Consider the following 52,764-nt stretch of genomic DNA (forward strand, 5'->3'; position numbering starts at 1 on the left):
CTTTGGGGAGGGGCGCAGTGCGCGCCATGCCGGGGGCATGGCAAAGCGCGAAGCCGGCTGCGGAGCAGCCGCGGGCGTAGCGGTGGAGGGGTCTGCGCAACATCGACAGCGCGGAAGACCCCTCCACCATCCTGCGGCCACGGCTGCTGTGCAGCCGGCTTCGCGCTTTCACCATGCCCCCGGCATGGTGACGCACTACGCCCCCCTCCCCACGCTTCGCGTAGGGAGGATCTTCTCCGCGGCGCTTCCGGCACCCGATGTGTGCATGCGATAGCCAGCAAAGCTGGGGAGGATCTGTCGAGCGAGACGATGGTCATAGCAGGTCGCGCCTCTTGAGATCGACATAGGCCGCGGCGAGCCGGTCGGCGACCTGGTCGTGCGGGCTTTCGATGACATGGACGCCGAGATGGCGCAGCCGGCCGAGCACGATCGCCCGCTCGCGCAGCAATGCCTGGGCGGTGACCGCGCGGGTGACGTCGTCGGCGGTGTCCGGCGCCTGCTCGACGATCGCCTCGAGTTCCTCGTCGCGCAGCACCACGACCAGCAGCAGATGCTTTTCGACCAGCCGCTGAACCGCGCGGATCATGAAATCGGCCGAGGTCGGATCGGTGATCTCGGTGAGCAGCACGATCATCGACCGGCGGTGGAGCAGGGTCGCGAGCCGGGTCAGCGCGAAGCTGTGGTTGGTCTCCTCGCCGCTATAGTCGATCGTCGCGGCGAGCCGCTGCAGTTCGGCGAAGGCCGCCGAGCCCGACACCAGCCCGCTCGACAGCCGTGGCTGCGAATCGAAGGCGTGGATGCCGACCCGGTCGCCGAGCTTGAGCGCGATCCATGCCGACAGCAGCATCGCCGACACCGCGCGATCGATCCGCGGCAGCCCGGCGACCGGTTCGCTCATCAGCCGGCCGCTGTCGACCGCGAAGATCAACTGGCTGTTGCGTTCGGACCGGAATTCCTTGGCGCGCAGCTTCAGGTGGCGTGCCGACTGTTTCCAGTCGATCGCGCGCCGGTCCATCCCCGATCGAAACTCGACCAGCGCGTCGAAATCGGCGCCGTCGCCGCGGTCGAGCTGGGCGATCAGCCCCTGCAGCGCCTGGCGTTCGAAGATCTGGACGCCGCGTTCGTGGACCGGGCGGATATCGGGCAGGATCGCGGTCCGCGCGTCGCAGGCGATCTCGCGCTGCTTCCACACCATGCCGAGCGTCCCCCGCCAGCGCAGCCACAGCCGGTCGACCCGCATCGTGCCGCGCCGGACCGCGAACAGCGGCACCGTCACGCTGCCCTGCCCGGCCTCGAGCGAAAGCGCCGCGCGCCCATCATCGGCGACCTCGACCAGCGGCCCCGCGGCGAGCGCGATCTCGCAGGTGGCAGGCGGCGGCGATCCGGCGATCGCCACCGTCACCCGCGCGTCGATGTCGCCGCCGACGCTGGCGGTGCGCGGCAGGTCGATACGGATGCCGGCTTTGCCCACCCGCGACCCGGTCAGCGCATCGACCAGGCACAGGATCAGCACCGCCGCCGGCCAGGCGAGCCCGGCATACCAGCGATCGGGGAGCAGCACCGCGATCAGCAGCGCGACGGGGGCGCCCGCCCCCGCCGCGACGATCGCGCCGCGGGTGGGATAGATCAACGCGGCGCCTCGATCGTGTCGACGATCGCCATCACCACATCCTCGATCAGCCGGCCGTCGATCTCGGCCGCCGGCGACAGAATCAGCCGGTGGCGCAGCAGCGAGGGGGCGAGCGACTTGACGTCGTCGGGGATCACGAAATCGCGCCCCTCGATCGCGGCATGCGCGCGCGCCGCCCCCGCCAGCATCGCGCCGGCGCGCGGCGAGGCGCCGCTTTCGAGATCGGCGACCTCGCGGGTGCCGCGGATCAGCGCGACGATATAGTCGATCACCTCGTCGACCAGCCGCACCCGCGATACGGTGGCGATCGCATCGGCGATCAGCGGCGCACTGGCGACGGTCGCCACGCCCCAGTCGGCGGGCTGCATCGCCGACTGGCGCGCGCCATGGGTGGCGATGATCCGCCGCTCCTCGACGGCCGACGGATAGTCGACCGACTGCTTGAACAGGAAGCGGTCGAGCTGCGCCTCGGGCAGCGGATAGACGCCCTGCTGCTCGATCGGATTCTGGGTCGCGACCACCATGAAATGCTCGCCGAGCGGCAGGCTCTCGCCGTCGATCGTCACGGTGCGCTCCTGCATCGCCTCGAGCAGCGCCGCCTGGGTCTTGGGCGGGGTGCGGTTGATCTCGTCGGCGAGCAGCAGGTCGGTGAAGATCGGCCCGCGGGTCAGGGTGAAGGTCGAGGTCTGGAAGTTGAACAGATTGGCGCCGATGATGTCGCCCGGCATCAGATCCGGGGTGAACTGGATCCGCCCGAAGTTCAGCCCGACCGCCTGCGCGAAGCTGTGCGCGAGCAGGGTCTTGGCGGTGCCCGGCGGTCCTTCGAGCAGGATATGCCCGCCCGCGAACAGCGCGACCAGCATCAGATCGACGGTGCGGTCCTGGCCGACCACCGCCTTGCCGATCTCGTGCCGGATCGCCGCGGCCAGTGCCCGCACCTCTTCTATCGTCACGCCAGTTTCTCCCTGTACCAGATATGAAGCGCCTGCGCGGCGGCGACCAGCGAGGGCCGGTCGCTCGCGGCATCGGCCGCGCGGGCGAGATCGCTGAAGCGGGCATCGCCGCCCAGCCCGTCGAGATAGGCGTCGAGCGCGGCATCGCGCAGCCGCGACGGCACGCCGAAGGTCGCCGCCGCACGCTCGCGGATCACCGCGGCATAGCGGTCGCCGAGCCGGGCCTCGTAGCCCGCGCGGCGGATCATCGCCGCGCTGTTGTCGACCAGCGCGCGCTTGCCGAACGCCAGCGCGCGCGTCCGCCGCGCCGGCGCGCCGAACCGGCCGAAGGCATGGATGCCGACCAGGATCAGCACCGCGACGATCGACAGCGTCATCGCCAGGAAGGGCGGATCGAAGGCGAGCTTGAGCGGGCTCGGCGAATGGCTGAGGCCGTTGGTCGTGACGTCGAAGCCGATCGTTTCCGCACCGCCCGAATTGAGCCAATCAAGCATCGCCAACGCGGAGGCGGCCTGGTGCGCATCCTTCATCCCCTGGTTAGCAAGCAGATCGGGATCGCTCAACACATAGAGCGGCCCCCCACGCAGTTGCGCGAGGACGATCCCGCCTTGCCCATCAGTGAGCAGCGGGACGACGCCATTATTGCTCTGGCGATCACCCGGCCGCGGCTTGCGCACGGTATACCCGGCTATCACCTGGACCGGCCGCGGCGCGATAAAGGCGATCTCCCGCGGCAGATCGCCCGCGTTGACGAGCGGACGACCGCCGCTACGCCGCAGCCGGATCCTGAATTTCCACACCGGCGACAGCACCGTCTCGGGTTCGTCTCGCAGAATTGGACCGTCGCGACGCACCCAACCCTTATGATCGGGGTCCGCTGCGGTGGACCATTTGGGCAGGACGATCAGCGTAGGCTTGGCGATCCGGCTCTGTAATATGTCACCGAGCGGCACAGAACCCGATTCCGGCGTGACCACCAACAGGTCCTCGGAGTCGAAGTCATGATCCGAACGGATGATCCGCGGATGGCGCCGAGTCTCGGCCGCTAGCCGGACGATCCCGCTATAGCCGACCGCCGAGTCCGACAGCGCATGCGCGCCGCCATTGCGGCCCGAACGCAGATCGGGGGCATAGGCGCCGAGCACCAGCATGCCGGCAAAGCCGATGATGCCGATCGCCAGCAGCAGCAGCATCGTCCGCGCCCGAAACGCCTCGCCGCCGCCGTCACGCCGTCCGGGGATCGCGACGTCGCTCATCGCGGCGCCACCCATACCCGGTTCTGGGCGAAGTCCTGATAGGCCTGGCGACAACGACCCCAGTCGTCGGCATCGACCGGACGACCGCCGAACAGGCTCCGCTCGACCACCGCGGCGATGTCGGCGAACAGGGTGCGCGGACCATGCGGGATCGCGGCGTTGCCGGCGATGTCGCGCGCGGTCAGCGCGGGCCGGACCAGGTTCGGCCGCTTGCGGCCGATATCCTCGACGCTGCGGATCAGCAGATGGTGGACCGCCTCGGCGAACCGCCCTTCGCCCGCAAGCGCGTCGGCCTCCTTGAGCCAGGCGCGCGCGGGGGCGGCATCGGGGATCCAGGCCGCCGCCTCTTCGGCCTCGCCGGCGCGCGCGCGCCGCCAGGCGGGCAGGCGCCAGACCCCGCCACGCACCCGTTCATAGACCATCCAACACAGGCCGAGCGCGGCCAACGCGATCACCGACCACAGCAATATCCGCGCATAAGGCGCATCGGGCATCAGGCTGCCGATCCAGCGCAGGAAACGCCCGACCGGCCGGAACAGATCGGCGAGCCATTCACCGAGCGCCTTGAGCCAGGCCGGCGGCGGATCGGGCGGTTTCACCCCCTGCATGTCGAACTGGATCGACGGATCGGCGCGCAGCGCGCGGTGCGCCTCGGCGAACTCGCGAGCGTCGGCCGCCCGCCGGACAGCCTCGGATCTGGCGATCGCCTCTGGCGACAGTCCCGCGATGATGACCCCCGTTACGTCATGCCCGGGGAGCGCCTGCGTCGCGCGCCCGCTCCCTGACGCGATGTCTAGCGCAGCCTTGCCGCGGGGCAATGGCCAAGTTGCGATGGACTTGATCCGAAACGGACGCCAATCTGCGAATATTGCGCCGGACGCGGCGCCACCAACGGGGGAACGAACCTTGGCCAACCATGACGATTCCGATGCCCGGACGATGTCGATCGGGCGCGTTTTCAGCCTGACATTCGAGGTGATGGGCAGCAATCCGATCGCCATCTTCGGTATTGCCCTGTTGTTCGGCGTGATCCCGCAGCAGATCTGGACCTTTGCAACAGCGAGCTGGCGCCTCGGGGTCATGACCGGCGGAAGCGCAGTGGCAGGATATGGCTTTCTGTTCCTGTCGCTCGGCGGCTTCCTGATCAGCCTGATCCTCAACGCCCTGGTCCAGGCCGGCCTCGTCAAGGCCACAATCGCCCATGCCGAAGGCCGCGAGGCAAGCCTGGGCGAGTGCGTGGCCACGGGTCTGCGGTTCGCGCTGCCCTTGATCGTGATGACCATAATATTGGCGATCGGGCTGTGGATCGGGTTCATCCTCCTGTTCGTCCCCGGGGTCATCCTGCTGTTGATGTGGTCGGTTGCGACTCCCGCGCTCGTCGCCGAACGGACGGGCATATTCGGTGCGTTCGGGCGCAGCCGGGCATTGACCAGCGGCCATCGCTGGAAAATTCTCGGACTTGGGCTGGTATTGATCGTCGTCGTGCTGATCGGTGCGGCCATCACATTTGCCCTTTTGAGCCTCGTCGGAGGTGCGAGCGGTGCTCTTCAGGGCGCGGTCTCATGGGCCACGATCATCATCGGCATCCCGCTCGGCACTGTGCTCACGGCGTTCATGTCGACGATGCAGAGCGCGCTTTATATCGAACTGCGCGATGTGAAAGAGGGACCGGCGACCGAGGCGCTGATCGACATCTTCGAATGACGACCGCGGCCCCTGCCGGAATCGACGCGTTCCGGCAGGGCCTCGATCTGGCGACTTTGGCGACGGTCGATGCGCTGCGCGCGTTGATCATCGCGGCACACCCAGGGCTGGTCGAAGAGATCAAATGGAACGCGCCGAGCTTTCGCGACGGCGACGTGCACCGGCTGACGCTGGGCCTCGAACGCAAGGGCGGGGTGCGGGTCGTGCTCCACCGCGGGGCGAAGCCGAAGGGTGCCGGCGGCTTCGCCTTCGCCGATCCCGACCGGCTCGCGACATGGCCCGCGGCCGATCGCGGGGTGGTGGTGGTGCGCGATGCCGATGCGGTCGTGGCGAAGGCGGTCGCGCTGCAGGCGCTGTTCGCGCGTTGGGTGGAAGCGACCGCGAACGTCTGAAAAGATCGTCGCCCCGGCGACGGTTTGGCAGCGATCAGCGGATGATGCGGGTCAATCGGATGGCCGGCGCGGTACCCCGCCGGCGCGCGGCGAAGGCAACGGTCGCACAGCCGAGCAGCAGCAGGAACCAGCTGACATGTTCGGGCGCGGCGTCCGCCTGGAACGAAGCGAAGTCGAGACCCCAGCCGGCGAGCGGATCGACCCCGGCCGTCATCGCCGCACCGGCGACCAGCCCCCCGACCATCAAGGCGATGACGGCGACGATGCCGCACAGGCGAAGTCCAGATCGCATATCGCACCTCGAACATCGCGACCGGCCCTTGCCCCCGCCCAGGTCCCCCGGGCCGCCGATCGACAGCATCTGGCTATCAAGATGACGAAATATTTACCATGTTTTCAGATGAAGCCGCCCGGAAAATGGCGGAAATTTGCGATAATTTACAATTGCGCGACAACGCAATCGTTGCCGCCAGGACGCTATCGTCGAACGCAGCCCGACCGGGGCTGGCGACGATGGCGAAACGAATCATGAATCGTCGCGACGCACGCGCACCGGCGTTGACCCGGGCGCCCCTCTCCGCCATAGCCGCGCGCCCTGCCCCCAGCCCCGATCGGACGACGATGCCCGGAACCCCAGACAGTGCCGCGCTCGGCATCGATTTCGGCACGACCAACAGCGTGGTCGCGCTGGCGGGTGCCGACGGGGTGTCCGAACTCGTCGAGATGAAGGGCACGGCGGCGGCCGGGCCGGTGTTCCGATCGGCGCTGTGCTTCTGGCATGACGAGGATGTGCGCGGCGGGCTGGCGCACGAAGCGGGGCCCTGGGCGATCGAGGAATATCTCGAATATCCCGAGGACAGCCGCTTCATCCAGTCGTTCAAGACGGTCGCGGCGAGCCCGGCGTTCGAACAGGCATCGGTGTTCGACAAGCGCTTCCGCTTCGAGGATCTCGGCCGGATGTTCCTCGACCGGATGGTCGCGCATGCCGGCGGCGCGCTGAACGATCGCCCGCAGCGGATCGTCGTCGGGCGCCCGGTCGAATATGCCGGCGGCCGCCCCGACCCGAAGCTGGCGCGCGAACGCTACGACCTGATGTTCGCGCAGTTCGGCAAGGAGATCCATTACGTCTATGAGCCGCTGGGCGCGGCATTCAGCTTCGCGTCGCGGCTGACCGAACCGGCGACGATCCTGGTCGGCGATTTCGGCGGCGGTACCAGCGACTTCTCGATCGTGCGGATCGCCGCCCCCGGCGCGGCGCGGCGCTGCGTCCCGCTCGCCTCGGCCGGCGTCGGCATCGCCGGCGACCGCTTCGACTACCGGATCATGGACCGGCTGGTGCTGCCGATGCTCGGCAAGGGCGGCAGCTACAAATCGTTCGACAAGGAACTCGAGATCCCGCGCAGCTGGTTCGCCGATTTCGCCGACTGGTCGCGGCTCGCGCTGATGCGCAACCGCAAGACGATGGCCGAACTCGCCCGGCTTCAGAAGACCGCGACCGACCCGGCGGCGATCGGGCGGATGATCGCGGTGATCGAGAATGAACTGGGCTATCCGCTCTACGACGCGGTCGGCAGCCTGAAGCGCGAACTGTCGAGCGCGACCAGCGCCGGCTTCCGTTTCGACGGTGCCGGGCTGACGATCGAGGCCGAGGTGACGCGGGCCGACTTCGAGGGCTGGATCGCCGACGACCTGCGGCTGATCGAGGGCGCGATCGACCAGGCGCTCGTCAAGGCCGCAATCGAGCCGCAGGCGATCGACCGGGTGTTCCTCACCGGCGGCTCCTCGCTGATCCCGGCGATCCGGCGGATCTTCGACACACGCTTCGGCGCGGAGAGGATCGCGACCGGCGGCGAGTTGACCTCGATCGCGCATGGGCTCGCGCTGATCGGCCAGCAGGACGATCTGGCGGGCTGGAGCGCCTGACATGGCGCAAGGATCCGACCGGCTGCGGATCTTCTTCGACGGCGGCGCCCGGCCCAATCCCGGGCCGATGGAAATCGCGGTGCTGATCCGCGGCGTCGCGACGATCCGCCGCGACATCGGCGTCGGCACCAACAACGACGCCGAATGGCTGGCGCTGATCGCCGCGACCGAAATCGCGGTCGCGCTCGGCGCCGACGATGTCGAGTTCGTCGGCGACGCCGCGCTGGTGGTCAACCAGGCGACCGGCGCCTGGAAATGCCGCGGCGAGGCGCTGCAGGCGCATCTCGCGGCATGGCGCGCGCTGGCAGAGAAGATCGGGCGGGTGCGGGTGCGGCATGTCGCGCGCTCTCATAATCTCGCGGGAATCGCGCTGGCCAAGGGCCATCCGCGCTAAAGCCTTTGTTGCCAATGTGTTGCAGTGCACGCAACGTCGCGGATTCCGCGGCGTTCTGGCTCCATGGCGCTTTATTATTTCCATCAGAAAGACGGCGAGGAAATCCTCGATCCCGAGGGCATCGACCTCCCCGACCTCGAAGCGGTGCGCCACGAGGCGATCCGCGGCGCGCGCGAGATATTGGGCGAGGATCTGCGCAACGGCATGTTCGACCTGCGCTGGCGCTTCGAGATCGTCGACGAGGTCGGCCGGCTGGTGATGGTGGTGCCGTTCAGCGACGCGGTCGACCTCTCACGGATCAGCCCGCACCGGCGCGACGTCTGATACCGACAGCCGAAACGCCAGGCTCTCTTCCGTTCGTGTCGAGCGAAGTCGAGACACCACGCGATGGCGGCGCATGGTGTCTCGACTTCGCTCGACACGAACGGACAGGAAAGTAGACCGATACAATTTGCGACACTTATCCGCGAAAGCCGACAAACTGTCGCGACAGGCGGGGCCCATCTTCAGATCAACGCCGCTGATGGCGCCCAACTGGAGAAGCCCCATGAAGAAGTTCATCCTCGCCGCCCTCGCTGCGACCACCCTCGCCACCCCGGTCCTCGCCGCCCCCTGGCAGGGCCAGGACGACCGCGGCCGCCAGGAGCAGCGCTACGACAATGGCCGTCACGACAATGATCGTCGTGACAATGGCCGCTACGACAACCGGAACGACCGCCGTGACGACCGTCGTTACGACCGCAACGATCGCGGCCCGCAGCGGATCGAGTATCGCCGCTGGAGCAAGGGGCAGCGCTTCGACAGCCGCTATGCCCAGAATTACCGGGTGATCGACGCCCGCGCCTATCGCCTCCACGACGCCCCCCGCGGCTATCGCTGGGTCCGGTCGGGCAACGACGCGGTGCTGATCGGCATCACCACCGGCCTCGTCGCCGCAGTGATGGCGGGTGCGATCCACTAAGAGGAGCGCAAATCCTGTCAGCGGCGGGCCTCGGAGCGAAAGCTCCGGGGCCTTTCGCCTATCCGCGATAGCGAAGTGTCTCGACGATCAGCGAGAATGCCGGCGTCGGCTGCCTGCGGCTTGGATAATAGAGATGATATCCGGGATAATAGGGACACCAGTCCTCGAGCACCCTGACCAGTTCGCCGCTCGCCAGCCAGGGTGCGACATAGTCCTGGGGCAGGTTGACCAGACCCAGGCCATCGAGCGCCGCGGCGCGCATCATCGCGATGTCGTTGAACGCGAGCGGCCCGTCGACCCGGACTTTCGGCGCCCGGCCGCGCTTCTCGAACTCCCAGATATAATGACCGCGCAGGTTCGACAGCCACAGGTTGATGCAGCGATGGCCGACGAGATCCTGCGGCACCACCGGACGCGGATGCTGCGCGAAATAGGCCGGCGATCCCACCACCGCCTGCCGCATGTCGGGGGCGATCCGCACCGCGATCATATCCTTGTCGACATGTTCGCCGAGCCGGACGCCCGCATCGAAACGGTCGGCGACGATGTCGACGAGCCCATAGTCGACGACGATCTCGACGCCGATGTCGGGAAATGCGGGCAACAGCGCCTTCAGCGCCGGATAGAGGATCGCCTCGGCGGCATGCTCGACCGCATTGATCCGGATCGTTCCCGACGGCGTCTCGCGCAGTTCGGTCAGCGTCGCCAGCTTCGCGTCGAGATCGGCCAGGGCCGGCGCCAGCGTCTCGAGCAGCCGCTCGCCGGCCTCGGTCGGCGCGACGCTGCGGGTGGTCCGGGTCAGCAGGCGCAGGCCGAGGCGCGCCTCGAGCCGGCGCATGATCTGGCTCAACGCCGATTGCGACATGCCCAACCGGACCGCGGCGCGGGTGAAATTGCGCTCCTCCGCCACCGCCAGGAAGGCGGTGAGATCGGCCATCTCCTCGCGCCGCATTAAGAAGCCTCACTTATAGGTTCATGCACGGCACTGCATCTAATCGCTGGAACGGCGAAGGTCTATCTCGGCCTCATGATCGGCGGCCGCATCGGGCAGCCGCGACGGAGAACCCGAAATCATGGAATCGAGCAGGCTTTTCGAGCCGGTCGCGATCGGCGGCATCACCCTGCACAACCGCATCGCGATGGCGCCGATGACGAGTTGGGCGGCGCATGACGACGGCACCGTGTCGGACGACGAGGACGCCTATTATCGGCGCCGCGCCGGCGGGGTCGGGTTGGTCATCACCGGCTGCAGCCATGTCCAGGCCAATGGCGTGGGCTTTACCGGCGAATTCTCGGCCGACGAGGATCGCTTCATCCCCAGCCTCGCCCGGCTGGCGACCGCGGCGAAGAGCGGCGGCGCGCCAGCGATCCTCCAGATCTTCCATGCCGGGGTGAAGACGCGCCCCGAGCTGGTGTCGGATGTCGTCGCGGCGAGCGCGGTTCCCGGCGAACCCGGCCCGTTCGTACCGTCGCTGATGCCGCGCGCGCTGACCGAGCCTGAAATCCACGCGATCGTCGATGCGTTCGGGCAGGCGACCCGGCGCGCGATCGCCGCCGGCTTCGACGGGGTCGAGCTCCACGGCGCGCATGGCTTCCTGGTCCAGAATTTCCTCTCGCCGCATTTCAATCGTCGCGAGGACGCGTGGGGCGGCAGCCTCGCCGGACGGATGCGCTTCGCGCTCGCTATCGTCGCCGAGATGCGCCGGGCGATCGCAGCGCATGCCGATCGCCCCTTCCTGCTCGGCTACCGGCTGTCGCCCGACGAGCCCGATGCGGATGGCCTGCGCATCACGGATTCGCTGGCGCTGGTCGATCGCCTGATCGCCGGCGGGATCGACTATCTCCATGCGTCGCTGGCGAGCGCACTCGAAACGACACCCGTCGACGCGGTCGACGGCCGCGCCATCGTCGACATTCTCGTCGACCATGTCGCGGGACGCGTACCGATCATCGCCGCCGGGCAGATCAGGTCGCCCGATCAGGCGGTTCGCGCGCTCGATCGGGGGCTATCGCTGGTGGCGATCGGCCAAGCGCTGGTGATGAACCCCGACTGGGTCGACCTCGTCCGGCAGGGGCGCAGCGATGCCATCACGCAGATGCTCGATCCCGCCGACATCGCGACGCTCGGCATTCCCCCGAAACTTTGGACGGTCATCGCGGCGACACCCGGATGGTTCGATGTCCGATCGGCGGCCTGATCGCATGACCGAAGCGAACATCAACGACCGCCCCGATATCGGCCGTCGCCATTTCACCGCCGGAGCGGCCCTCGCGGCCGCCACCCTGCCCTTCGCGTCATGGTCGCCTGCCGCGGCCACGCCCCGTCTTCGAGGAGATCAGCAGATGATGACACGCAAGCTCGGGACGCTCGCCGTCTCGCAACTCGGTGCGGGGTGCATGAGCATCAGCGCCAATTACGGCCCGCCCGCCGATCGCCGCCAAGGCATCGCCACCCTGCGCGCAGCGCATGAGCGCGGGGTGACCTTCTTCGACACCGCCGAGGTCTATGGTCCCTACACCAACGAGGCGCTGGTCGGCGAAGCGCTGGCGCCGATCCGCGACGAGGTCGTCATCGCGACCAAGTTCGGCTTCGAACTCGAGGACGAGGCGGGCGGGCTCAACAGCCGGCCCGAGCGGATCCGCAAGGTCGTCGAACAATCGCTGCAGCGGCTGCGGACCGATCGCATCGATCTCTATTATCAGCACCGCGTCGATCCCGCGGTGCCGATCGAGGAGGTCGCGGGCACGATCGGCGAGCTGATCCGCGAGGGCAAGCTGCTGCATTTTGGCCTGTCCGAAGCCAGCGCGGCGACGATCCGCCGCGCGCATGCGGTGCAGCCGGTGACCGCGGTCCAGACCGAATATTCGCTGATGGAGCGCGATCCCGAACGCAACGGCGTGCTCGACATCTGCGAGGAGCTGGGAATCGGCTTCGTGCCATGGGGGCCGGTCGGCATGGGTTTCCTCACCGGTACGATGAACGCACGGACCAGGCTCGATCCGAAGACCGATCTGCGATCTGGATTCGACCGCTTCACCCCCCAGGCGATGGCCGCCAATCAGCCGATCGTCGATCTTGTCGCGCGCTTCGCGGCAGACAGGCAGGCGACGCCGGCGCAGATCGCGCTCGCGTGGCTGATGGCGCGAAAGCCGTGGATCGTGCCGATCCCGGGAACCCGCAGCGAGCAACATCTGCACGAAAATCTCGGTGCGCTCGACATCGTGCTGACCGCCGACGACCTGGGTGAAATCGATCGGGCCTTGACCGGCGTGGTCGTCAGCGGTGGCCGGATGAACGCGGCGCAGATGCGGATCGTCGATCGCAGCGCCTGATCGGGGTCGCGCGATACATTCTGCGACAATTTCACCGGGGATCGGACAAACTGTCGCGACAGGCGAGGCCCATCTTCAGATCAACGCCGCTGATGGCGCCCAACTGGAGAAGACCCATGAACAAGTTCATCCTCGCCGCGCTCTCTGCCACCACCCTGGCGACGCCGGTCCTCGCAGCCCCGTACCAGGGCCATGACGACCGCGGTCGCCAAGAGCAGCGCTACGACAATGGCCGTCATGACGATCGCGGCAACCGGTACGACGATCGGCGCTACGACAATCGTAACGATGGGCGCAACGACCGCGGACCGCAGCGGATCGAGTATCGCCGCTGGAACCAGGGTCAGCGCTTCGACAGCCGCTATGCCCAGAATTACCGGGTGATCGATGCCCGCGCCTATCGACTCCACGACGCCCCCCGCGGCTATCGCTGGGTCCGGTCGGGCAACGACGCGGTGATGATCGGCCTCACCACCGGCCTCGTCGCCGCGGTACTGGCGGGCGCAATCAACTGACAGGCGGTCAAGCCGTCAGCGGGAGGCCCCGGAGCGCAAGTTCCGGGGCCTTTTGCTGTTTGTGCGCTTTCCCCCTTCCCCGTCACCCCAGCGCAGGCTGGGGTCCATGGCTATCGCCACAAATGGTGACGGCGACGGTGGAGAAGCACCGCTTCTCAACGGTTTCGATGGAAGCTCCACGACAACTCGCGACGCACCAACCAGGGTCCCAGCCTGCGCTAGGACGACGGTGGAGAGGTCAGGCCTCTACGCCGGATCGAGGCCATGCTCCAATGCGTCCTCGACCTTTTCGAGCCAGACGAACTCGAGCTTGCCGCGAGCGTTCTCCGGGATGTCGTCATAGTCGCGGCGGTTGCGCGCCGGCAGCATGACCCGGGTGATGCCAGCACCGGCGGCGGCGACGACCTTTTCCTTGATGCCGCCGACCGGCAATACCAGCCCGCGCAGCGAGATCTCGCCGGTCATCGCGGTGTCGCTGCGCACGGTGCGCCCGGTCAGCAGCGAAGTCAGCGCCATGAACATCGCCACGCCCGCGCTCGGCCCGTCCTTCGGGGTCGCGCCGGCGGGGACGTGGACATGGATATCGCTCTTGTCGAGCAGCCCGGCATCGATGCCAAGCGCCTCGGCGCGCGACTTGACGAGGGTCAGCGCGGCCTGCGCGCTTTCCTTCATCACGTCGCCGAGCTGGCCGGTGAGGATCAGCCGGCCGCTGCCCGCCATCTTCGTCGCCTCGATGAACAATATGTCGCCGCCGACCGGGGTCCAGGCGAGCCCGGTCGAGACGCCGGGCACGCTGGTACGCTGCGCGACCTCATTCTCGAAGCGCGGCTGACCGAGGCTCTCGACGATGTCGCCGGCGCCGATCGTCACATGATCGGCGCTGCCGTCGGCGATCCGCACCGCGGCGTGGCGCAGCGTCTGGCCGATCTCACGCTCGAGATTGCGCACCCCCGCTTCGCGGGTATAGCCGGCGATGATCGCCGCCAGTGCGGCATCGTCGATCTCGACCTGCCCTTTCGCGACGCCGTTCGCCCCGAGCTGGCGCGGCACCAGATAATTGTGCGCGATGTGGAGCTTCTCCTCCTGGGTGTAGCCCGCGAGCGAGATGATCTCCATGCGGTCGCGCAGCGGCCCCGGGATCGAATCGAGCATGTTGGCGGTGGCGATGAACACCACCCGGCTGAGATCGAACGGCACGCCGAGATAATTGTCGCGGAATGTCCCGTTCTGCTCGGGGTCGAGCACTTCGAGCATCGCCGAGGCCGGATCGCCCTGGGCGCTCTGGCCGAGCTTGTCGATCTCGTCGAGCATCATCACGCAGTCGCGGGTGCCGGCCTTGCGGATCCCCTGGAGGATGTTGCCGGGCAGCGCGCCGATATAGGTGCGCCGGTGGCCGCGGATCTCGGCCTCGTCATGGACGCCGCCCAGGCTGACGCGGACGAACTTGCGCCCCATCGCCTTGGCGATCGACTGGCCGAGCGAGGTCTTGCCGACCCCGGGCGGGCCCGCGAAGCACAGGATCGGCGCCTTGCTGTCGGGCGCGAGCTTGCGCACCGCCAGATATTCGACGATCCGCCGCTTGATCTTGTCGAGGCCATAATGGTCGCTGTCGAGCTGCTTGCGCGCCTCGGCGATGTCGATCGGCCTGGTCTCGGGCAAGGCCCAGGGCAGTTCGATCATCCAGTCGAGCCAATTGCGGATCGTGCCATGTTCGGCCGCGCCCTCGGGCATGCGTTCGAGCCGGCGCAGTTCCTTGCGGGCCTGCGCCTCGACCTCCTCGGGCATGCCGGCCTTGGCGATCGCCGCGGTCAGGTCGGCGATCTCGGCGGTCTTGCCTTCGTCCTCGCCGAGTTGCTTCTGGATCGCCGCCATCTGCTCGCGCAGCAGCACCTCGCGCTGGCGGTTGCCCAGACTGGCCTGGACGTCGCGACCGATTTCGGCGGTCAGGCGCAGCACCTGCAGCCGTTCGGCGAGCAGCCGCGACACACGGTCGAGCCGCGGTTCGAGCGCCAGCGTCTCGAGCAGTTCCTGCTTCTGGACCGGGCTGATGTCGAGATAGGCCGCGACCATGTCGGCCAGCGCCGCTGCCGACGTGATCCCGCGGATCGCATCGGCGAGCCCCTGCGGGGCCTGGGGCAGCAGCTCGACCGTCTCGAGCGCCTGGCCGCGCAGATGGAGCAGCCGCGCCTCGGCCTCGTTGCCCTTGGTCTCGGGCTCTTCGAGCCGTTCGATCCGGGCGACCATGTGCGGCCAGCCGCTGAGGAACTCGACGACGCGGAAGCGCGCCTCGCCCTGCAGGATCAGGTGATGCTTGTCCTCGGCGCCGGTGACGTAGCGCAGCAGATTGGCGACGGTGCCGATCCGGTGCATGTCGAGCGCGCCGGGATGGTCGAGCGTACCGTCGCGCTGCATCAGCACGCCGACCGGCTTGCCGGTGCGCACCGCCGCCTGCGCGGCCTCGATCGATTCCGGCCGATCGATCGACAGCGGCAGCACCATCTCGGGAAACATCACGAAATCGCGCACCGGCACGATGATGATCGCGTCGGCGGGCAGCTCGCGCTCGGGCGCAGCGGCATTACCGGCGGTCGGGGCGGGTGCGGCGGTGTTGGACGCGAACGGCTTCACGGGTGCGTCCGTCAGTATCTGGTCGTTCATTACCGGCCTCCCGCCTTGTGCAATGTTATCAACAGGCAGCCATGGACCACCGACCGGCGGACCGCGTCATAGCGGCCGGCGGGCAGCGGCAGCCGCCGTTCGAACCGGCCCTGGGGCAGTTCGAGCCGGTGGATCTTCGCGGTGCGCAGCTCGGGCGGCAGGATGCGGTGGCCGCTGACCAGCAGCACGCCGTCCTCGATGACCGCGTCGACATGGTCGGGATCGACCCCGGGCAGCGAGATCAGCACCAGCACGCCCTGATCGGTTTCGAGCATGTCGACCGGCGGTTCCCAGATCGGGCCGCGGCCCGACGGGCGGTTGGGGGCGAAATCGCGGCGGTGCAGCCGCTCCATCCGATCGATCAGTTCGACCGCATCGGACCACATGAAATCGCGCGAACGGGGGAAACTCATGGTTCTCTTCTCCGGCGCCGGCCGCGCTCGCTATCCGATGCGGACATGAGCGCGTGGCGATGCTTCCCATAAGGAAATCGGAACGGGGATTTTCAAGGGTGCGATGGTCGCGGCCCGTCGGCGACGGGCCGGGGCGGCTCGACAAGCGGCCGGCCAGGCGTCATCCAGACGCGATGAAGATCGCGCTCTGCATCCCCTGCCATGGCGACCCCAAGGCGGATTTCACCTTCTCGCTCGCGCGGCTGATCGCGGCGACCCTGACCCAGGGCAGCGGGATCGAGCTGGAGACGCTGATCGCGCGCAGCTCGATCCTCGTCCAGTCGCGCACCCGGCTGTTCGAATGGTCGCGCGACTGGGGCGCCGACTATATTTTATGGCTCGATTCCGACCATGTCTTCCCACCGCAATCGCTGCTCAGACTGCTCGACCGCCGCCTGCCGGTGGTCGGCGCCAACTATCGGCGGCGACATGCGGAGGTCTATCCGTCGGCGGTGCGCACCGACGGCCAGGGCAACTGGCAGTTCGTCGCGACCACCCCCGCCAAGGCCGCCAACGACCTGCTCGAAGAGGCCGACCGGATCGGCTTCGGCTTCCTGCTGATGGAGATGAAGGCGGTGGTCGCGGCGCTTGGCGATCCGCTCTACCCGCTGTTCGAGACCCGGTCGCTGGCCGACGGGTCGTTCGTCGGCGAGGATGCGCTGTTCTGCGACCGGCTTCGCGCGGGCGGGCTCAGCATCTGGGTCGACCATGGGCTGTCGATCCGGCTGGGCCATATCGGCGAACAGATCTTGATGTTCCCCGAACGCTGACCGGCCGGTCGCTTCATCGGCGATCGCGTATATCGCGGATCAGTGCGGGGTGCCGCCCGCCAGCGAACGGTTGACGCTGCCGGCCATCGTCTGCCGCTGTTGCTGCCCGAACATGTCGGCGGGCACCGCATAGAGCGCCTTCAGATAGGCCCGGTCGAAATCGGTCAGGTCCTGCGGCGCCCCGGCGCGGTCGCGGAAGGCGGACAGGATGGTGTTGACCATCGGCGCGTCGGGATTGGGGCGCAACTGCGCCAGCGACACCATCGCCAGATAGGCCGACAGCGTGCCATAGCCGATGCCCGCGACCTGGCCGGCATCGACCAGCACGACGATGCGCCGCAGGAAGGCGCTGGTGTTGGCGTGAAGCCGCGACGCGGTCCAGACATGAAGCTCGCCGCCGGAGCGCCCGCCGGTCGCGCCGTCGGCGGGCAGCATCACGTCGCCATGCGCCCCCTTGATCGAGGTCAGCGCCGCCCACCGCACCGGCGCGGTACTGCGCAGCAGCGATTCGACCGCCTGATGCTCCATCCCGACCAGCAGCCCGCGCGCGCCCGAACGCGCCTTGGCGACGAAGCCGCGCGGGTCGGACGTGACGATGATATAGATGTTGGGATGGCAGCCCGGCGGCTGCGATCCGATGCCGATGTCGCGCGCGACCTGGCCGATATGATCGGCGACGAACTCGCCGCCCTCGACCGGCAGCCCGGCGACCGCCAGGCAGACGGCCGCGTCCCACCGCGCATATTGGGCGTCGAAGCCGCCCTGCGGCACCGGCTTGCCGATCCGGCCGACCGCGTTGCTGTTGCGCTGCTTTTCGTCCTGGGTGACGCCCCGCACGACGATGTCGGCTGCGGTCTCCCCGGGATCGTCCACCTGCGTCCGCTGCACCTGGGTCGACTGGGCCAGGACCGGCTGGCCGACCGCCAGCAGGGTCGACGCCAGCAAGGCCGCGAAATGCTTCATCGCCAGTCTCCATAGCCCGTCGCGTGCCGCTCGACGGCCCGGCTGCGATACGACAGCTTGTCACGGCAGGACATCGCGATCAAGCCGCGCCCCGGCGCCTGGCGATCAGAACCGCGCCGCGACCGCCAGGCCGGCGCCGCCGGTATCGCCCCAGGGCAGCACCCGGACATTGCCGTCGCGCTTCGAGGTCAGCAGGAAGCCGCTGCCCTCGCCGATCGCCGCGCCGACGACGACGTCGTACCAATGATGTTTGCGCGCCTGCACCCGCGACACCCCGACGAACGCCGCGGCGAGCTGGGCAACGAAGCCCGCCTTCCAGCCTTCGCGATTGTGGATGCTGGCGGCGGCGGCGAACGCCATCGCCGAATGGCCCGAGGGGAAGCTCTTGTTGCCGCTGCCGTCGGGCCGCATCTCGGGAAAAGCTTCCTTGAGCCCGGTCTTGATCAGGAAGGCGGCGCCGACGCTCTCGCCCGCCTGCAAGCTGCCGTCCCAATCCCCGCGCAGCGCCGGCAGGCCAAGCGCGGCGACGATCAGCGCGTCGCGGGTGTAGCTGCCGGCATGGTCCCACGCCTTTTCGTCGCGGGCCTCCACCGGTGTCGCGAAAGCCAAGGCCGCGGCGAAGGTCAGGCCATATCGGGTGAAGCGTGTCATAATTCCGTAAGGTGCAGCTTATATGCTATGTGCGCAAGGTATAGTCGGCGACCGCCGACCAGTCGCGATCGGCCAGGCCGGCGTCGACCGCCTCCCCCATCCGCCCCTTGACCGCGGCGAGCATCGGCAGCGACTTGCCCGAAGCCTGTCCGACCGCGTCGGCGAGGCGCAGATCCTTGAGGCCCAGCGCCATCCGGAACCCCGCCTCGAAATCGCCGGCGACGATCTTGGCGCCGTAATTCTCGTAGACGCGGCCGCCGAACAGGGTCTGGGTCATCAGGTCGACGAAGGCGCCGCGACCGACACCCTGGCTTTCGGCGAGTGCGATCGCCTCGGCCATCGCCTCGATCGCCATCGCGATCATCATGTTGCCGGCGATCTTGGCGGCATTGGCGGCCTTCGGGTCGTCGCCCATCACGAAGGTGCGGCGGCCGATCACGTCGAAGACCGGCTGGACGGCCGCGATCGCCGCCGGATCGCCGGCGGCGACGATGTTGAGCTGGGCCGCTGCGGCGACGTCGGGGCGACCGAACACCGGCGCCGAGACATAGCCGATCCCCGCCGCCGCGTGCACCGCGGCCAGTTCGGCGGCGAAATCGACCGAGATCGTCGCGGTCACGACATGAACCATGCCCGGCCGCGCGGCCCGCAGCCGGTCGTCCGCGAGGATCACCGCGCGGATCGCCGGATCGTCGGAGAGCATGGTGAAGACGATATCGGCGTCGAGCGCGGCCTCGACACTGTCGACCAGCCGCACGCCCGCGGGCGGTTCGACCGGCGAACGGTTCCACGCATGGACGCCATGTCCCGCCGCCGCGATGTTGCGCGCGATCGGCGCGCCCATGCTGCCCAGACCGATGAAGCCGATATCCATGCCGAGTCTCCTTCTAACGCTGCCGCGCGCTATAGACCGATCGAGGAGATGGCGCGCCACTGCCGATTGACGTGGCCAGGTGATACATATACATTTCTATTGTATATCTACGGAGAGAAATATGCAGGTCACGCGCTGGGGCAATAGTCTTGCGATCCGCCTGCCAGCGGCGGTTGTCGAGGCGCTGTCGCTCAAGGAAGGCGACGACATCGAAGTGCGGATCGCGGGCGATCGGACATTCGACATCGATCGCGATCAGACCCGGCTCGCCGCGCTTGCGAGCATCCGCGCGCTGCGCCGCCCACTGCCTTCGGGATGGCGCTTCGACCGCGACGAAGCCAACGCCCGCGATTGAATGGCGAAGGTCTTTCTCGACACCAATATCGTCCTGTACGCGTTCAGCGAAGACCCACGTTATGCTGTTGCCGAAACGCTGCTTGCTCGCGGGTGCGACCTCAGCATCCAGGTTCTGAACGAGTTCGCCAATGTCGCGCGTCGCAAACTCGGGTTCGACTGGGACCAGATCGACGCTGCCCTGGATGCCATCGGTTCGCTCGCGCGGACGATCCATGCGATCGAGCTCGCAACCCACAAACGCGCGCTGCTTCTGGCACGACGCTATGGCTTCTCCTTCTATGACGCGCTGATCGTTGCCTCGGCGATCGGAGCCCGCTGCGAAATCCTCTATTCGGAAGATATGCAGGACGGCCTCGCGATCGAAGGCCGGCTGCGGATCGTCAACCCTTTTCGGAACCCGACGCCCGAGGTCGGATGAGCGCCGATATCAGGCGCTCCACCCGCCATCGATATTATAGGTCGCCCCGGTGACGAACCCGGCGGCGTCGGACACCAGATAAGCGACCAGCGCCGCCACTTCGTCGGCCCGGCCATGGCGACGGATCGCGAGCGGGGTGCGGTTGGCGGCGGCGTCGGGACCGTCGGCAGGGTTGCGCTCGGTGTCGATCGGGCCGGGCTGGATCAGGTTGGCGGTGATCTCGCGCGCGCCGAGATCGCGGGCGAGGCCGCGGGTCAGCCCGCCGAGCGCCGACTTGCTCGCGGCATAGAGGGTGCCGCCCGCGCCCGGCATGCGATCGGCGACGATGCTGCCGATCGTGACGATCCGTCCGCCGGCCTCCATCAGCGCCGCGGCCTTCTGCGTGGCGAGGAAGGGCGCGCGGACATTGACCGCGAACACCCGGTCGAAGGCATCGGCGGGATAATCTTCAAGCGGCCCATTGAGCGACAGGCCGGCATTGTTGACGAGGATATCGAGCCGGCCGAATTCGGCGAAGGCGAGATCGATCGCCCCGAGCAACGCCGCCGGATCGGCGATGTCGGCGGCGATCGCCAGCGCCTGCGCGCCGCTTGCCCCCAGTTCGTCGGCGAGCGCGGCGGCCTCGTCCGCGCGGCTGCGATGGACCATCGCCACCATCGCGCCGTCGGCGGCGAGCCGCCGGCTGATCGCGGCGCCGATCCCGCGGGTGCCGCCGAGGACAAGCGCGGCCTTGCCGCCAAGTGGCGCGACCGCGGTCATCGCACGTTGAGCCCGAGTTCGCCGAGCAGCTGCCCGGCCTGCTCGCGCGAGATGGTGGCGCCACGGAACAGCCCGGCGTCCATCAGCCGCAAGCCGCCGATATCGGCGCCACGCAGGTCGGCGCCCTCGAAGTGGCACCCGGCCATATGCGCGTCGCGCAGGCTGCAATCCTCGAACACGACCGCGCGGAAATCGCATTTGCGCAGATCGGCCTGGCCGAAATCGACCCGGCGCAGCGTCTGCTTGCGGAAACTGTGGCTGGGCAGCTTGGCGTTGATCAGCAGCGTCTCCTCGATCGTCAACTCGTACATCTTCGCCTCGGACAGGTCGGCGCCGGTCAGCTTGCAGCCCTGGAAAGCCGCCGCCGCGAGACTCGCGCGCCGGAACACCGCATTGTTGAAATCGCACGAGGCGAAGCGCGCCTCGCCGAGATCGGCGCCGACGAAGCTGGCGAACAGCCCCCGGCATGATCGCCATTCGGAGGCTTCGAGCAGCGCGCCCTGGAAGTCGGCCTTGCGGATATTGCAGCGATCGAAGGTCCAGCGGCGCAGGTCGAGCCCGGCGAGATTCGCTTCCTCGAGATCGCAGCCGGCAAGCTGGACCGGCACGCCCTTCGCCGCGAGCGGCTCGATCTCGGCGCGGGTCAGCGCGCGGTCGGACAGGATATCGGTGGAGGGCATATCGGCGGGGGGCTGGCGCTCGGCGAACAGGTCATAGGTCATCACAGGGCTGATACAGCAATTTGTCAGCGAGGCGGCGTCTTTCGACACGCCTTGCCGGCGAGTTCGAGCGACACCCCCACCCGCTCGACCCTGACGACGTCGCCGACGCGGCAGGCGAGTTCGATCGCGGGAATCAGTGCCTCGCCGTTCGTGCCATCGCCGGTGCGGAACGAGACCAGCACCGCGGCTTGCGCGTCCGCGGTCTGGTCGGCGATGTTGGTGACCGTCGCCACGGTCGGGCGCGCCGGATGGACCGACAGCATCGCGACATAGGCCATCGCCGCGACGAGCAGCATCGGCCCCAGGATGAGCCCCGCCAGGCCCAGCCGTCGAAGGATCGTCATCAACGCCGATCACCGGTGAAGGAGAGCCTGGAACGCATATCGCCGGTCTATCCCTGTTTCGCCGGCACGAGATCGCCGAGCAGGGTCGGCAGCAGCTCCGACACGGTCGGGTGGATCGGCACCGAGCGGATCAGCGTGTCGACCGGCTGTTTCGCGGTCATCATGTCGAGGATGCCGTGGATCGCCTCGTCGCCACTGGTGCCGAGGATCGCCGCGCCCAATATCTGCCGGGTCTCCGCATCGGCGACGACGGTCATGAAGCCCTGGGTCTCGCCCTTTTCGACCGCGCGGCCGACCCTGGCCATCGGCCGGGTCGACACCAGCAGCGGCCGGCCGGTCGCGCGTGCCTGTGCCTCGGTCATGCCGACCCGGCCGAGTGGCGGATCGATATAGAGCGCATAACCCTGCAGCCGGTCGGAGACCTTGCGCGCCTCGCCATCGAGCAGGTTGGCGGCGACGATCTCATAATCGTTCCACGCGCTATGGGTGAAAGCGCCGCGGCCGTTGCAATCGCCGAGCGCATAGATGCCCGGCACATTGGACTGCAGATCGTCGCCGACCTTGATATAGCCGCGCGCATCGGTCTCGACCCCGGCCAGGTGGAGACCGAGATCGTCGGTGTTCGGCCGGCGCCCGACCGCGAGCAGGACATGGCTGCCGATCACCTCGGGCTCGCCGCTCGCGCAGTCGACCCCGACCGCGACCCCGTCGGCATGCGGCGCGAGGGTGATGCAGCAGGCGTCGGTGCGGATCGCGATCCCCTCGGCGGTCAAGATGTCGCGCACCGCCTCGGAGATCGCGACATCCTCGCGCCCGATCAGGTGCGGGCCCTTTTCGACCACGGTCACCGTCACCCCGAAGCGGCGGTACATCTGGGCGAATTCGAGGCCGATATAGGAACCGCCGACGACGACCAGATGATCGGGCAGCGTGTCGAGCGCGACGATCGCGCTGTTGGTCAGATAGTCGACCGTGTCGACCCCGGGCAGGTCGGGCACCGCGGCGCGGCCGCCGACATTGAGGAAGATCCGCGGCGCGGTGAGCAGCCGGTCGCCGACGCGCAGCCGATCGGGCCCCTCGAACCGGGCATGGCCGCGGATGAAGCTCAGCCCCTTCATCCCTTCGAGCCATGTCTCGTTGCCGTGACGGGCGTTGAGGGTGACCCGGTGCGCGCGGGCGGCGACCGCCCTCATGTCGATGCCGACCTGGCCCTCGACGACCACGCCATAATCGGCGGCGCGGCGCGCGAGATGCGCGGCGTAGGCGCTGGCGACGAGCGCCTTGGTCGGCATGCAGCCGGTGTTGACGCAGGTGCCGCCGACCAGATGGCGTTCGATCAACGCGACCTTCTGCCCGGCCGCGGTCAGCCGGCCGGCGAGCGCAGGCCCCGCCTGCCCCGCGCCGACGATGATCGCATCGAAAGTTTCGGGGCAGCTCATAAGGCGCAGACGATCGCCGCCGCGCCGACGATCGCGACCAGATCCTCGATCAGCGCCGCCGGCCGGTCGCTGCCGAACGCCGCCGCGAGCTTCGCGCGCGCCGCCGCCCCGCCGAGGGTGCCGAGCACCGCGCCGATCGCACCGGCGAGCGCGCCGACGATCAGCATGTCATCGGGGATGGCGAGCGCCGCGCCGCAGACCGCGCCCATCAGGATGCGGGTGCCGAACTGGACCGGCACTTTGCGGCTGGGGGTCGAGGGAAGCTGGTCGGTGATCAGCTCGCCGATCGCCGCGACGGTGACGATCCAGGGGGTGAAGCGGAAGCCGAGAAAAGCAAGCCACGAGCCCGACAGATCGGGCGACCCCGCGGCGGCGGCCCAGGCGACCGCGGCCGGGGCGGTCATCGCACGGAGGCCGGCGACGACGCCGATCAGCAGGCAAAGGGTGATGAGCATGGTCGAACTCCCTGTTGGCGAAGCGATCGGGCCGATCGGCATTCGTGCAGGGTGTCGCGCAAGCGGAACGGCCGCGCAATGATATGTTGAGTGCGGGCGAACCATACCGAGATATGATTGACGCAGTTAGCCCCGCCATACCTCTCAACCGTCATGCTGAACTTGTTTCAGCATCCACTCTCATACTCGGGAACGCTCCCCCGTCGCACGGTGGATGCTGAAACAAGTTCAGCATGACGAAGGAGGAGCGTGTCCAAGCCATCCCCTCATCACCCCCGGTGAACGAACATCCGCGTCAGCTCGAAGGTCAGGAAACCGACCGCCGCGATGGCGGCGAGCAGGGCGACCAGCTTGAGCCAGACGGCCAGCGCCTCGGTGCGCGGTTTCGCCGGTTCGGGCGGCAGATCGGTCATCGTCATTCCTTCAACTGCCGGCGAAATCCGGATGCTTGCCGGCATCGGTGGCGCGGGGGAAACCGCGATCGGGCTTGCCAGCGCGCGGCAAACATGACCATGCCCGGCGCGATCGATGCGTTTCTTCCTGCCGATTTGGCCAGCGCCGCGACCGAATTGACATGACAGGACCATCCATGCCCAATCTGCGCACCGGCAACAAGCGCCACAATCGCGCGATCACGCGCCAGGTCGCCAAGGCGGCCGAAGCGACGAAGGCGGCTCCGGCGAAAGACGCCAAGGCAGCCTGATCGACGCGACGGCAGAACAGCGCGCTTTGGACTCGCCGCCCAAGCGGGTCTAAAGGGCGGTGTTTTCGCGTCCGCCGAAGGTCCATGCCCCATGATCCGATCGCCCCTCCTCCTCGCCTTGCTGCTGTCCACCAGTGCGATCGCCGCACCGCCGCTGCCCGGCGTCGACAAGAGCGCGATCGATACCGCGTTGCGGCCCGGCGACGGGTTCGATGCCTATGCCAATGGCGCCTGGCGCGCGAAGGCCGAGATCCCCGCCGACCGCTCGTCGACCGGAGTCGGCTATGACGTGTTCCTGGTCGCCGAGAAGCGCAATGCCGACCTGATCCAGAACGCGGCGGCGGCGAAGGGCGCCAAGGGCACGCCGGCCCAGCGGATCGCCGATTATCATGCCGCCTTCATGAACGAGGCGGCGATCGAGAAGGCCGGCCTCGCGCCGCTCAAGCCCGATTTCGCCGCGATCGCGGCGCTCAGGGACAAGCAGGCGCTGTCGGCGATGCTGGGCGCGAACATGCGGTCGGACACCGATCCGATCAACGCGACCAATTTCCAGACCGAGAATCTGTTCGGGCTGTTCGTGACCCAGGATCTCAACGATCCGACGCGGACGGTCCCCTATCTGCTGCAGGGCGGGCTCGGCCTGCCCGACCGCGACTATTATCTGTCCGACAAGCCCGACATGGTCGAGCTGCGCACCGCCTACAAGGCCTATGTCGCCAAGCTGCTGACGCTCGCCGGCATCGCCGACGCTCCCGCCAAGGCCGCGGCGATCTTCGATCTCGAGACCAGGATCGCGACCGCGCATGTCGACATCGTCACCAGCCAGGATGCGCACAAGGCGAACAATCCCTGGGTGCGCGACGACTTCGCGGCGAAGGCGCCGGGGATCGACTGGAGTGCCTATTGGCAGGCCGCCGGCCTGCCCGCGCAGAAGGACTTCATCGTCTGGCATCCGGGTGCGGTGACGAAGCTGTCGGCGCTGGTGGCGAGCGAGCCGCTCGCGACCTGGCAGGCCTGGCTGGTCTTCCACCGGATCAACACCGCCAGCTTCGCGCTGCCGGCGGCGATCGATGCCGCGCATTTCGATTTCTACGGCAAGACGCTGAACGGCACCCCCGCCCAGCGCACCCGCGCCAAGCGGGCGATCGAGGCGGTCAACGCCGATCTCGGCGACGATGTCGGCAAGCTCTATGTCGCCGCTTATTTCCCGGCCTCGTCGAAGGCGCGGATCGAGGCGATGACGAAGAACATCCTCGCCGCCTTCGACACCCGCGTCGCCGCGCTCGACTGGATGGCGCCGGCGACCAAGGCCGAGGCGCGGCGCAAGATCGCGACCCTCGACATCGGCATCGGCTATCCCGATGTCTGGCGCGATTATGCCGGGCTCGATATCCGTGCCGACGATCCGATCGGCAACCGCGACCGCGCCGCGCTCGCCGAATATCGCCACCAGATCGCCAAGATCGGCAAGCCGGTCGACCGGAGTGAATGGTGGATGACCCCGCAGACGGTCAACGCGCTCAACCTGCCGTTGCAGAACGCGCTCAATTTCCCCGCGGCGATCCTCGAGACCCCCTATTTCGACGCGCGCTTCGACGATGCCGCCAATTATGGCGCGATCGGCGCGGTGATCGGGCATGAGATCAGCCACAGCTTCGACAATCTCGGCGCCGATTTCGACGCCGAGGGCCGGCTCCACAACTGGTGGACCGAGGCCGACCTCAAGCGCTTCGACGCCGCCGGCAAGGCGCTCGCCGCGCAATATGACGGCTATGAGGCGCTGCCGGGGCTCCACCTCAACGGCCAGCAGGAGCTCGGCGAAAATATCGCCGACACCGCCGGGCTGACCGCGGCCTATGAGGCCTATCACGCCTCGCTCGGCGGCAAGCCCGCGCCGGTGATCGACGGGCTGACCGGCGACCAGCGCTTCTTCCTCGCCTTCGCGCAGAGCTGGCGGAGCAAGATGCGCGAGAAGGCGCTGCGCGCGCGGATCGCGACCGACGTCCATGCCCCGGCGATGTGGCGGGTCGAAACCGTCCGCAATCTCGACGCCTGGTATCCGGCGTTCGGGGTCAAGCCGGGCGAGAAACTCTATCTGGCGCCGGGCGCGCGCGTGCAGGTGTGGTGATATGATCCATCTCGAACTCGTCGACACCGCCGACATTCCGGGCGGCGGCCAGCTCCGACTCATGCGGCGCAAGGATGAATGGTCGATCCTGTTCGAGCGCAACGAGTTGATGAGCAGCCGGGTGCGCGGGTCCGAAGAGGCGCTCGCGACGCTGACCGCCGAACGGCTCAAGGCGCGCGCCCCGCACATGCTGATCGGCGGGCTCGGCATGGGCTTCACCCTCGGTGCCGCGCTGAAAATCCTGCCGAAGAGCGCGACGATCGTCGTCGCCGAGCTGGTGCCCAGGATCGTCGACTGGGCGAAGGGCGAGCTCGCGCATCTGTTCGGCGACAATCTGTCCGATCCGCGGGTCTCGGTGGTGGTCGGCGACGTCCATGACCGGATCGAGGAGGCCGCGACCGACCGTTACGACGCGATCCTGCTCGACGTCGACAATGGCCCCGACGGGCTGATCCAGGCGAGCAACGACCGGCTCTACAGCCTCGACGGCTTCCGCGCCGCGCGCAATGCGCTCAACCCCGGCGGGGTGCTGGCGATCTGGTCGGCCTATCCCGACAAGACCGTGGCCGACCGGCTGCGCAAGGCGCGCTTCACCGTCGAGGAACTCAAGGTCCGCGCGACCGGCGGCCGCAAGGGCGCCCACCATGTGATCTGGCTCGCGACGCGGGTGGGGTGAATTCCTCTTTCCCCTCTCCCCACGGGGAGAGGGAGGGGCCCGGCGCGCAGCGACGGGAGGGTGAGGGCACGCTGGCGGATATGCGGGACGCTCGGCCTATGGCCTCGCGCCCCCTCACCAGTGAGGCGGTACGGGATGCTCCCAGCATCCCGTAGGTCATGCCGGGGGCATGACCGGCCGCCTCACTCCTCTCCCCCATGGGGAGAGGGAGCTTACGGGCACGCCTTCCCCACCAGCTTCGCTGCCATGATCGCCACCGGCACCCGCAGCTGGTCGCCCTCCAGCGCCCCGCCATAGATCCGGTCGAGCACCCGCCGCCCCGCCACCAGCCGGCCGAACGCGGCGAAGCCCTGGCCGTCGCGGTTGCGCTTGCCGCCATAATCGAGTTCGGGGCTGTCGGCGACGACCACGAAGAATTCGGCGGTCGCGCTGTCGGGGCCGTCGCGCGCCATCGACAGCGTGCCGGCGCCATGATGGAGCCCGGTCAGGCTGGTGCGCTCGAGCGGGATCGGCGCGAAGGCGTGCGTGCCCGGCCGGCTGTCGGGATAGGCCTGGACGACCGCGATCGGCACCGGATTGGGGCTGGTCATCTCCATCCGCACCACCCGGCGGAAGACCCCGCCGGCATAGGCGCCCGCCGCGACATAGCGCGCGAAATTGCAGCTGCTGACCGGGGCATGGACCGGATCGAGTTCGAAGATCATCCGGCCGGCGCTGGTCGACATGACCACGCGTGGCGGGCCCGAAACGGCGGGGCCGGCGAAAAGACCGATGGTGAGGAGCAGGATGAAGGGTCGCACACCGAGTCAGACGGGCGACGCCGCGCGAACCTCAATCTCCCCGTAAAAAATTCAGGCGGTCGCCCCCCGCAGCGACGGCGATCCGGCCGGGCGGTCCTCACCGCGCGAATAGGTGCCGATCAGTATTCCGACCCCGATCACCCGCCCCGCCATCGCCTTGACCAGCTCGCCACGGTTCGGCGAGGCGCCGATATCGGGCAGCTCGGACAACGCGAACAGCTGGAACACATAATCATGGGCGCCATGGCCGGTCGGCGGATCGGGCGGCAGCCAGCCCTCCGCGAAGAAGCTGTTGCGGCCGACGTCGCGGCCGTCTGGTCCGCCGTCCCCGTCGCGCGCGATCGCCCCCTCGCCGATCCGCCGCTCGTCGGCGGGCAGGCCCCAGACGATCGCGTGGACCAACGGGGTCGGCATCGGCGCGTCGGCATCCTCGACGATCAGCGCCAGCCCGGCGGTGCCGTCGGGCACCGCGCCCCAGACCAGCGGCGGCGACAGCCCGTCGCCATCGGCGGTGAAGCGCTCGGGCAGGCGCCCGCCATGCGCGAAGGCGGTGCTCGACAGGTCGATCCGCGCGGCACCGGCGAATTCGGGCCGGGCCGCCACCAGCTTGGCATGGCCCGCCCGCACGTCGTGGAGCCATTCGCCGAGCCAGCGGGGAATATGTTCGAGCATTCGGGACCGACCTCTTCCGATCGCCCGTGCGACCGGGCAGCCTCGCCGATGTTAGTAGCGGGCGCTAATACGGCAAGGCCTGCGATCGGCGGAGGCGACGAGGACGGCCAATGATGGGACAGGCAGCGATGCGACAGGCGACGACGATGATCATGATCGAGACCCGCCGCCAGGGGCTGGTCGACGTCACCCGCCCGATCGCCGGCTGGACGCATGATCAGGCGATGCGCGAAGGCCTGCTGACCGTCTTCTGCCGCCACACCTCGGCCTCGCTGCTGATCCAGGAAAATGCCGCGCCCGAGGTCCGCACCGATCTCGAAGCCTATTTCGCGCGGATCGCCCCCGAGGATGCCCGCGCTTATGCCCATGACGACGAGGGCCCCGACGACATGCCCGCGCATCTGCGCACCGCGCTGACCCAGGTCCAGCTTTCGATCCCGCTGATCGACGGCCGGCTTGCACTCGGCACATGGCAGGCTATTTACCTGTTCGAGCATCGGCGGCGTCCGCACCGCCGCACGCTCGCGCTCCATCTGATCGGGAACTGAGCCATGGCCGACACCGCAAATCTCAAGGTTTTCCGCACCACCACCGGCGTCCACGACGCCTATGTCGCCGCCCCCAGCCGCAAGGCCGCGCTCGAAGCCTGGGGCAGCGAGACCAATCTCTTCGCGCTGGGCAGCGCCGAGCAGATCAGCGATCCTCGGCTGATGAAGGCCCCGCTCGCGACCCCGGGCGTCGTGGTCAAGAAGCGGCGCCCCGCCGAAGCGGCTCCGGCCGAGCCGGCTCCGGTAGCAGCCGCCGCGGCCCCCGCCGAACGCCCGCGCCGCGAGCGCCCCAAGCTCGAAATCGTCGCCGCCAGCCCGGCCGCGCCGCCGGTCGTCAAGGCCGAAGCGAAGCCGCGGCCGAGCCGCGAGGACTTCGACGCCGCCCAGACCGCGCTCAAGCAGGTCCAGGCGGCACAGGCCGCGGCGCTGAAGGCGCTGGCCGCCCGCGAGGCCGAACTGGGCCGCGAGCGGCGCATCCTCGAACGTGGCCAGGCGCGCGACCTGGCGCTGGCCACTCGCGCCCGCGATGTCGCGAAGGCCGGCTATGAGAAGGCGATCGCGCGCTGGCGCGCCGCCTGATCGGCCTTTGGATCGGACGCCGGCGGCCGGGCCACGCCCCGGCCACCGGCGTCCGATAACTGCCTCACCTGGGTTAAGTTCGCGGCGATCGCCGGAAACCATTCGCGCCTCGACCGGTTGATAGGCTCGACCGAGAGGAACCCCGACATGGCAACCCATTTCCGACGAAGCGCCGAGACCGGCGCTTCGCAATTCCTGACCGACAGCTTTCAGCGCGGGCTCGCCCACTGGAATCGCGAACGGCTCGCCCCGCAATTTCCGGACGACGACTGGCAGACGACACTCGACCGCGACCATCGCATGCTCCGGCTCGAAGGCGGCTTCATCGAGGAGCTGCGTGCACAGATTACCGCCGAGGCGGCCACGGTGCCGACCGATCCGGCCGGCTTCATCGCCTGGTTCGAAGGGCTGAAAGAGGTCGGCCCCGGCCAGAATGACCCGCTCTTTCCCTGGCTTGCCGAAGAGGCGACCCGCGACGAGCTGCGCTGGTTCTTCGAGCAGGAGGCCGCCGGCGAGGCCGGGTTCGACGATCTCGTCGCGCTGACCCAGGTCAAACTGCCGGTCGGCCCCAAGCTCGAACTCGCGCGCAACTATTGGGACGAGATGGGCCGCGGCAACGCCAGGGGCATGCACGGTCCGATGCTCGACGCGCTGGTCGAGACGCTCGCCGTGAACCCGGTGATCGAGAATACGGTGTGGGAAAGCCTCGCGCTCGCCAATGCGATGACCGCGATGGCGACCAGCCGCCGCTACGCCTGGCATTCGGTCGGCGCGCTCGGGGTGATCGAGCTGACCGCCCCAGGCCGTTCGGCGCTGGTTGCCAAAGGGCTGCGGCGGATCGGGCTGTCGGACAAGGAACGCCGCTATTTCGATCTGCACGCGGTGCTCGACGTCAAGCACAGCGCCGACTGGAACCGCGAGGCGCTGATTCCCGCGGTCGCCGAGGATCCCGCCCGCGCCCGCGCCATCGCCGAAGGCGCGCTGATCCGGCTCAATTGCGGCAGACGCTGCTTCGACCGCTATCGCACCGCCTTGTGGTGCTGAACGCGACCGCGGAGACGCCCGAGATCGATGGTGCAGCCAATGAGCCGCTAGCCGAGCCACAAGGGAGTCCGGCATCGGCCGGCGAGACGGTCGCGGTGCTGGCGGAAGCGCTGGCGCGAAGCGATGTCCTGTTCATCGCCTCCGACGAGCAGCGTGCGGAGGCGATCGCCGCGGCACTCAGCGCGGCTGCGCCCGACGCGGCAGTCATCCATTGCCCCTCCAGCGACGCCTTGCCCGGAGACCGCAGCCCCGCCTCCCCTGCCAATGTCGGACGACGGGTCGCGGCGCTGCGGCACCTTCGCCAGATGCTTTCGGCCGAGACGCGCCGTCCTACGATAGCGCTGGTCAGCACTGCCGAAGCCGCAGCCCGCCTCTATCCACCACCGATGGCGTTCGACGCCGCCCCGCCTGTTCTCGCGATCGGCGACGCGCTCGATCCCGAGCAGTTCGCCGATGCGATGACGACGATCGGCTATATATCCGACGACCGCGTCGACGAGCCTGGAGAAATCGCGGTACGCGGCCAGGTGATCGATATTTTTCCCGCTGATGCCGGAATGCCGGTCCGGATCGAGATCGACGAGGATCGGATCGTCGCGCTGCGATCCTATGACCCCGGCAGCCAGCGCGGACTGGACGATCTGCAACGGCTCGAGATCGGCCGGGTCGACGAACCGTCCGAACCCGCCACCGCCAGCCTGTTCGATCATCTGACCCAATGCGCAATCCTGCTCGACCCCGACGCCCTGGTCCGTGCCGGGCGCTTCGTGGCGCTCGTCGAGGACGCGCGCCGGGCCGGAAGCGACGCGATACTCCCAGCGCCCTGCGCCCCCGCGCGATGGCCGATCGCCGATCGCGAGCGTCTCGACCCGATCGCCGCCGGTGCGCCGGTACCGCGCTTCGCCGAACAACGCGCACCGTTGCGCGCCTTTGCCCGCATCGCCCGCGAGCATCTTGCCGGCGGCGGGCGGATAGCACTCGCGGGCGGCGCCCGCGACCTGCGCTTCCTCGGTCCGCGCGTCGCCAAGGCGCTCAAGGCCCGCATCGAAACGCTCGGAAGCTGGCAGGTCGCGATCCAGCTCGCCCCCGGTACGATCGGTGCGCTGGCGATGCCGATCGACCGCGGATGGCAGAGCGGCGACCTGCTCGTCGTCGCCGCGTCCGATCTGCTCGGCAGCCGCGCCGTCGGCGGGTCGGCCGCCGTCCAGGCCGACCCGTTCGCCGGCACCGGCGAAATCCATGTCGGCGATCTCGTCGTCCATGAGGATCATGGCATCGGCATCGTCGCCGGGCTCGAAACCGTCCCGCTCGACGGCGGCCTGGCGGGCGATGCGATCGCGCTCGATTATGCCGCCGGCGGCCGTCGGCTGGTCCCGGTCGACGAGGCCGACCGGATCTGGCGCTACGGCGCCGATGCCGATGCGGTCGCGCTCGACCGGCTCGACGGATCGAGCTGGCAGAAGCGCCGGCTCGCGATCGATCAAGCGATCGCCGAAAGCGCGCGCGGCCTGACCGCGATGGCGGCGGCGCGGGCCAAACGCCGGATCGCGCCGATCGCGCCCGACCCGGCCGCCTATGAGCGGTTCGGCGCGACCTTCCCCTTCACCGAGACTCCCGACCAGGCGCGCGCGATCGCGGCGGTGCGCGACGATCTCGCCTCCGGAATCCCGATGGACCGGCTGGTGATCGGCGATGTCGGCTATGGCAAGACCGAGGTCGCCCTGCGCGGCGCCGCGCTGACCGCGCTCGCCGGCCGGCAGGTCGTGATCGCCGCACCGACCACGGTGCTGGTCCGCCAGCATATCGACAGCTTCACCCGGCGCTTCGCCGGCACCGGCATCGTCGTCGCCGGCCTGTCGCGGCTGTCGAGCGCCGCGGACAGAAAGGCGGTCAAGGCCGGTCTCGCCGACGGGTCGATCGGCATCGTCATCGGCACCGGAGCGGTGGCGGCGAACGATGTGCGCTACCACGATCTAGGCTTGGTGGTGATCGACGAGGAACAGCGTTTCGGCGCCGCCGACAAGGATCGGCTGCGCGGGCTCGGCGACACCAATGTGCTGAGCCTGAGCGCGACGCCGATCCCGCGTACGCTGCAGGCGGCGCTGATCGGGCTGCAACAGCTTTCGGTGATCGCGACGCCCCCCGCCCGCCGCCAGCCGATCCGCACCAGCCTGGGCGATTTCGATCCGCAGGTGGTGCGCACCGCGCTGCTGCGCGAGAAAAGCCGCGGCGGCCAGAGCTTCGTGGTCGTGTCGCGGATCGAGGATATGGCGCCGATGGCCGATCGCCTCGCCAGGCTCGTCCCTGAACTCCGCCTCGTCGCCGCTCATGGCAAGATGAAGCCGCTCGACATCGACGCGGCGATGGTCGCCTTCGCCGCCGGCGACGGCGACGTGCTGCTCGCGACCAACATCATCGAGGCCGGGCTCGACGTGCCGCGCGCCAACACGATGATCGTCTGGCGTGCCGATCGCTTCGGCCTGTCGCAACTCCACCAGTTGCGCGGTCGGGTCGGGCGCGGTGGCCGGCGCGGCCAGGTGCTGCTGCTGACCGATGCCGATCATCCGATCGCCGAGGCGACGGTCAAGCGGCTGCGCACGCTCCAGGCGTTCGACCGGCTGGGCGCCGGCTTCGCGATCAGCGCGCGCGATCTCGACATGCGCGGCGCGGGCGACCTGCTCGGCGACACCCAGGCCGGCCATATGAAGCTGATCGGCATCGACCTTTACCAGCATCTGCTCGGCGGCGCGCTGCGAACGGCCCGTGGCGAGCATGTCGAGCATTGGAGTCCCGATCTCGCGCTCGGCCTTGCCGGCGGCCTGCCCGAAAGCTGGATTCCCGACACCGACATCCGGGTCGCGCTCTATGGACGGCTCGCGCGGATCGAGGATGGCGACGCCCTCGACGGCTTCATCGCCGAACTCGAGGATCGGTTCGGCACGCTTCCCGACGAGGCCGTGTTGCTGCTCGACATCGCTGCGATCCGCCTGCTCGCCCGCGAACTCGACATCGGCCGGATCATCTCGGGCCCGGCGGCGATCGCGCTCGAACCGCGTCACAAGCTGCCTGCCGCGCACACCGCCGGGCTCGTCGAGAAGAAGGGCCGCTGGCTGCTCCCCGAGGCGATCGACGACCCGGTCGCGCGGCTCGCACGGCTGCGCGGCCTGCTCGACGATCTGATCGAGGCGTCATCGTCATGATCGAGGATGTCGCCGGCTGGGTCGCCCCGATCGCGACCGCGATCGCCGCGGTGATGACCGCCGCCAATCTCGGTGCGCGCGTGACCGGCTGGGGATTCGTCGTCTTCACGATCGGGTCGATCGGCTGGTGCACGGTGGGCCTGGCGAGCGGCCAGACCAACCTGCTCGCGACCAACGCCTTCCTCACCCTGGTCAACGCGCTCGGCATCTGGCGCTGGCTGGGGCGGCAGGCGAATTACGAGAAGACCGGCGCGGCCGCCACCGAGGCGAGTCGCGAGGCGCCTTCGGTGCCGACCCAGCGCAGCGCCACCGCGCTGGCGGGCGCCGCCGTCACCCATCGCGACGGATCGTCGGCGGGAACGTTGATCGAGATGATGCTCGACTGCGACAGCGCGGCGATCGCCTATCTGGTGGTCGCGACCGGCGGTGTCGGTGGGGTCGGCGAGACACTCAAGGCGGTTCCATCCGGCCAGTGGCAGCTCGGCGCCGACAGCATCTTGCTCGACATCGACGCGCCGGCGCTCGCCGCGCTGCCCGACTGGACACCGGAGGAAGCAAAGCGCGAGGCGCGGCGTTGAATTTTCGAACAGTAATTCACAATGTAGATTTAATATTCCGGAACTATCACCGCCGATATTCGTCCTTGTCACAGTCAATATTCGTGACGATCAGGTCGTCATCGGCAGGAAAGGGATTTCATCATGGGCCTCATCATTCTTCTCGTCGTCGGCGGCGTCCTCGGTTGGCTCGCGAGCATCGTGATGCGCACCGACGGCCAGCAGGGCATATTGCTCAACGTCGTGGTCGGCATCGTCGGCGCCTTCATCGCGGGCTATCTGATCACCCCGTTCATCGGCGGCGCGCCGATCACCTCGGGCGCGTTCGATATCCGCTCGCTGCTGGCATCGTTCCTCGGTGCGGTCGTGCTGCTTGCGATCGTCAACCTGGTTCGCCGCGGCGCGGTTCGCTAAGCGACCGACCGTCCGGCCTCGCGCCGGCACATCGAAAAAGGCGCGGCGCCCCCGGGTGCCGCGCCTTTTTCCTGTGCGGCCCCCGGTGGAAAATAAGCCAAGCCGTCCAGCGATTTAATCGAACCGGCGGCGGAATATTTGCGGCGATATCGCGCGGGAATCGTTGGGTGCCCGTCTTCCATTCCATCTCTCGAAAAGGATATTCGCATGGCCGACCATGATCATGACATCAGCACGCTCAATTCGCTGATCGCGACGACGATCGACAGCGTCGACGGCTATACCGAAGCCGCCAAGGACGCCGACGACGGCCGCTATACCGGTCTTTTCACCAGCCGGGCGAGCGAGCGCCGCACCGTGGCGTCGTCGCTCCAGCAGGCGGTTCGCGCGCTCGGCGGCGAGCCCGAGGATGACGGCACGATCCTCGCCGGCGCGCATCGCATCTTCGTCCACCTGAAGGCGGCGGTGACCGGCAAGGACGACAAGGCGATCGTCAGCGAAGTCGAGCGCGGCGAGGACCATATCAAGGCGAAGTTCGAGGACGCGCTCGCCGACACCGAGCTGTCGGCTTCGACCCGAGCGGTGGTGCAGGATGGCTATGCTTCGGTGAAGCAGGGCCACGACCAGATGCGCGACCTCAAGCACGCGCTGACCGCCTGAACGATCGGCGCCATGGAGGTCCTGCTTCCATGGCGCTTTTCGCCATCGACGCAGATGGCCGTCACGGCCGGCAGGGAGACGGCGCCGACCTGTACCGGGACCGGATAGCGGGAAATTCCCGATTCCGCAGCGCCTTGGCGAATGGCAGAACAGGCCAGCGGCATCGCCGCGGGCCGTCAAGAGATCAACCCACCATGGAAAACGATCTGATCGACCTCTACACCGCACGCATGCAGCAGGAGCGCGATGCTGCCGCGAGCGCCACCTCGACCGACGCGCGCAAGATCCATGAGCGCATGGCGCGCGAATATGGCGCGATGCTCGATCGGTTGCGGCTCGAACGGAGCCTGTCGCTCGACGGCTGATCGCGGCCCCGGCTATCCGCCGGACATCATAGTCCAAACACGCTTTTGGAAATATGGGTTATCCGGCAAGCCAGATCGGCTTCCCCCGACGCGACGATATAATGGTCGCCACCGTCTGCGATGCCGGTGGTGAAGACGACGTCGCGCAGGTAGATCTGATGCTCGATGGGCCGGGTCAGCTCGGGATCGGCCTCGAGCAGCGGCGCATGTTCGGTGCGAAGTACCTTGCTCGGATCGTCGCGATCGAGGATCGACCAATAGGTCCGGTAGATGCCGACGATCTCCTTGGGCTCGACCCCATGCCACAAAGTCAGCCAGCCCTCGTCGGTCAGCACCGGCGGGCTGCCCCCGCCCATCCGCGCCGTCGCGACGGTGTTGACGTGCGGCCGGATGCCGGGCCGGATCGACGGTTTCCAGAAATGCGCGTCGGGCGACAGCGCCAGGTTGATCGACGGGCCGGCGCGCCATTCGCTGCCGGGCGGATAGGCGAAATAGAGATCGCCGAGCGGGCGGGTCTGCGCCCAGTAATGGCCATCGATCAGCCCTTCGAAGATCAGCATATCCTTGTTCTGATGATCGAGGACGATATCCTCGAACCGCCAGTCGAGCCCGTCGTCCGAGATGTAGAGCGTCGTCGAATGGCGCTCGGGGCTGACCGAGCAGGTCGTCATCAGATAGCGCCCGTCGACCCGGCTGATCCGCGCATCCTCGAGGCCATAGCATTGGAAGTCATAAGCCGGGGCGATCGCCCTGTCATAATGGATCGCGACCCGTTCGAGCCCGTCGGGCGACAGTTCGACCGGCAGCAGCCACGACAGCGAGGTCAGCGCCATCACCTTCCAGCCGCCGCCATGGAGCATGAATTTGCGCGGATCGGCGGTGTCGGCGAGTTCGAGCGGCCAGGCGTCGCGCACATAGCGCCCCTTCCCATCATCGCCGCGCTCCCAGCGGATCGCATGGACATGGCCGCCGACGATCGGCTGGCGCAGCGCCTCGGCGACCCGCACCATCATCAGCAGATTGCCGTTGGCGAGCCGGGTCAGGCCCGGATTAAACGCGCCGAGCACATAGGTCTCGGCATCGAGATGGCCCGCGAGCGGCGAGCGCGCGAGATCGATATCGTCGGGAACGAGGACCAGGCGATCGACGGCGTGTTTCATGGTCGGATCATTCCTTGGCCTGCATGCGCGGGACGATGGTGAGTTGCTGGACGACCGCGCGCCGCGGCTGGGTCAGCAGATAATGGACGCCGACCGCGATATCCTCGGCGCGCAGCATCGTTTCCTCGCGGATCATCGCACGCTGCTCGTCCGCCGGTATGTCGGGATATTGGAAATCGGCGCCGGTCTTGCCCGGCTCGACCAGCGACACCTTGATCCCCTTGGGGCCGAGTTCGCGGCGCAGCGCCTCCGAAAAGCCGGCGATCCCGGCCTTCATACCCGCATAGACGGTCGAACCCGGACCGAGCACATGCGCGCTCATCGATCCGATCAGGACGATGTCGGCCCCCTGCTTGTCGCTATTGTCCTTCATCGCCGCATGCGCCGCATGCGCGCTCATCACATAAGCGGTGAAATCGGTCGCGATCGCATAGCGAACCTCGTCGGCGGTCATCTCCGACAGGCCCGTCGCCGGCACCGCCGCGTTGATCACCGCGGCGTCGATGCTGCCGAGATAGGCGTCGGCCTCGCGGAAGAAGCGCTCGATGCCGGCGCGTTCGGACAGGTCGACGGCGATGCCATGGCCTTCCCCGACCTCGCGGATGCGCGCCAGCGCGTCCGCCAGATGATCGGGGTTGCGCCCGCAGACGAACACCCGTGCGTTCTCCGATGCCAGCAGCACCGCGATCGCCCGGCCGATGCCGGTGGTGCCGCCGGTGATCGCGATCTTGCGGCCGATCAGGCTGGTCTTGCGGGTATGGGCATCGGCGATATCGGTCACGCTGGCTCCTCGCTGTCGATGATGGTCCGCGGTCAGGCCTTGCAGGGTCCGCTCTTGGGCATCGCCGGCGATCCGCCACCGCCTTGCGGGTCGGAATCATAGTCTTCGGGATTGCCGCCGCCGCCTGCCCCGGCGCCGCTGCCTTTTGCCTCGCCGCCGGCGGCACCGGGGCGCGATCCGCGGTTGCGCGCAGCCTGCCGATCGGCCGGCTTGTCGTCGTTCTGGTTCATGCCGCTCTCCATGCTGAGCGACGATAACGCTGGGCCACGCCGCTGTTTCCGTGGCCCGGCGACGCCACGGCGCAAAAAGCTTCTTATCCTATGTTATCTTCGGAGCCACACCCCGACCAAAGCGCCAGCTGGCCGTGGCCGATCCGCGAAAATACCGTAGAACATGCAGATGGAAATCGATCGAAGTCATTGCGAAACGACGCGGCTGGATACACATTGCGGGCAGGCCGGGGAATGACGATGCTCGCGAAGCGACTGGAACGAATGGCGCTGGCAGCCAGGGCGGCGGGGCAGCAGCCTGTACGCTGGCTGATGACCGATGTCGCGCTGGAGACGCTGCGCGCGATCGCCGCACGCGACCTGTTCGACATGGACGCCCCGCAGCTCCAGGAGATCGATCCACCCTGCTTCATGGGGCTGCCGATCGAAGTCGGCCAGCCGGCCAACGAGGATCCGCCGGTCGACCTGATCGTCGAGCGGGGCTGATCGGACGTCTGCCGCGTTGAGGGGTGATGGCCCGCAAGCTTCCCAGCCCCCGCAAGCTCCCAAGGCCTCGCAAACTCAAGGTCTATCGCACCTCGACCGGTTTCCACGACGCCTATGTCGCGGCGCCCAGCCGGGCTGCGGCGTTGCGCGCCTGGGGCAGTGACAATGATCTGTTCGCGCGCGGCGCCGCCGAAGAGATCGACGATCCGGCGCTGACCGCCGAACCGCTGGCACATCCCGGCACGGTGATCCGCAAGTCGCGCGGCTCGCTCGCCGAGCAGCTGGCGGCGCTGCCCGCGGACGCACCACCACCGCCGCCGACCGATGACGACCGCGAGGCGATGCCCGTCCGGCGCACGAAAAGCCGCCCCCGCCCCGCCGACGGTCGCTCGGCCGTCACGCCGAAGCCAGCGCCCAGACCACCCAAACCGAAACCGCGCCCGAGCCGGGCGCGGCTCGACGAGGCCGAGGCCGCCGCCAAGGCGCTCGATGCCGAGCATAAGGCCGCGCGCGACGCCCTGCTCGAACGCGAAGCCGCACTCCGGCGCGAGCGCCACGCGCTCGAAGCCAGACAGGACAAGGCACGCGACAAGGCGGCGATCGCCATCGACAAGGCCAAAGCCGCCTATGATGCGGCGATCGCGCGCTGGCGATCCGGCAGTTGAGGCGCCCGCGTCGCCCAACTTGATGCAGGTTAGCCCCTTTTACCGGGCGTTTACGCAACTTAGCGCGGCGCTCATGCGCTTTATCCGCCGAGTGCGGTCGCCCATGGCCGCGACGTCGAGGAGACGATCATGGCGAAGCCCGAATTTACCGATGCGATTGCGCTACTGAAGGCCGACCACCGCGAGGTCGAGGGTCTGTTCGAGCAGTATGAGAAGGCGACCGACAGCGCGAAGAAGCAGGCGCTCGCGCACAAGATCTGCACCGAGCTCAAAGTCCATACCATGATCGAGGAAGCGATCTTCTATCCCGCCTTTCGCGGCAAGATCGAGGACGATACGCTCGACGAGGCCTATGTCGAGCATGACGGCGCCAAGGTGCTGATCAACGACATCATGGCGAGCAGCCCCGACGCCGAATATTATGACGCCAAGGTCAAGGTGCTGTCCGAAGAGATCAAGCATCACGTCCATGAAGAGGAAATGCCCAAGGAAGGCATGTTCGCGCAGTGCCGCGACACCGATGTCGATCTGGTCGCGCTGCGCGACGCGATGGCCGAGCTCAAGGCCGAACTGCTCGAACAAGCCGAAAGCGCCGGCCTGCCGCCAGCCAAGGCGACCGCGGTGAAACTCGTCGCCGCCTGACATTTTCGACCATGTGACGAGGAGCCGGCGGTGACCCCGTCGGCTCTTTTCGTTCATGCCGACTACATCATAAACCTATGTTATAACTTGATAAATTACCAATCTCACAGCGCAACGATCGGAACGGCGTGCTGGCCGAAGGGTTTTGAAGCCATGACTCCATGGGAGAATGGCATGAGCGACACGCATATCAGCGCGCCGACCGACGACGCACCGTTATCGACATCGAAGAAGGAGGTGGTCGACCAGGCGACCGCCGCACTGGTCGAGGCGAAGGGCGACACGCTGGTCGGTCGCACCGTCACGATCAACCGGCCGCGCGCCGAACTCTATGCCTATTGGCGCGACTTCGCGCAGTTGCCGAACTTCATGGACAATGTCGAGCGGGTCGACGTGCTCGACGCGACGCGGTCGCACTGGGTGGCCAAGGCGCCGGGCGGCCGGACCGTCGAATGGGATTCGCTGATCACCGAGGAACGCGAGGGCGAGACGATCGCCTGGGCCTCGGCCGAGGGTGCCGATGTCCCGAACAGAGGCCGGATCGATTTCCGCGATGCGCAGGGCGGCCGCGGCACGATCGTCACCGTGACGATCCTCTACGATCCGCCCGCCGGTGCGGTCGGCAAGCTGATCGCCAAGCTCTTCCAGCGCGAGCCGGCGATCCAGGCGCGACGCGACCTCAGGCGCTTCAAGCAGTTGATGGAAACCGGCGAGATCGCGACCTCGTCGCGCACCCGCGCACAGCTCGAAAAAGAGAAGGAATAGGCCCGATGCGCGCACTGACCTGGCACGGCAAACACGACGTCCGCGTCGACACCGTCGACGACCCCGAAATCCTCAATCCACGCGACGCGATCATCCGGATCACGTCGACCGCGATCTGCGGCTCCGACCTCCATCTTTACGATGGCTATATCCCGACGATGCAGAAAGGCGACATCCTCGGCCATGAGTTCATGGGCGAGGTCGTCGAGACCGGCCCGAAATCGACCCTGAAGAAGGGCCAGCGGGTCGTCGTGCCGTTCACCATCGCCTGCGGATCGTGCTTCCATTGCGAGAAGCATCAATATTCGGCATGCGACAATGGCAATCCGGCCGACAACCAGGACATCGCGATGGAGTTGTACGGCCATCCGTCGTCGGGGCTGTTCGGCTATAGCCATATGACCGGCGGCTATGCCGGCGGCCAGGCCGAATATGTCCGGGTCCCCTTTTCCGATGTCGGCCCGATCGTCATTCCCGACGGGATCGACGACGACAAGGTGCTGTTCCTGTCGGATATCCTGCCAACCGGCTGGATGGCGGCGGAGAATGCCGGGATCGAGCCTGGCGACACCGTCGCGGTGTGGGGCTGCGGCCCGGTCGGGCTGTTCGCGGTGCAGTCGGCCTTCCTGATGGGCGCCGAGCGGGTGATCGCGATCGACCATTTCCCGCACCGGCTCGAACTCGCGAAGCGCTTCGGCGCCGAGACGATCAATTTCGAGGAAAGCGCCACCTATGAGGCGCTGATGGAAATGACCGGCGGGATCGGCCCCGACGCGGTGATCGACAGCGTAGGACTCGAGGCGCACGGCTTCTTCGTCGACAATGTCATCGACCAGATCAAGAAATCGACCTTCCTCGGCACCGATCGCGCCCATTCGATCCGCCAGGCGATCATCGCCTGCCGCAAGGGCGGCCGCGTCTCGATGCCCGCGGTCTATGGCGGGCTGGTCGACAAATTCCCGCTCGGCGCCTTCATGGAAAAGGGGCTTACGCTCAAGACCGGCCAGACCCACGTCCAGCATTATATGCCGGCGCTGCTCAACGCGATCGTCGAGGACAAGATCGATACGACCTTCCTGATCAGCCACCGGTTGCCGCTCGAGCAGGCGCCCGAAGGCTACAGGATGTTCCACGACAAACAGAATGAAGTGACCAAGGTCGTGCTCAAGCCCGGCCTGGCAGTCGCTGCCTGAGGAGAGATATCATGGCGGACAAACTCGCGGTCATCACCGGCGCCTCGACCGGCATCGGCTATCATCTCGCCGGCCTTGCCGCCGAGGCCGGGCACGACCTGGTGATCGTCGCCGACGAGGCGCTGGTCCACGGCGCAGCCTCCGACTTCGAACATTATGGGGTCGAGGTCCGGTCGGTCGAAGCCGACCTCGCGACGATCGACGGGGTCGACCGGTTGCTGGCCGCGATCGGCGGGCGCAGGATCGATATCCTCTGCGCCAATGCCGGGCGCGGCCTGGGGCGGGACTTCCTGAGCCAGGACGTCGCCGACTGGCGCCGGGTGATCGACACCAACATCACCGGCACCCTCTATCTGCTGCAGCGTGTATTGAAGGACATGGTCGCGCGCGATGACGGCAGGATCCTGGTCACCGGATCGATCGCGGGTTTCATCCCGGGCAGTTTCCAGGCGGTCTATAACGGCACCAAGGCGTTCGTCGACAATTTCACCGACGCGCTGCGCAACGAGATCAAGGAGTCCAAGGGCGTCATCCTGACCACGCTGATGCCGGGGCCGGTCGACACCGAATTCTTCCACCGCGCCGACATGATGGACACCGCGGTCGGCACCGACGAGCATAAGAGCCGCGCCGCCGACGTCGCGCGCGACGGCTGGGACGCGCTGATGGACGGCAAGGCGAGCATCGTCTCGGGCTGGAAGAACAAGGTACAGGCGACCCTCGCCAACGTCACCCCCGCCGCGGTGCTCGCCGAGCAGCATCGCAAGATGGCCGAGCCCGGCACCGCCGAAAAGGCATGACCATGGATGCGAAGACGATCGGTCGCGCGATCGGCGCGATGAGCCTGACCTTCGGGATCACCGACATCCTGTTGGGCAAGCGCTTCGCGCGCGGCACCGGCATGTCGGAAGCGCGCGGCGCCACGCTGTTCAGGACGGTCGGGGTCCGCGAGGTCGCGACCGGCCTCGCCGGCCTCGCCTGGCCAGCGAGCAGCGCGCCGATCTGGACCCGGCTGGCCGCCGACGTCGGCGATCTGGCCATCCTCGGTACCGTCGCCGGGCGCGCCAATCCGAAGCGGTCGATGGCGCTGCTCGCGGTCGGCATCGTCGCTGCAGTCGCGCTCGTCGACCTAGCAGCGGCGCGCGCGCAAGCCAGCGGTCGACACTCAAGCTGAACCGGAGATGACCGGCGATGTGGCAATTTTGCCACGATAATTCCATGTTTTCAAAGTGATGCAACCCATAGCCGATCGACCGGTTTAGTCGCCGTCCCCGCCGCTGGCCGGGACGCCCGTCGTCTACGGGCTGTCACTTGGAGAATATCGATCATGAAATTTGCCCTCATCGCAGCCGCGCTCGCGGCGTCGATCAGCACTGCGTCGTTCGCGCAGCAGACCTCGCCCGATGGCAGCGAGCCGGCCGTATCGTTCGAGCCCTATGTCGGCATCCTCGGCGGCTATCACAGTTTCGACCGCGCCAGCGAGTTCGGCACCCGTGGCAATCGCGGCAAGATGGACGGGGCGCTGATCGAGGGCGTCGCCGGCGTCAACGTTCCGATCGGGCCGGTGTTCGTCGGCGTCGAAGGCAATGCCGCGAAAGGCTTCAAGGATATCGACTGGGAATATGGCGTGCGCGGCCGCTTCGGCGTGCGCGCGGGCCAGAGCGGGATGATCTATGCGTCGACCGGCTATCAGTGGGTCAACGGCCGCAAGGGCTTCGCCGATCATAGCGACATGATCTACGGCGTCGGCGTCGAGGTCGGCCCCAAGGATATCGGCCTGGGTGGCGTGTTCGGCGAAGCCGGCCCGCGCCTGCGCCTGCAGGCCGACACCTATGATTTCGACAGCATCCGGCCGATGGCGGGCGTCGTCTTCGCCTTCTGATCCGACCGAAATGAAAGAAAGGCCGCGGAGATGTCTCCGCGGCCTTTCTGATTCTACGATCGAACGGCCCGATCAGTCGTCGTCGTCATCGTCATTATCGGTTTCGCCGAGGATATCCTCCTCGTCATCGTCCATCGGCTCGCCGGCGAACGCGCCATTGTCGATGCGGCCGCTGGTCAGCATCTGGTTCATCGTGTCGATCAGGTCGGGGACGTCGTCGGGGATCACCGCGCCGGGATTGGACGAGCCGCCATGTTCGCTGTCATCCTCGTAGAGGTCGGTCGTGCGATCCAGCGCATCGTCGGTGACGTCCTGCGCCTGATCGGCGTCGCGCTGCTCGTCATTCTCTTCGATGTCGTTGTCGATGCCATTGGCAGGAATGCGGTTCATGATATCGCTTTCGATAAGAGGAAGGACATGGTCGCGATCACGAAGCGTGATCGATTCGTCATGCGTCACGCGGTTTTGTACCCAGATGCGATGCGCCAGGCCCATCACACCTGGGTATAGGTCAGTCGAGCAGGTCGGCGGGGATCTTGCCGCCATTGTCGGCGAGTTTCTTCATCACCGCCTTGTGAAGCGCGATATTCTGTTCGGCCGATCCGTCGGCTCCAGCGTGAATGTTCAGTTCGTCCGCAAGTTCCTTGCGCGCGGCGAGGCTCGAATCCATGTCGAGCAGGATCAGCAGATCGACGATCGACTGGCGCCAGTTGCTGGGCTTGCCCTTGGCGGCGGCAAGCTGGGTGAGCACCGCCTCGACATCGACCGGCTGGGGTGCGGGCGCCGCGGGCGCCGCCGGCGCCGCGGCGGGTGCCGCCGCGACCGGCTTGGGCGCGGCTGGAGCAGGCGCTGCTGCCGCGGGCGCTGGCGCGGTGCCGTGCGGATGGAAGATCTTGCTGAGAATAGTACCGAAAATGCTCATGGTCGCTCCTGGTCGGGAATGTACTGGTGCCGCCTCAACGCCGCCCGCACCGCTTCGTTGCCGGCTATGTGCCACGCGCCTTTGCGACCATTCTCGGCCTGACCTTGTCGAAGCCAGCGGAACCGGGCGTGCCCGCCGCCCGTTACGGCACCGTCAAAATCAGGGAGAGTAATCCATGTTAGGCACTATCATTCTCGTGATCCTCGTCCTCGCGCTGGTCGGCGCGCTGCCGACCTGGGGACATAGCCGCAACTGGGGCTATGGGCCGTCGGGCATCGTCGGCGTGGTCGTGGTGATCCTGCTGATCCTGCTGTTGCTCGGACGCATCTGATCAGGCCGGCCCGGCGGCGATGCCGCCGGGCCGCGCCCAACCGCAAATGGGTCAGGCGGCCGCTGCCGCGGCCCGCGCAAAGAAGATCGACACCGTCACGCCCTCGCCGGGCATCGACACCACATCCATCTGCGCCTTGGCATTCTGGCGCAGCGACTGGGCGATGACCGCGCCGAGCTTGCCCGCCTTGGGCCAGGTCGCGCCTTGGGGAAGCCCGTTGCCATCGTCCGAGATCATCACCCGGCAGCCGCTGTCGTCGATCAGGCTGTGCAGGGTGATCGTCCCGCGCTCGCGCCCGTCAAAGGCATGCTTGAGCGCATTGGTCAGCAGTTCGTTGACAACGAGGCCGGTCGGCATCGCGACGTTGATCGATACCGGCCAGCTATCGACCTTCAGGTCGAGCCTGATCCCCTCGACCGCATGCGCCGCCATCACCGCGGTCGCGATCTGGCTCAGATAGCTGCCGAGGTCGACGGTCTCCTCCAGCCCCTTCGCCGCCATCGCATCATAGAGCAGTGCCAGCGCGTTGATCCTTCCCGCCAGCCGATCGAAGCGCGCGCCGGTTTCGTCGTCGGGAACGTTGCGCGCCTCCAGCCGGATCAGCGCGGTGATCATCTGCAGATTATTCTTCACCCGATGCTGGAGTTCGAGCAGCATCACATCCTTGTCGAGCAGCTTCTGTGCGAGATCGCTCTCATTCGCCCGCCGATCCGCGCCGAATTCGGCCAGCGCGACCAGCCGGAACATCGGCGTCCCGTCATCATCCTCGATCAGGTTCGACCAGGCATCGATCTCGCGTGCGGTACCGTCCGCGCCCGCCAGGGTGAAGCGGCCGAGATATTGTTCGCTGCCCGCCACCGCCTCGCCGAGCGACCGCGCGTCGTCGCCGGCCGCGGCGATCCCCGGGAGGCTGGTCCAGCTCCGCCGCTCGATCTCGGCGGCGCTCTGGCCGATCAGCCGCTCGAATTCGATATTGGCGTAGGTGACGACCTCCGAAGGATGGAGTTCCGACACCGCGATCGCCACCGGCACATGATCGAGAAACTGCTTGAAGCGGTCGCTCTCGAGCGCATCGGCCAGCCCTGGCGTGGCCAGGATCGCGTCGACGCGTCCGGTATCCTCTTGGTCTTCCATGACAACTCCGATCTTCGGCCATATCTAGCAGGTCGGCGGGCCCGAGTCCGACGCAAAGGGCACAGTCGCTGCTGTCCGGGCCGAAGCCGATCGGCGCATTCTCTCGCCGTGGCCCTCAGCCCCGCTTACGGGACCCGCCCTGCCCGCGGCCGCGCCCCCTGGTCATCGGGTCGGGCTTGGGCGGCGGCGTCCAGCCGGGCGGCGGCGTCATCCGCTGCTGGCTGGTGCCCAGCCCCATCGCGCCCGGCTGCTGGCGGGTCAGCCCCTCGGCATCGATGCTGGCCGGATCGGTGGCGTCGTCGGCGCCGCGCAGCAGGCTGAGCTGGTCGCGCAACCGCCGTGCCTCCTCGAAATCGAGCGCGGCGGCGGCGGCTTCCATCTGCAGGCGGAGCGTCTCGATCGGATTGGTCATCGCCGTGCAACGCCCGGCGCCGCGTTTCGATCATTGGCAACGCGAAACATCGCCTGCCGTAACGGCGGCAACCCGCAGGGAATCGAGGCGTTCTTCGGTCGCAACTTCCTCAGGAGCGTCCCCCCATGTCCCATCCGTCCCACCCCGTGTCGCGCGCGCCGGTCCATTATTCCCCCTCGGTCGAAAAGGTCGAGGCGAATGAAGCCGAAGCGATCGACGGGCTGAACGAGGTGGTCGGCGAGATGCAACACACCACCCGCGAACATTATGGCAACCCGGTGCGCGGGCTCCATGCCAAGGGCCATGGGCTGATCAAGGCGCGGGTGACGATCCTCGACGGGCTGCCGCCCGAACTGGCGCAGGGTCTGTTCGCAACCCCGGGCGAGCACGATGCGGTGCTGCGGATCTCGACTGGCCCCGCCGATATCCTCGACGACAGCGTCAGCGGCCCGCGCGGATTGGCGCTCAAGATTTTCGACGTCGAGGGCGAGCGGCTGCCGGGATCGCCGGCCGAGGACGGCCAGGATTTCGTGATGGTCAACGGCCCGGCCTTCGGCCAGGCGACCCCGGCCAAGTTCCTGCCGGGGCTCAAGGGCCTCGCCGCGACCACCGACCATGTCGAGGGCCTCAAAAAGGCGGTGTCGGCGACGCTGCAGGTCGTCGAGGGCGCGCTCGAAACCGTCGGCCTCAAAAGTTCGCTGGTGTCGATGCTCGGCGGCGCGCCCAACACCCATCCGCTCGGCGATATCTATTTCAGCCAGGTGCCGTTCCGGTTCGGCGACTATATCGCCAAATTCTCGGTCGCGCCGGTCTCGCCATGGCTGGTCGATCTCAAGGGCGACAAGGTCAATGCCCATGGGCGCCCCGACGCGCTGCGCGAGGACGTCAACGAGGTGGTCGGCACCCGCGGCGGCGAATGGGAGTTGCGGGTCCAGCTCTGCACCGATCTCGAGGCGATGCCGGTCGAGGACCCGACCGTCGTCTGGGACGAGGCGGTCAGCCCGTTCCGCCCGGTCGCCCGGATCGTCGCCGAACCGCATCCGAGCTGGCAGCATGGCGTGACCGAGCGCGAGGAGGCCGATCTGGCGTTCAGCCCGTGGCACGGTCTCGCCGCCTTCCAGCCGCTCGGCGCGATCAACCGCGCGCGCCGGACGGTCTACGAGAAGTCGCAGGCGTTCCGCGGCGCAGTGAACGCTTGCCCGTTCCACCATGCCGAATTCCAGCCGGCGGAGTGATCGCATGGAAGAGAAAAACCCCGGACAGACGCCCGATGCAGCGATCGCCCGCAGCGACGACGCGACCGCGCAGCGCACCGCGCCGCTCGGCGACGCCAAGCCGCTCGGCAAGGAGGATGCCGGCGATCTTGCCCGTGGCGAGAAGCGGGCGAAGGCCGACAATGACGCGATGAGCGCCGGCGGCTTCGGCGATCACAAGGGCACTGAAGGCTTTTGACAGTGACCGGCGGGCCGACGCCCGCCGGAGCACATCACCAGATCCGCGGGCGATCCGCCGGTGCGACGTAGAAGGCGTCGCCCGGCTTGACCCCGAACGCCGCATACCAGGCGTCGATGTCGCGCACCGGACCGATCGTGCGGAAGCGCGACGGGGTGTGCGGATCGGACGCGACCTGCTGCTTGACCGCGTCGGGGCGCTGCTTGTCGCGCCAGCTCTGCGCGAAGGCGAGGAAGAAGCGCTGGTCGCCGGTCAGCCCGTCGATCACCGGCGCCGGCTTGCCGCCGAGCGAGCGGATATAGGCATCATGCGCGATCAGCAGTCCGGCGAGGTCGGCGATATTCTCGCCCATCGTCAGCTTGCCGTTGACGAACATTCCCGGCACCGCTTCGAACTTGTCATATTGCTTGCCGAAAATCTCGGCCTGCGCGTCGAAGCGCTTCGCGTCCTCGGGGGTCCACCAGTCGCGCATCTTGCCGGCGGCATCGATCTTGCGGCCCTGGTCATCGAAGCCATGGCTGATCTCATGGCCGATGATCGCGCCGGCGGCGCCATAATTGACCGCGGCATCGGCCTTGGGATTGAAATAAGGCGGCTGGAGGATGCCGGCGGGGAACACGATCTTGTTTTCCTCGCCGCCATTATAGGCGTTCACCGTCTGCGGGGTCATCAGCCACTTGCCGCTGTCGACCGGCTTGTTGAGGTCGGTGAGCGAATAGCGCCATTCGAAGGCATGGCTGCGTTCGACATTGCCGTAGAGATCACCGGCCTCGATCCGCAGCCCCGAATAGTCGCGCCATTTGTCGGGATAGCCGACCATCACCTTCATCGCGCTGAGCTTGGCGAGCGCCTCGGTCTTGGTCGACGGGCTCATCCAGGGCGCGCCCTTGATGCGATCGGCCATCGCCGCCTTGAGATTGGCGATCAGCTGTTCCATCGCCGCCTTCGACGCCGGCGGGAAATAGTCGGCGACATAGGCGCGGCCGACCTCCTCGCCGAGCGAACCGTCGACCAGCGTCGTGCCGCGCTTCCAGCGCGGGCGCTGTGCCGAGACCCCCGACAGGCTGCGGACGAACTCGAACCGGCTGTCGACGAAGCGCTTCGAGAGATACGGCGACGCCTGGTAGATGGTGTGGAAGCTGTTCCACGCCTTGAGCGTGTCGAGCGGGGTCTTGGCGAAGATCGCCGCGATCGCCGGCATCGCCGATTTCTCGTTGACGATCATCGTGCCCGGGTCGGGAACCCCGGCGGCGTCGAGATAGGTCTTCCACGGGAAATCGGGGGCGAGCGCGGCCAGTTGCGCCAGCGTCATCGGATTGTTGGTCTTTTCGAGCTCGCGCCGATCGGCCTTGGCCCAGCTGACCTTGGCGATCTCGGTCTCGAACGCCAGGATCGCGTCGGCATGGACCGCGGGATCGGGATAGCCCGCCATCGCCAGCGCCCGTTCGACAAAGGCGCGATAGGCGGTGAGCTGCGGCTTGAAACCGGGCTGGAGATAATAATCGCGGTCGGGCAGGCCGAGGCCGGCCTGGCCGACATAGAGCGCGTTGATGCCGGGCCGGTTCGGATCCGAATAGACGTCGATCGAGAAGAGCGGCAGCCCGAACCCGCCCGCCTGCGCGCCGTTGAGCGCGGCGAAGCCGGTCTTGTCGGACGCCGCGGCGATCTTCGCGAGATCGGCCGCCAGCGGCTTGGCATCGAGCGCGTCGACGGTCTTCTCGTCCATGAAGCTGCGGTAGAGGCCGCCGATCAGGCTGGTCGGCGGCGCCGCCTCGATCAGGCTGCGCAGCTGGATCTGCGACAGGTTGAACACGTCGTAATCGACCCCCGCCGAGGCCTGGTCCGACGGAATCTCGGTGCGCTTGTCCCAGGCGCCGCTCGCATAGGCCGCGAAATCATTGCCCGGCTTGACCGACAGGTCGCGCGCCGAAAGATCGACGCCCCATGGCTCATAGGGTTTGGCGTGGGCGGCGGTCGCCACCTTGCCGTCGATGACCGGCGCCTCCTGGGCGATAAGCGGAGCGGTCGCCAGTGCGGCGGCGGCAACCGAGGCGAGAAGAAGCAATTTCATGCGTGACCCCTGCGATGCGATGACAGTGTTGCTAGCCTAAAGCACCGCCGCATTCCAGCCACCCGGCGCCAGCCAGGATCCCGTCGCGTGGGCTTACATTGCCCGTCTCCCTTGAGCGGGCCCGTCATCCCGGATTTAATCCGGGATCTCACTTCTTCTTCCGCGCGCCAAAGGCAAAGAGATTCCGGGTCGAGCCCGGAATGACGAAGGGGAGAGCGCCTATCGGAACAGGCCCCGGGGTGACGACGAAACCGCAAACACCCGACCCCTCCCCTCAAAAATCGACGATCGGCTTGTCGGGCGGCGGCTGATTGTCCTTCGACAGGAACAGGAACTGGCCCGCATCGACCGCACCGTCCTTCTCGACCAGGTCGAGGGTGCCGCCCTTGAAGCGCCAGCTCGCGACACTCCCCGACACCAGCGCCCCGCCGCGCGCCTGCATCTTGCGGGTGGTGATCGCCGGCTTGCCATATTTCTCGCTGAACGCCGCCAGCAGCGGCAGGAAGGAGCGCGCCTCGAACCGGGCGCTCACCCGGTACAGCCGGGCCTGATAATAGTTCATCGTCAGGTAGAAGACATGCTCGCCGCCGATCGTCGCGAGCCCGATATTCGCGCAGCTCATCTTGACCGTGCCGCTGCACGGGCGGCCGTTGAGCTCGGTCATCGTCGTCGGCGTCTCGCTGTCCTGCCCGAGAAATTCGAACACCGGCAACGGCTTCGGCGCGACCTTCTTCGGGCTGGGCGCGGGCTTGCGGCCCTCGGCCAGCGACGGGGTCAGGATCGATGCGATCATAAGCAAGGCCGGCAAGGATTTCCGCATGCGCCACTCCTGGTTCGGACGATCCCGAAAGACCCCGTTTCCCCTTCAGCGCCGGCTGAAATCCTAGCCATTTTCGGCGACATTGCCACCGCCTTCGGCCGATTAGGACCGCTGCGAACCTTTCTCCTGTTCGCGGTGCCGGTCGACCAGTGCGGCGATCGCGGGGCCGATGCCGATCCGGCCCTTACGGGCACCGGCGCCTTGGTCGGCGAAATCGATCCAGCCCTCGTTGAAGCCGTCGATCATCCGCATCCGCGGCATCGGGTTCGCCATGCCCTGTGCGCGGAAGATCGCCTCCCATGCGGCGCGCGGCACCGCCTCGGCACGCACCGGGCGACCGAGCGCATCGGCGAAGGCGGCGGCGATCATCGCCGGACTGACCCGCGCCGGGCCTTCGAGTTCGACGACGCGCGTGCCTCTCCAGTCCTCGCGCAGCAGCGCAGCGGCGGTGCTACCGACATCGGCGGTCGCGACCATCGCCACCGGTCGGTCGAGCGGCTGCAAATGGGAATGGATCACACCCTCCCCAGCGGCCGACGCGATATCCCATTCGGCATTGTCGATGAACCACGCGGCGCGCAGAAAGGCGACCGGCATCGGCAGGTCGGCCAGCCCGGCCTCGAGCAGGCCGAGCGCGCTCAGCAGATTGGGCTCGGTCGCCTCGGCGCCGATCGTCGACAGCACCACCAGCTTTGGCGGCGCGGCCCGCAGCACCGCCTCGCGGATCACCGCGATCCGCGACCTCGCCTCGGCAAGGCCCGGCATGGGATCGAACGCCGGCGGCAACAGGATGAACGCCCCCTCGACACCAGCCAGCGCCGCGGCCAGCGGATCGACCGCATCGACATCGGCGATCGCGACGTCGCAGCCCCGGGCCGCCCAGGGCGCGCCCTTGTCCGCATCGCGGACGATCGCGCGGACACTTTGCCCGTCGTCGAGCAGCGTCCGCGCCAGCGCGCCGCCGACCTTGCCGGTGATCGCAGTGATGGCAAACATGATGGTCTCCTTGTTCCTGGCTGATGACCATCATGACTAGCCGCTTGGCACTGCGGCTTCGAACGCCGATATGTCACCATAGTCCGGACACAGATTCAGGAATGGGCGATGACCGATGACCTATGATGGGCGGCTGCTGGCCGGGGTGACGGTGCTGATGGCGGTGGTCGAGGCAGGCAGCATGGTGCGCGCCGCCGAGTCGCTCGGTCTGTCGCCCTCGGGGGTCGGGCGCGCGGTCGCCCGGCTCGAGGCGCGGGTCGGGGTGCGGCTGATCGACCGCACCACCCGGACGATGCGGCTGACCGACGAGGGGCGTCGCTTCCACGCGGCGGTCGGGCCGCATCTCGACGGAATCGAGGCGGCTGCCGCCGAAGCCGCCGGGGCGGGCGCGCATGTCCGCGGCCGGCTGCGGGTCAATATGGACCCCTTCTTCTCGCGCACCATCCTCGCGCGGCACCTGCCGGGCTTCCTCGCCGCCTGGCCCGACCTGCGGATCGAACTGATCATGCGCGACGCGGTCGGCGATCTCGTCGCCGACGGCTTCGATCTGGCG

63 protein-coding genes (1 of these 63 only partly in view) are annotated in these 52,764 nt (G+C 67.8%); 34 read left to right on the forward strand and 29 right to left on the reverse strand.

All coding sequences use genetic code 11. From position 1 onward, the window contains the following. Nucleotides 1-313: 313 nt before the first annotated feature. The 4 genes from AC1RM6_RS25605 to AC1RM6_RS25620 are packed head-to-tail and all read right to left on the reverse strand — an operon-like array spanning nt 314 to nt 4,657. Nucleotides 314-1,630 carry a DUF58 domain-containing protein gene (locus AC1RM6_RS25605; protein ID WP_493106573.1) on the reverse strand — a complete coding sequence of 439 codons (1,317 nt, stop codon included), beginning with the start codon at nt 1,628-1,630 and terminating at the stop codon, nt 314-316. Next, a complete protein-coding gene (locus AC1RM6_RS25610) occupies nt 1,627-2,583 on the reverse strand; it encodes an AAA family ATPase (RefSeq protein ID WP_493106575.1) in 957 nt (318 codons plus the stop codon). The genes AC1RM6_RS25605 and AC1RM6_RS25610 overlap by 4 nt, the downstream gene beginning before the upstream one ends. Continuing rightward, on the reverse strand, nt 2,580-3,839 hold the full coding sequence (locus AC1RM6_RS25615) for a hypothetical protein (RefSeq protein ID WP_493106577.1): 1,260 nt from the start codon (nt 3,837-3,839) through the stop codon (nt 2,580-2,582). Before AC1RM6_RS25615 ends, AC1RM6_RS25610 begins: the two co-directional genes overlap by 4 nt. Then, a complete protein-coding gene (locus tag AC1RM6_RS25620; protein WP_493106579.1) occupies nt 3,836-4,657 on the reverse strand; it encodes a DUF4129 domain-containing protein in 822 nt (273 codons plus the stop codon). The genes AC1RM6_RS25615 and AC1RM6_RS25620 overlap by 4 nt, the downstream gene beginning before the upstream one ends. A gap of 88 nt (nt 4,658-4,745) precedes the next feature. On the opposite strand from AC1RM6_RS25620, the gene AC1RM6_RS25625 reads away from it, so the two are divergent. Both AC1RM6_RS25625 and AC1RM6_RS25630 read left to right on the forward strand, forming a co-directional pair. Then, entirely contained in the window at nt 4,746-5,543 is a 798-nt protein-coding gene (locus AC1RM6_RS25625; protein ID WP_493106581.1) for a DUF7847 domain-containing protein, read from the forward strand. Next, a complete protein-coding gene (locus AC1RM6_RS25630; protein ID WP_493106583.1) occupies nt 5,540-5,935 on the forward strand; it encodes a DUF1801 domain-containing protein in 396 nt (131 codons plus the stop codon). Before AC1RM6_RS25625 ends, AC1RM6_RS25630 begins: the two co-directional genes overlap by 4 nt. A gap of 34 nt (nt 5,936-5,969) precedes the next feature. Here AC1RM6_RS25630 and AC1RM6_RS25635 read toward each other — a convergent pair whose 3' ends face one another. Beyond that, nucleotides 5,970-6,227, reverse strand: a complete 258-nt coding sequence (locus AC1RM6_RS25635) for a hypothetical protein (RefSeq protein WP_493106584.1) — start codon at nt 6,225-6,227, stop codon at nt 5,970-5,972. Between the two features lie 329 nt (nt 6,228-6,556). Between AC1RM6_RS25635 and AC1RM6_RS25640 the strand changes: the two genes are divergently transcribed. The 4 genes from AC1RM6_RS25640 (at nt 6,557) to AC1RM6_RS25655 (ending at nt 9,213) form a co-directional block, all read left to right on the forward strand. After that, nucleotides 6,557-7,858 (forward strand): Hsp70 family protein, encoded by a 1,302-nt coding sequence (locus AC1RM6_RS25640; protein WP_493106586.1) that lies wholly within the window; start codon nt 6,557-6,559, stop codon nt 7,856-7,858. 1 nt (nt 7,859) lies between these two features. Further along, entirely contained in the window at nt 7,860-8,252 is a 393-nt protein-coding gene (locus AC1RM6_RS25645) for a ribonuclease HI family protein (protein WP_493106588.1), read from the forward strand. Between the two features lie 63 nt (nt 8,253-8,315). After that, on the forward strand, nt 8,316-8,576 hold the full coding sequence (locus tag AC1RM6_RS25650) for a DUF6894 family protein (protein WP_493106590.1): 261 nt from the start codon (nt 8,316-8,318) through the stop codon (nt 8,574-8,576). 223 nt (nt 8,577-8,799) lie between these two features. Then, on the forward strand, nt 8,800-9,213 hold the full coding sequence (locus tag AC1RM6_RS25655; RefSeq protein WP_493106592.1) for an RcnB family protein: 414 nt from the start codon (nt 8,800-8,802) through the stop codon (nt 9,211-9,213). Nucleotides 9,214-9,271: 58 nt separating this feature from the next. Here AC1RM6_RS25655 and AC1RM6_RS25660 read toward each other — a convergent pair whose 3' ends face one another. Beyond that, nucleotides 9,272-10,165, reverse strand: a complete 894-nt coding sequence (locus AC1RM6_RS25660) for a LysR family transcriptional regulator (protein WP_493106594.1) — start codon at nt 10,163-10,165, stop codon at nt 9,272-9,274. A gap of 121 nt (nt 10,166-10,286) precedes the next feature. Between AC1RM6_RS25660 and AC1RM6_RS25665 the strand changes: the two genes are divergently transcribed. From AC1RM6_RS25665 to AC1RM6_RS25675, 3 genes are all read left to right on the forward strand, one after another. Beyond that, nucleotides 10,287-11,411, forward strand: coding sequence for an NADH-dependent flavin oxidoreductase (locus tag AC1RM6_RS25665; RefSeq protein WP_493106596.1), 1,125 nt, complete (start codon nt 10,287-10,289; stop codon nt 11,409-11,411). A 145-nt stretch (nt 11,412-11,556) separates the two neighbouring features. Further along, the gene (locus AC1RM6_RS25670) at nt 11,557-12,546 is read left to right on the forward strand and encodes an aldo/keto reductase (RefSeq protein WP_493106598.1); all 990 of its coding nucleotides are present in this window, start codon (nt 11,557-11,559) and stop codon (nt 12,544-12,546) included. 116 nt (nt 12,547-12,662) lie between these two features. Then, entirely contained in the window at nt 12,663-13,061 is a 399-nt protein-coding gene (locus AC1RM6_RS25675) for an RcnB family protein (protein WP_493106600.1), read from the forward strand. A gap of 246 nt (nt 13,062-13,307) precedes the next feature. Here the strand turns inward: AC1RM6_RS25675 and lon are convergent, their stop codons facing one another. Both lon and AC1RM6_RS25685 read right to left on the reverse strand, forming a co-directional pair. Then, a complete protein-coding gene (lon, locus tag AC1RM6_RS25680; protein ID WP_493106602.1) occupies nt 13,308-15,719 on the reverse strand; it encodes an endopeptidase La in 2,412 nt (803 codons plus the stop codon). Further along, the gene (locus AC1RM6_RS25685; RefSeq protein ID WP_493106604.1) at nt 15,719-16,132 is read right to left on the reverse strand and encodes an Hsp20/alpha crystallin family protein; all 414 of its coding nucleotides are present in this window, start codon (nt 16,130-16,132) and stop codon (nt 15,719-15,721) included. Before AC1RM6_RS25685 ends, lon begins: the two co-directional genes overlap by 1 nt. Nucleotides 16,133-16,305: 173 nt before the next feature. On the opposite strand from AC1RM6_RS25685, the gene AC1RM6_RS25690 reads away from it, so the two are divergent. Next, nucleotides 16,306-16,941 (forward strand): hypothetical protein, encoded by a 636-nt coding sequence (locus tag AC1RM6_RS25690; RefSeq protein WP_493106606.1) that lies wholly within the window; start codon nt 16,306-16,308, stop codon nt 16,939-16,941. A 39-nt stretch (nt 16,942-16,980) separates the two neighbouring features. Here the strand turns inward: AC1RM6_RS25690 and AC1RM6_RS25695 are convergent, their stop codons facing one another. The 3 genes from AC1RM6_RS25695 to AC1RM6_RS25705 all read right to left on the reverse strand — a co-directional run bounded on the left by AC1RM6_RS25695 (nt 16,981) and on the right by AC1RM6_RS25705 (nt 19,429). Next, entirely contained in the window at nt 16,981-17,904 is a 924-nt protein-coding gene (locus AC1RM6_RS25695; RefSeq protein WP_493106608.1) for a hypothetical protein, read from the reverse strand. A 105-nt stretch (nt 17,905-18,009) separates the two neighbouring features. Beyond that, nucleotides 18,010-18,555, reverse strand: a complete 546-nt coding sequence (locus tag AC1RM6_RS25700) for a phosphatase PAP2 family protein (RefSeq protein WP_493106610.1) — start codon at nt 18,553-18,555, stop codon at nt 18,010-18,012. A gap of 25 nt (nt 18,556-18,580) precedes the next feature. Continuing rightward, nucleotides 18,581-19,429, reverse strand: coding sequence for an NAD(P)-dependent oxidoreductase (locus AC1RM6_RS25705; RefSeq protein ID WP_493106612.1), 849 nt, complete (start codon nt 19,427-19,429; stop codon nt 18,581-18,583). Nucleotides 19,430-19,550: 121 nt separating this feature from the next. On the opposite strand from AC1RM6_RS25705, the gene AC1RM6_RS25710 reads away from it, so the two are divergent. Together AC1RM6_RS25710 and AC1RM6_RS25715 are read left to right on the forward strand one after the other, a co-directional pair. Beyond that, entirely contained in the window at nt 19,551-19,784 is a 234-nt protein-coding gene (locus AC1RM6_RS25710) for an AbrB/MazE/SpoVT family DNA-binding domain-containing protein (protein ID WP_493106614.1), read from the forward strand. Continuing rightward, on the forward strand, nt 19,785-20,204 hold the full coding sequence (locus AC1RM6_RS25715) for a PIN domain-containing protein (RefSeq protein WP_493106616.1): 420 nt from the start codon (nt 19,785-19,787) through the stop codon (nt 20,202-20,204). A 9-nt stretch (nt 20,205-20,213) separates the two neighbouring features. Here AC1RM6_RS25715 and AC1RM6_RS25720 read toward each other — a convergent pair whose 3' ends face one another. The 6 genes from AC1RM6_RS25720 to AC1RM6_RS25745 all read right to left on the reverse strand — a co-directional run bounded on the left by AC1RM6_RS25720 (nt 20,214) and on the right by AC1RM6_RS25745 (nt 24,336). After that, nucleotides 20,214-20,963: an SDR family oxidoreductase gene (locus tag AC1RM6_RS25720; protein ID WP_493106618.1), complete on the reverse strand. Its 750-nt coding sequence runs from the start codon at nt 20,961-20,963 to the stop codon at nt 20,214-20,216. Beyond that, nucleotides 20,960-21,685: a pentapeptide repeat-containing protein gene (locus tag AC1RM6_RS25725; protein WP_493106620.1), complete on the reverse strand. Its 726-nt coding sequence runs from the start codon at nt 21,683-21,685 to the stop codon at nt 20,960-20,962. Before AC1RM6_RS25725 ends, AC1RM6_RS25720 begins: the two co-directional genes overlap by 4 nt. Before the next feature lie 23 nt (nt 21,686-21,708). Next, entirely contained in the window at nt 21,709-22,029 is a 321-nt protein-coding gene (locus AC1RM6_RS25730) for a hypothetical protein (RefSeq protein ID WP_493106622.1), read from the reverse strand. A 47-nt stretch (nt 22,030-22,076) separates the two neighbouring features. Continuing rightward, nucleotides 22,077-23,468, reverse strand: coding sequence for an FAD-containing oxidoreductase (locus AC1RM6_RS25735; RefSeq protein ID WP_493106624.1), 1,392 nt, complete (start codon nt 23,466-23,468; stop codon nt 22,077-22,079). Then, on the reverse strand, nt 23,465-23,923 hold the full coding sequence (locus AC1RM6_RS25740; protein ID WP_493106626.1) for a DUF4126 domain-containing protein: 459 nt from the start codon (nt 23,921-23,923) through the stop codon (nt 23,465-23,467). The genes AC1RM6_RS25735 and AC1RM6_RS25740 overlap by 4 nt, the downstream gene beginning before the upstream one ends. A gap of 269 nt (nt 23,924-24,192) precedes the next feature. Next, the gene (locus tag AC1RM6_RS25745; protein WP_493106628.1) at nt 24,193-24,336 is read right to left on the reverse strand and encodes a hypothetical protein; all 144 of its coding nucleotides are present in this window, start codon (nt 24,334-24,336) and stop codon (nt 24,193-24,195) included. 381 nt (nt 24,337-24,717) lie between these two features. Between AC1RM6_RS25745 and AC1RM6_RS25750 the strand changes: the two genes are divergently transcribed. Continuing rightward, nucleotides 24,718-26,754 carry a M13 family metallopeptidase gene (locus AC1RM6_RS25750; RefSeq protein WP_493106630.1) on the forward strand — a complete coding sequence of 679 codons (2,037 nt, stop codon included), beginning with the start codon at nt 24,718-24,720 and terminating at the stop codon, nt 26,752-26,754. A gap of 1 nt (nt 26,755) precedes the next feature. Further along, nucleotides 26,756-27,430 carry a spermine/spermidine synthase domain-containing protein gene (locus AC1RM6_RS25755; RefSeq protein ID WP_493106632.1) on the forward strand — a complete coding sequence of 225 codons (675 nt, stop codon included), beginning with the start codon at nt 26,756-26,758 and terminating at the stop codon, nt 27,428-27,430. Between the two features lie 212 nt (nt 27,431-27,642). Here AC1RM6_RS25755 and AC1RM6_RS25760 read toward each other — a convergent pair whose 3' ends face one another. Together AC1RM6_RS25760 and AC1RM6_RS25765 are read right to left on the reverse strand one after the other, a co-directional pair. Continuing rightward, complete coding sequence (locus tag AC1RM6_RS25760; protein WP_493106634.1) at nt 27,643-28,155, reverse strand: peptidylprolyl isomerase; 513 nt, start codon at nt 28,153-28,155, stop codon at nt 27,643-27,645. 126 nt (nt 28,156-28,281) lie between these two features. Beyond that, entirely contained in the window at nt 28,282-28,902 is a 621-nt protein-coding gene (locus tag AC1RM6_RS25765; protein ID WP_493106636.1) for a YbhB/YbcL family Raf kinase inhibitor-like protein, read from the reverse strand. 128 nt (nt 28,903-29,030) lie between these two features. Between AC1RM6_RS25765 and AC1RM6_RS25770 the strand changes: the two genes are divergently transcribed. From AC1RM6_RS25770 to AC1RM6_RS25805, 8 genes are all read left to right on the forward strand, one after another. Then, nucleotides 29,031-29,450: a secondary thiamine-phosphate synthase enzyme YjbQ gene (locus tag AC1RM6_RS25770; protein WP_493106895.1), complete on the forward strand. Its 420-nt coding sequence runs from the start codon at nt 29,031-29,033 to the stop codon at nt 29,448-29,450. Nucleotides 29,451-29,453: 3 nt separating this feature from the next. After that, nucleotides 29,454-30,029 (forward strand): hypothetical protein, encoded by a 576-nt coding sequence (locus tag AC1RM6_RS25775; RefSeq protein WP_493106638.1) that lies wholly within the window; start codon nt 29,454-29,456, stop codon nt 30,027-30,029. 147 nt (nt 30,030-30,176) lie between these two features. Further along, nucleotides 30,177-31,073, forward strand: a complete 897-nt coding sequence (locus tag AC1RM6_RS25780; protein ID WP_493106639.1) for an iron-containing redox enzyme family protein — start codon at nt 30,177-30,179, stop codon at nt 31,071-31,073. A gap of 95 nt (nt 31,074-31,168) precedes the next feature. Continuing rightward, nucleotides 31,169-34,273, forward strand: a complete 3,105-nt coding sequence (locus AC1RM6_RS25785; RefSeq protein WP_493106897.1) for a helicase-related protein — start codon at nt 31,169-31,171, stop codon at nt 34,271-34,273. After that, nucleotides 34,270-34,851, forward strand: coding sequence for a PRC-barrel domain-containing protein (locus tag AC1RM6_RS25790; RefSeq protein ID WP_493106641.1), 582 nt, complete (start codon nt 34,270-34,272; stop codon nt 34,849-34,851). The genes AC1RM6_RS25785 and AC1RM6_RS25790 overlap by 4 nt, the downstream gene beginning before the upstream one ends. 123 nt (nt 34,852-34,974) lie before the next feature. After that, nucleotides 34,975-35,244: a GlsB/YeaQ/YmgE family stress response membrane protein gene (locus AC1RM6_RS25795; RefSeq protein WP_493106643.1), complete on the forward strand. Its 270-nt coding sequence runs from the start codon at nt 34,975-34,977 to the stop codon at nt 35,242-35,244. A gap of 207 nt (nt 35,245-35,451) precedes the next feature. After that, nucleotides 35,452-35,904 (forward strand): PA2169 family four-helix-bundle protein, encoded by a 453-nt coding sequence (locus AC1RM6_RS25800; protein WP_493106645.1) that lies wholly within the window; start codon nt 35,452-35,454, stop codon nt 35,902-35,904. 194 nt (nt 35,905-36,098) lie between these two features. Then, a complete protein-coding gene (locus AC1RM6_RS25805) occupies nt 36,099-36,269 on the forward strand; it encodes a hypothetical protein (RefSeq protein ID WP_493106647.1) in 171 nt (56 codons plus the stop codon). A 26-nt stretch (nt 36,270-36,295) separates the two neighbouring features. Here AC1RM6_RS25805 and AC1RM6_RS25810 read toward each other — a convergent pair whose 3' ends face one another. The 3 genes from AC1RM6_RS25810 to AC1RM6_RS25820 are packed head-to-tail and all read right to left on the reverse strand — an operon-like array spanning nt 36,296 to nt 38,440. Beyond that, complete coding sequence (locus AC1RM6_RS25810) at nt 36,296-37,429, reverse strand: glycoside hydrolase family 130 protein (RefSeq protein ID WP_493106649.1); 1,134 nt, start codon at nt 37,427-37,429, stop codon at nt 36,296-36,298. 7 nt (nt 37,430-37,436) lie between these two features. After that, nucleotides 37,437-38,210 carry an SDR family oxidoreductase gene (locus AC1RM6_RS25815; RefSeq protein ID WP_493106651.1) on the reverse strand — a complete coding sequence of 258 codons (774 nt, stop codon included), beginning with the start codon at nt 38,208-38,210 and terminating at the stop codon, nt 37,437-37,439. 32 nt (nt 38,211-38,242) lie between these two features. Then, complete coding sequence (locus AC1RM6_RS25820) at nt 38,243-38,440, reverse strand: hypothetical protein (protein ID WP_493106653.1); 198 nt, start codon at nt 38,438-38,440, stop codon at nt 38,243-38,245. 240 nt (nt 38,441-38,680) lie between these two features. Here AC1RM6_RS25820 and AC1RM6_RS25825 point away from each other — a divergent pair, with 240 nt between their 5' ends. From AC1RM6_RS25825 to AC1RM6_RS25860, 8 genes are all read left to right on the forward strand, one after another. Then, nucleotides 38,681-38,926 carry a hypothetical protein gene (locus AC1RM6_RS25825; protein ID WP_493106655.1) on the forward strand — a complete coding sequence of 82 codons (246 nt, stop codon included), beginning with the start codon at nt 38,681-38,683 and terminating at the stop codon, nt 38,924-38,926. A 26-nt stretch (nt 38,927-38,952) separates the two neighbouring features. Next, on the forward strand, nt 38,953-39,591 hold the full coding sequence (locus AC1RM6_RS25830) for a hypothetical protein (RefSeq protein WP_493106657.1): 639 nt from the start codon (nt 38,953-38,955) through the stop codon (nt 39,589-39,591). A gap of 129 nt (nt 39,592-39,720) precedes the next feature. Beyond that, nucleotides 39,721-40,233 carry a hemerythrin domain-containing protein gene (locus AC1RM6_RS25835; protein WP_493106659.1) on the forward strand — a complete coding sequence of 171 codons (513 nt, stop codon included), beginning with the start codon at nt 39,721-39,723 and terminating at the stop codon, nt 40,231-40,233. A 174-nt stretch (nt 40,234-40,407) separates the two neighbouring features. Beyond that, nucleotides 40,408-40,998, forward strand: coding sequence for an SRPBCC family protein (locus AC1RM6_RS25840; protein ID WP_493106660.1), 591 nt, complete (start codon nt 40,408-40,410; stop codon nt 40,996-40,998). 5 nt (nt 40,999-41,003) lie between these two features. Further along, nucleotides 41,004-42,191 (forward strand): zinc-dependent alcohol dehydrogenase, encoded by a 1,188-nt coding sequence (locus tag AC1RM6_RS25845; RefSeq protein WP_493106662.1) that lies wholly within the window; start codon nt 41,004-41,006, stop codon nt 42,189-42,191. An 11-nt stretch (nt 42,192-42,202) separates the two neighbouring features. Then, nucleotides 42,203-42,991 (forward strand): SDR family NAD(P)-dependent oxidoreductase, encoded by a 789-nt coding sequence (locus AC1RM6_RS25850; protein ID WP_493106663.1) that lies wholly within the window; start codon nt 42,203-42,205, stop codon nt 42,989-42,991. Continuing rightward, nucleotides 42,988-43,365 carry a hypothetical protein gene (locus AC1RM6_RS25855; RefSeq protein WP_493106665.1) on the forward strand — a complete coding sequence of 126 codons (378 nt, stop codon included), beginning with the start codon at nt 42,988-42,990 and terminating at the stop codon, nt 43,363-43,365. Before AC1RM6_RS25850 ends, AC1RM6_RS25855 begins: the two co-directional genes overlap by 4 nt. A 153-nt stretch (nt 43,366-43,518) precedes the next feature. Next, entirely contained in the window at nt 43,519-44,073 is a 555-nt protein-coding gene (locus AC1RM6_RS25860; protein ID WP_493106667.1) for an opacity protein, read from the forward strand. Between the two features lie 72 nt (nt 44,074-44,145). Here the strand turns inward: AC1RM6_RS25860 and AC1RM6_RS25865 are convergent, their stop codons facing one another. Both AC1RM6_RS25865 and AC1RM6_RS25870 read right to left on the reverse strand, forming a co-directional pair. Beyond that, nucleotides 44,146-44,463, reverse strand: a complete 318-nt coding sequence (locus AC1RM6_RS25865) for a hypothetical protein (RefSeq protein ID WP_493106669.1) — start codon at nt 44,461-44,463, stop codon at nt 44,146-44,148. Between the two features lie 121 nt (nt 44,464-44,584). Then, the gene (locus tag AC1RM6_RS25870) at nt 44,585-44,995 is read right to left on the reverse strand and encodes a DUF3597 domain-containing protein (RefSeq protein ID WP_493106671.1); all 411 of its coding nucleotides are present in this window, start codon (nt 44,993-44,995) and stop codon (nt 44,585-44,587) included. A gap of 175 nt (nt 44,996-45,170) precedes the next feature. Here AC1RM6_RS25870 and AC1RM6_RS25875 point away from each other — a divergent pair, with 175 nt between their 5' ends. After that, nucleotides 45,171-45,326 carry a DUF3309 family protein gene (locus tag AC1RM6_RS25875; protein ID WP_493106673.1) on the forward strand — a complete coding sequence of 52 codons (156 nt, stop codon included), beginning with the start codon at nt 45,171-45,173 and terminating at the stop codon, nt 45,324-45,326. A gap of 51 nt (nt 45,327-45,377) precedes the next feature. Here AC1RM6_RS25875 and AC1RM6_RS25880 read toward each other — a convergent pair whose 3' ends face one another. After that, entirely contained in the window at nt 45,378-46,460 is a 1,083-nt protein-coding gene (locus AC1RM6_RS25880; protein ID WP_493106675.1) for a sensor histidine kinase, read from the reverse strand. A gap of 115 nt (nt 46,461-46,575) precedes the next feature. Next, nucleotides 46,576-46,872, reverse strand: a complete 297-nt coding sequence (locus tag AC1RM6_RS25885; RefSeq protein ID WP_493106677.1) for a UvrB/UvrC motif-containing protein — start codon at nt 46,870-46,872, stop codon at nt 46,576-46,578. A gap of 125 nt (nt 46,873-46,997) precedes the next feature. On the opposite strand from AC1RM6_RS25885, the gene AC1RM6_RS25890 reads away from it, so the two are divergent. Beyond that, a complete protein-coding gene (locus AC1RM6_RS25890) occupies nt 46,998-48,107 on the forward strand; it encodes a catalase family protein (RefSeq protein ID WP_493106678.1) in 1,110 nt (369 codons plus the stop codon). A gap of 4 nt (nt 48,108-48,111) precedes the next feature. Then, entirely contained in the window at nt 48,112-48,324 is a 213-nt protein-coding gene (locus tag AC1RM6_RS25895; protein ID WP_493106680.1) for a hypothetical protein, read from the forward strand. 34 nt (nt 48,325-48,358) lie between these two features. Here the strand turns inward: AC1RM6_RS25895 and AC1RM6_RS25900 are convergent, their stop codons facing one another. The 3 genes from AC1RM6_RS25900 to AC1RM6_RS25910 all read right to left on the reverse strand — a co-directional run bounded on the left by AC1RM6_RS25900 (nt 48,359) and on the right by AC1RM6_RS25910 (nt 52,211). Continuing rightward, complete coding sequence (locus AC1RM6_RS25900) at nt 48,359-50,395, reverse strand: M13 family metallopeptidase (RefSeq protein WP_493106682.1); 2,037 nt, start codon at nt 50,393-50,395, stop codon at nt 48,359-48,361. 274 nt (nt 50,396-50,669) lie between these two features. Continuing rightward, the gene (locus tag AC1RM6_RS25905; protein WP_493106684.1) at nt 50,670-51,215 is read right to left on the reverse strand and encodes a hypothetical protein; all 546 of its coding nucleotides are present in this window, start codon (nt 51,213-51,215) and stop codon (nt 50,670-50,672) included. A 102-nt stretch (nt 51,216-51,317) separates the two neighbouring features. Further along, entirely contained in the window at nt 51,318-52,211 is an 894-nt protein-coding gene (locus AC1RM6_RS25910) for an NmrA family NAD(P)-binding protein (RefSeq protein ID WP_493106686.1), read from the reverse strand. A gap of 115 nt (nt 52,212-52,326) precedes the next feature. Between AC1RM6_RS25910 and AC1RM6_RS25915 the strand changes: the two genes are divergently transcribed. Next, nucleotides 52,327-52,764, forward strand: partial view of a LysR family transcriptional regulator gene (locus AC1RM6_RS25915; protein ID WP_493106688.1) — the 5' portion only. The gene runs 468 nt beyond the window's last position; 438 of the gene's 906 nt are visible here — the first part of the coding sequence; its start codon is at nt 52,327-52,329; the stop codon falls past the right edge of the window.

This window comes from Rhizorhabdus sp. GW822-FHT03C02 (assembly GCF_058801765.1).

Bases quoted from the DNA above. Each gene is read 5' to 3' on its own strand.
- AC1RM6_RS25615 (WP_493106577.1), bottom strand. From the start codon at position 3,839: ATGAGCGACGTCGCGATCCCCGGACGGCGTGACGGCGGCGGCGAGGCG.
- AC1RM6_RS25630 (WP_493106583.1), top strand. From the start codon at position 5,540: ATGACGACCGCGGCCCCTGCCGGAATCGACGCGTTCCGGCAGGGCCTC.
- AC1RM6_RS25635 (WP_493106584.1), bottom strand. From the start codon at position 6,227: ATGCGATCTGGACTTCGCCTGTGCGGCATCGTCGCCGTCATCGCCTTG.
- AC1RM6_RS25640 (WP_493106586.1), top strand. From the start codon at position 6,557: ATGCCCGGAACCCCAGACAGTGCCGCGCTCGGCATCGATTTCGGCACG.
- AC1RM6_RS25645 (WP_493106588.1), top strand. From the start codon at position 7,860: ATGGCGCAAGGATCCGACCGGCTGCGGATCTTCTTCGACGGCGGCGCC.
- AC1RM6_RS25650 (WP_493106590.1), top strand. From the start codon at position 8,316: ATGGCGCTTTATTATTTCCATCAGAAAGACGGCGAGGAAATCCTCGAT.
- AC1RM6_RS25655 (WP_493106592.1), top strand. From the start codon at position 8,800: ATGAAGAAGTTCATCCTCGCCGCCCTCGCTGCGACCACCCTCGCCACC.
- AC1RM6_RS25660 (WP_493106594.1), bottom strand. From the start codon at position 10,165: ATGCGGCGCGAGGAGATGGCCGATCTCACCGCCTTCCTGGCGGTGGCG.
- AC1RM6_RS25665 (WP_493106596.1), top strand. From the start codon at position 10,287: ATGGAATCGAGCAGGCTTTTCGAGCCGGTCGCGATCGGCGGCATCACC.
- AC1RM6_RS25670 (WP_493106598.1), top strand. From the start codon at position 11,557: ATGATGACACGCAAGCTCGGGACGCTCGCCGTCTCGCAACTCGGTGCG.
- AC1RM6_RS25675 (WP_493106600.1), top strand. From the start codon at position 12,663: ATGAACAAGTTCATCCTCGCCGCGCTCTCTGCCACCACCCTGGCGACG.
- lon (WP_493106602.1), bottom strand. From the start codon at position 15,719: ATGAACGACCAGATACTGACGGACGCACCCGTGAAGCCGTTCGCGTCC.
- AC1RM6_RS25685 (WP_493106604.1), bottom strand. From the start codon at position 16,132: ATGAGTTTCCCCCGTTCGCGCGATTTCATGTGGTCCGATGCGGTCGAA.
- AC1RM6_RS25690 (WP_493106606.1), top strand. From the start codon at position 16,306: ATGAAGATCGCGCTCTGCATCCCCTGCCATGGCGACCCCAAGGCGGAT.
- AC1RM6_RS25695 (WP_493106608.1), bottom strand. From the start codon at position 17,904: ATGAAGCATTTCGCGGCCTTGCTGGCGTCGACCCTGCTGGCGGTCGGC.
- AC1RM6_RS25700 (WP_493106610.1), bottom strand. From the start codon at position 18,555: ATGACACGCTTCACCCGATATGGCCTGACCTTCGCCGCGGCCTTGGCT.
- AC1RM6_RS25705 (WP_493106612.1), bottom strand. From the start codon at position 19,429: ATGGATATCGGCTTCATCGGTCTGGGCAGCATGGGCGCGCCGATCGCG.
- AC1RM6_RS25710 (WP_493106614.1), top strand. From the start codon at position 19,551: ATGCAGGTCACGCGCTGGGGCAATAGTCTTGCGATCCGCCTGCCAGCG.
- AC1RM6_RS25715 (WP_493106616.1), top strand. From the start codon at position 19,785: ATGGCGAAGGTCTTTCTCGACACCAATATCGTCCTGTACGCGTTCAGC.
- AC1RM6_RS25720 (WP_493106618.1), bottom strand. From the start codon at position 20,963: ATGACCGCGGTCGCGCCACTTGGCGGCAAGGCCGCGCTTGTCCTCGGC.
- AC1RM6_RS25725 (WP_493106620.1), bottom strand. From the start codon at position 21,685: ATGACCTATGACCTGTTCGCCGAGCGCCAGCCCCCCGCCGATATGCCC.
- AC1RM6_RS25730 (WP_493106622.1), bottom strand. From the start codon at position 22,029: ATGACGATCCTTCGACGGCTGGGCCTGGCGGGGCTCATCCTGGGGCCG.
- AC1RM6_RS25735 (WP_493106624.1), bottom strand. From the start codon at position 23,468: ATGAGCTGCCCCGAAACTTTCGATGCGATCATCGTCGGCGCGGGGCAG.
- AC1RM6_RS25740 (WP_493106626.1), bottom strand. From the start codon at position 23,923: ATGCTCATCACCCTTTGCCTGCTGATCGGCGTCGTCGCCGGCCTCCGT.
- AC1RM6_RS25745 (WP_493106628.1), bottom strand. From the start codon at position 24,336: ATGACCGATCTGCCGCCCGAACCGGCGAAACCGCGCACCGAGGCGCTG.
- AC1RM6_RS25750 (WP_493106630.1), top strand. From the start codon at position 24,718: ATGATCCGATCGCCCCTCCTCCTCGCCTTGCTGCTGTCCACCAGTGCG.
- AC1RM6_RS25755 (WP_493106632.1), top strand. From the start codon at position 26,756: ATGATCCATCTCGAACTCGTCGACACCGCCGACATTCCGGGCGGCGGC.
- AC1RM6_RS25760 (WP_493106634.1), bottom strand. From the start codon at position 28,155: ATGTCGACCAGCGCCGGCCGGATGATCTTCGAACTCGATCCGGTCCAT.
- AC1RM6_RS25765 (WP_493106636.1), bottom strand. From the start codon at position 28,902: ATGCTCGAACATATTCCCCGCTGGCTCGGCGAATGGCTCCACGACGTG.
- AC1RM6_RS25770 (WP_493106895.1), top strand. From the start codon at position 29,031: ATGCGACAGGCGACGACGATGATCATGATCGAGACCCGCCGCCAGGGG.
- AC1RM6_RS25775 (WP_493106638.1), top strand. From the start codon at position 29,454: ATGGCCGACACCGCAAATCTCAAGGTTTTCCGCACCACCACCGGCGTC.
- AC1RM6_RS25780 (WP_493106639.1), top strand. From the start codon at position 30,177: ATGGCAACCCATTTCCGACGAAGCGCCGAGACCGGCGCTTCGCAATTC.
- AC1RM6_RS25790 (WP_493106641.1), top strand. From the start codon at position 34,270: ATGATCGAGGATGTCGCCGGCTGGGTCGCCCCGATCGCGACCGCGATC.
- AC1RM6_RS25795 (WP_493106643.1), top strand. From the start codon at position 34,975: ATGGGCCTCATCATTCTTCTCGTCGTCGGCGGCGTCCTCGGTTGGCTC.
- AC1RM6_RS25800 (WP_493106645.1), top strand. From the start codon at position 35,452: ATGGCCGACCATGATCATGACATCAGCACGCTCAATTCGCTGATCGCG.
- AC1RM6_RS25805 (WP_493106647.1), top strand. From the start codon at position 36,099: ATGGAAAACGATCTGATCGACCTCTACACCGCACGCATGCAGCAGGAG.
- AC1RM6_RS25810 (WP_493106649.1), bottom strand. From the start codon at position 37,429: ATGAAACACGCCGTCGATCGCCTGGTCCTCGTTCCCGACGATATCGAT.
- AC1RM6_RS25820 (WP_493106653.1), bottom strand. From the start codon at position 38,440: ATGAACCAGAACGACGACAAGCCGGCCGATCGGCAGGCTGCGCGCAAC.
- AC1RM6_RS25825 (WP_493106655.1), top strand. From the start codon at position 38,681: ATGCTCGCGAAGCGACTGGAACGAATGGCGCTGGCAGCCAGGGCGGCG.
- AC1RM6_RS25830 (WP_493106657.1), top strand. From the start codon at position 38,953: ATGGCCCGCAAGCTTCCCAGCCCCCGCAAGCTCCCAAGGCCTCGCAAA.
- AC1RM6_RS25835 (WP_493106659.1), top strand. From the start codon at position 39,721: ATGGCGAAGCCCGAATTTACCGATGCGATTGCGCTACTGAAGGCCGAC.
- AC1RM6_RS25840 (WP_493106660.1), top strand. From the start codon at position 40,408: ATGAGCGACACGCATATCAGCGCGCCGACCGACGACGCACCGTTATCG.
- AC1RM6_RS25845 (WP_493106662.1), top strand. From the start codon at position 41,004: ATGCGCGCACTGACCTGGCACGGCAAACACGACGTCCGCGTCGACACC.
- AC1RM6_RS25850 (WP_493106663.1), top strand. From the start codon at position 42,203: ATGGCGGACAAACTCGCGGTCATCACCGGCGCCTCGACCGGCATCGGC.
- AC1RM6_RS25855 (WP_493106665.1), top strand. From the start codon at position 42,988: ATGACCATGGATGCGAAGACGATCGGTCGCGCGATCGGCGCGATGAGC.
- AC1RM6_RS25860 (WP_493106667.1), top strand. From the start codon at position 43,519: ATGAAATTTGCCCTCATCGCAGCCGCGCTCGCGGCGTCGATCAGCACT.
- AC1RM6_RS25865 (WP_493106669.1), bottom strand. From the start codon at position 44,463: ATGAACCGCATTCCTGCCAATGGCATCGACAACGACATCGAAGAGAAT.
- AC1RM6_RS25870 (WP_493106671.1), bottom strand. From the start codon at position 44,995: ATGAGCATTTTCGGTACTATTCTCAGCAAGATCTTCCATCCGCACGGC.
- AC1RM6_RS25875 (WP_493106673.1), top strand. From the start codon at position 45,171: ATGTTAGGCACTATCATTCTCGTGATCCTCGTCCTCGCGCTGGTCGGC.
- AC1RM6_RS25880 (WP_493106675.1), bottom strand. From the start codon at position 46,460: ATGGAAGACCAAGAGGATACCGGACGCGTCGACGCGATCCTGGCCACG.
- AC1RM6_RS25885 (WP_493106677.1), bottom strand. From the start codon at position 46,872: ATGACCAATCCGATCGAGACGCTCCGCCTGCAGATGGAAGCCGCCGCC.
- AC1RM6_RS25890 (WP_493106678.1), top strand. From the start codon at position 46,998: ATGTCCCATCCGTCCCACCCCGTGTCGCGCGCGCCGGTCCATTATTCC.
- AC1RM6_RS25895 (WP_493106680.1), top strand. From the start codon at position 48,112: ATGGAAGAGAAAAACCCCGGACAGACGCCCGATGCAGCGATCGCCCGC.
- AC1RM6_RS25900 (WP_493106682.1), bottom strand. From the start codon at position 50,395: ATGAAATTGCTTCTTCTCGCCTCGGTTGCCGCCGCCGCACTGGCGACC.
- AC1RM6_RS25905 (WP_493106684.1), bottom strand. From the start codon at position 51,215: ATGCGGAAATCCTTGCCGGCCTTGCTTATGATCGCATCGATCCTGACC.
- AC1RM6_RS25910 (WP_493106686.1), bottom strand. From the start codon at position 52,211: ATGTTTGCCATCACTGCGATCACCGGCAAGGTCGGCGGCGCGCTGGCG.